The organism is Tissierella sp. MB52-C2 (genome assembly GCF_030931715.1).
Taxonomy (GTDB): Bacteria; Bacillota; Clostridia; order Tissierellales; family Tissierellaceae; genus Tissierella.
In genome coordinates, this window is record NZ_CP133261.1 from 1,095,760 (window position 1) to 1,153,430 (window position 57,671).

General features: G+C 30.0%; 61 protein-coding genes and 3 pseudogenes (2 of these 64 only partly in view). 55 read left to right on the forward strand and 9 right to left on the reverse strand.

Annotated elements, in window-relative coordinates; all coding sequences use genetic code 11:
• The 4 genes from RBU61_RS05345 to RBU61_RS05360 form a co-directional block, all read left to right on the forward strand.
• Nucleotides 1-483, forward strand: the 3' end of a protein-coding gene (locus RBU61_RS05345) for a helix-turn-helix transcriptional regulator (RefSeq protein ID WP_308878578.1). The gene continues 627 nt to the left of window position 1, outside the view; the window shows 483 of its 1,110 coding nt (coding positions 628-1,110); its start codon lies beyond the left edge, outside the window; its stop codon occupies nucleotides 481-483.
• A 72-nt stretch (nucleotides 484-555) separates the two neighbouring features.
• Nucleotides 556-1,509 carry a serine aminopeptidase domain-containing protein gene (locus tag RBU61_RS05350; protein ID WP_308878580.1) on the forward strand — a complete coding sequence of 318 codons (954 nt, stop codon included), beginning with the start codon at nucleotides 556-558 and terminating at the stop codon, nucleotides 1,507-1,509.
• A complete protein-coding gene (locus RBU61_RS05355; protein ID WP_308878582.1) occupies nucleotides 1,488-1,640 on the forward strand; it encodes a hypothetical protein in 153 nt (50 codons plus the stop codon). The genes RBU61_RS05350 and RBU61_RS05355 overlap by 22 nt, the downstream gene beginning before the upstream one ends.
• 98 nt (nucleotides 1,641-1,738) lie before the next feature.
• Entirely contained in the window at nucleotides 1,739-3,976 is a 2,238-nt protein-coding gene (locus RBU61_RS05360; RefSeq protein ID WP_308878584.1) for a hypothetical protein, read from the forward strand.
• Between the two features lie 62 nt (nucleotides 3,977-4,038).
• On the opposite strand, the pseudogene RBU61_RS05365 reads toward RBU61_RS05360, so the two are convergent.
• A pseudogene (locus tag RBU61_RS05365) lies at nucleotides 4,039-5,009 on the reverse strand (IS3 family transposase).
• Between the two features lie 641 nt (nucleotides 5,010-5,650).
• Here RBU61_RS05365 and RBU61_RS05370 point away from each other — a divergent pair.
• The 6 genes from RBU61_RS05370 (at nucleotide 5,651) to RBU61_RS05395 (ending at nucleotide 10,004) form a co-directional block, all read left to right on the forward strand.
• Nucleotides 5,651-5,998 (forward strand): hypothetical protein, encoded by a 348-nt coding sequence (locus RBU61_RS05370; RefSeq protein WP_308878585.1) that lies wholly within the window; start codon nucleotides 5,651-5,653, stop codon nucleotides 5,996-5,998.
• Nucleotides 5,999-6,117: 119 nt separating this feature from the next.
• Nucleotides 6,118-6,384 (forward strand): hypothetical protein, encoded by a 267-nt coding sequence (locus RBU61_RS05375; RefSeq protein ID WP_308878586.1) that lies wholly within the window; start codon nucleotides 6,118-6,120, stop codon nucleotides 6,382-6,384.
• Nucleotides 6,385-6,703: 319 nt separating this feature from the next.
• Nucleotides 6,704-7,411 carry an ABC transporter ATP-binding protein gene (locus tag RBU61_RS05380; protein ID WP_308878587.1) on the forward strand — a complete coding sequence of 236 codons (708 nt, stop codon included), beginning with the start codon at nucleotides 6,704-6,706 and terminating at the stop codon, nucleotides 7,409-7,411.
• Nucleotides 7,404-9,011 (forward strand): hypothetical protein, encoded by a 1,608-nt coding sequence (locus RBU61_RS05385; RefSeq protein WP_308878589.1) that lies wholly within the window; start codon nucleotides 7,404-7,406, stop codon nucleotides 9,009-9,011. Before RBU61_RS05380 ends, RBU61_RS05385 begins: the two co-directional genes overlap by 8 nt.
• 190 nt (nucleotides 9,012-9,201) lie before the next feature.
• Nucleotides 9,202-9,342 (forward strand): IS3 family transposase, encoded by a 141-nt coding sequence (locus RBU61_RS05390; protein WP_308879854.1) that lies wholly within the window; start codon nucleotides 9,202-9,204, stop codon nucleotides 9,340-9,342.
• 470 nt (nucleotides 9,343-9,812) lie between these two features.
• The gene (locus RBU61_RS05395; RefSeq protein ID WP_308878590.1) at nucleotides 9,813-10,004 is read left to right on the forward strand and encodes a hypothetical protein; all 192 of its coding nucleotides are present in this window, start codon (nucleotides 9,813-9,815) and stop codon (nucleotides 10,002-10,004) included.
• 410 nt (nucleotides 10,005-10,414) lie between these two features.
• On the opposite strand, the gene RBU61_RS05400 is transcribed toward RBU61_RS05395, so the two are convergent.
• On the reverse strand, nucleotides 10,415-11,308 hold the full coding sequence (locus RBU61_RS05400) for an FRG domain-containing protein (RefSeq protein ID WP_308878591.1): 894 nt from the start codon (nucleotides 11,306-11,308) through the stop codon (nucleotides 10,415-10,417).
• A gap of 36 nt (nucleotides 11,309-11,344) precedes the next feature.
• On the opposite strand from RBU61_RS05400, the gene RBU61_RS05405 reads away from it, so the two are divergent.
• Nucleotides 11,345-11,593, forward strand: a complete 249-nt coding sequence (locus RBU61_RS05405; protein WP_308878592.1) for a hypothetical protein — start codon at nucleotides 11,345-11,347, stop codon at nucleotides 11,591-11,593.
• A gap of 9 nt (nucleotides 11,594-11,602) precedes the next feature.
• Nucleotides 11,603-11,725 carry a RhuM family protein gene (gene rhuM, locus RBU61_RS19500; RefSeq protein WP_374212513.1) on the forward strand — a complete coding sequence of 41 codons (123 nt, stop codon included), beginning with the start codon at nucleotides 11,603-11,605 and terminating at the stop codon, nucleotides 11,723-11,725.
• Between the two features lie 730 nt (nucleotides 11,726-12,455).
• Here rhuM and RBU61_RS05410 read toward each other — a convergent pair.
• Nucleotides 12,456-13,025 carry an ATP-binding protein gene (locus RBU61_RS05410; RefSeq protein ID WP_308878593.1) on the reverse strand — a complete coding sequence of 190 codons (570 nt, stop codon included), beginning with the start codon at nucleotides 13,023-13,025 and terminating at the stop codon, nucleotides 12,456-12,458.
• A gap of 44 nt (nucleotides 13,026-13,069) precedes the next feature.
• Nucleotides 13,070-13,687 (reverse strand): annotated as a pseudogene (locus RBU61_RS05415) (DDE-type integrase/transposase/recombinase); the annotation flags it as partial.
• Between the two features lie 233 nt (nucleotides 13,688-13,920).
• On the opposite strand from RBU61_RS05415, the gene RBU61_RS05420 reads away from it, so the two are divergent.
• From RBU61_RS05420 to RBU61_RS05495, 18 genes are all read left to right on the forward strand, one after another.
• Nucleotides 13,921-15,009: a DUF4352 domain-containing protein gene (locus RBU61_RS05420; RefSeq protein ID WP_308878595.1), complete on the forward strand. Its 1,089-nt coding sequence runs from the start codon at nucleotides 13,921-13,923 to the stop codon at nucleotides 15,007-15,009.
• 125 nt (nucleotides 15,010-15,134) lie between these two features.
• Nucleotides 15,135-15,506 carry an RNA-binding domain-containing protein gene (locus RBU61_RS05425; protein ID WP_308878596.1) on the forward strand — a complete coding sequence of 124 codons (372 nt, stop codon included), beginning with the start codon at nucleotides 15,135-15,137 and terminating at the stop codon, nucleotides 15,504-15,506.
• Nucleotides 15,507-15,797: 291 nt separating this feature from the next.
• A complete protein-coding gene (locus RBU61_RS05430; RefSeq protein ID WP_308878597.1) occupies nucleotides 15,798-16,262 on the forward strand; it encodes a sigma-70 family RNA polymerase sigma factor in 465 nt (154 codons plus the stop codon).
• A 209-nt stretch (nucleotides 16,263-16,471) separates the two neighbouring features.
• Nucleotides 16,472-17,113: a DJ-1/PfpI family protein gene (locus tag RBU61_RS05435; protein ID WP_308878598.1), complete on the forward strand. Its 642-nt coding sequence runs from the start codon at nucleotides 16,472-16,474 to the stop codon at nucleotides 17,111-17,113.
• A gap of 360 nt (nucleotides 17,114-17,473) precedes the next feature.
• Nucleotides 17,474-18,061, forward strand: a complete 588-nt coding sequence (locus tag RBU61_RS05440; RefSeq protein ID WP_308878599.1) for a hypothetical protein — start codon at nucleotides 17,474-17,476, stop codon at nucleotides 18,059-18,061.
• Between the two features lie 120 nt (nucleotides 18,062-18,181).
• Nucleotides 18,182-18,457, forward strand: coding sequence for a hypothetical protein (locus RBU61_RS05445; RefSeq protein WP_308878600.1), 276 nt, complete (start codon nucleotides 18,182-18,184; stop codon nucleotides 18,455-18,457).
• Nucleotides 18,429-19,982: a DEAD/DEAH box helicase gene (locus tag RBU61_RS05450; protein WP_308878601.1), complete on the forward strand. Its 1,554-nt coding sequence runs from the start codon at nucleotides 18,429-18,431 to the stop codon at nucleotides 19,980-19,982. Before RBU61_RS05445 ends, RBU61_RS05450 begins: the two co-directional genes overlap by 29 nt.
• Before the next feature lie 379 nt (nucleotides 19,983-20,361).
• Nucleotides 20,362-20,598 (forward strand): methyltransferase domain-containing protein, encoded by a 237-nt coding sequence (locus RBU61_RS05455; protein ID WP_308878602.1) that lies wholly within the window; start codon nucleotides 20,362-20,364, stop codon nucleotides 20,596-20,598.
• 17 nt (nucleotides 20,599-20,615) lie between these two features.
• The gene (locus RBU61_RS19505; RefSeq protein WP_374212514.1) at nucleotides 20,616-20,768 is read left to right on the forward strand and encodes a hypothetical protein; all 153 of its coding nucleotides are present in this window, start codon (nucleotides 20,616-20,618) and stop codon (nucleotides 20,766-20,768) included.
• 167 nt (nucleotides 20,769-20,935) lie between these two features.
• Nucleotides 20,936-22,288: a DUF3788 family protein gene (locus tag RBU61_RS05460; RefSeq protein ID WP_308878603.1), complete on the forward strand. Its 1,353-nt coding sequence runs from the start codon at nucleotides 20,936-20,938 to the stop codon at nucleotides 22,286-22,288.
• A gap of 16 nt (nucleotides 22,289-22,304) precedes the next feature.
• Nucleotides 22,305-22,766 carry a GyrI-like domain-containing protein gene (locus RBU61_RS05465; protein WP_308878604.1) on the forward strand — a complete coding sequence of 154 codons (462 nt, stop codon included), beginning with the start codon at nucleotides 22,305-22,307 and terminating at the stop codon, nucleotides 22,764-22,766.
• A 242-nt stretch (nucleotides 22,767-23,008) separates the two neighbouring features.
• Entirely contained in the window at nucleotides 23,009-23,593 is a 585-nt protein-coding gene (locus tag RBU61_RS05470) for a recombinase zinc beta ribbon domain-containing protein (protein ID WP_308878605.1), read from the forward strand.
• 345 nt (nucleotides 23,594-23,938) lie between these two features.
• Nucleotides 23,939-24,196: a hypothetical protein gene (locus RBU61_RS05475; RefSeq protein ID WP_308878606.1), complete on the forward strand. Its 258-nt coding sequence runs from the start codon at nucleotides 23,939-23,941 to the stop codon at nucleotides 24,194-24,196.
• 317 nt (nucleotides 24,197-24,513) lie between these two features.
• Nucleotides 24,514-25,338, forward strand: coding sequence for a GNAT family N-acetyltransferase (locus RBU61_RS05480; protein WP_308878607.1), 825 nt, complete (start codon nucleotides 24,514-24,516; stop codon nucleotides 25,336-25,338).
• Nucleotides 25,339-25,379: 41 nt separating this feature from the next.
• Nucleotides 25,380-25,472, forward strand: a complete 93-nt coding sequence (locus RBU61_RS19510; protein WP_374212515.1) for a Fic family protein — start codon at nucleotides 25,380-25,382, stop codon at nucleotides 25,470-25,472.
• Between the two features lie 350 nt (nucleotides 25,473-25,822).
• Complete coding sequence (locus RBU61_RS05485) at nucleotides 25,823-26,467, forward strand: TetR/AcrR family transcriptional regulator (protein WP_308878608.1); 645 nt, start codon at nucleotides 25,823-25,825, stop codon at nucleotides 26,465-26,467.
• Nucleotides 26,464-27,828 carry an AMP-binding protein gene (locus RBU61_RS05490; protein ID WP_308878609.1) on the forward strand — a complete coding sequence of 455 codons (1,365 nt, stop codon included), beginning with the start codon at nucleotides 26,464-26,466 and terminating at the stop codon, nucleotides 27,826-27,828. The genes RBU61_RS05485 and RBU61_RS05490 overlap by 4 nt, the downstream gene beginning before the upstream one ends.
• A gap of 309 nt (nucleotides 27,829-28,137) precedes the next feature.
• Nucleotides 28,138-28,716: a hypothetical protein gene (locus RBU61_RS05495; protein ID WP_308878610.1), complete on the forward strand. Its 579-nt coding sequence runs from the start codon at nucleotides 28,138-28,140 to the stop codon at nucleotides 28,714-28,716.
• A gap of 35 nt (nucleotides 28,717-28,751) precedes the next feature.
• Here RBU61_RS05495 and RBU61_RS19515 read toward each other — a convergent pair.
• The 3 genes and pseudogenes from RBU61_RS19515 to RBU61_RS05505 all read right to left on the reverse strand — a co-directional run.
• Nucleotides 28,752-29,228: pseudogene (locus RBU61_RS19515) on the reverse strand (IS3 family transposase); the annotation flags it as partial.
• 12 nt (nucleotides 29,229-29,240) lie between these two features.
• Nucleotides 29,241-29,546: an IS3 family transposase gene (locus tag RBU61_RS05500; RefSeq protein WP_308878611.1), complete on the reverse strand. Its 306-nt coding sequence runs from the start codon at nucleotides 29,544-29,546 to the stop codon at nucleotides 29,241-29,243.
• A 47-nt stretch (nucleotides 29,547-29,593) separates the two neighbouring features.
• Nucleotides 29,594-29,887, reverse strand: coding sequence for a transposase (locus tag RBU61_RS05505; protein WP_308878612.1), 294 nt, complete (start codon nucleotides 29,885-29,887; stop codon nucleotides 29,594-29,596).
• 811 nt (nucleotides 29,888-30,698) lie between these two features.
• Between RBU61_RS05505 and RBU61_RS05510 the strand changes: the two genes are divergently transcribed.
• From RBU61_RS05510 to RBU61_RS05610, 21 genes are all read left to right on the forward strand, one after another.
• A complete protein-coding gene (locus RBU61_RS05510) occupies nucleotides 30,699-30,956 on the forward strand; it encodes a hypothetical protein (protein ID WP_308878613.1) in 258 nt (85 codons plus the stop codon).
• 8 nt (nucleotides 30,957-30,964) lie between these two features.
• On the forward strand, nucleotides 30,965-31,126 hold the full coding sequence (locus tag RBU61_RS05515) for a hypothetical protein (protein ID WP_308878614.1): 162 nt from the start codon (nucleotides 30,965-30,967) through the stop codon (nucleotides 31,124-31,126).
• A 138-nt stretch (nucleotides 31,127-31,264) separates the two neighbouring features.
• Nucleotides 31,265-31,615 (forward strand): hypothetical protein, encoded by a 351-nt coding sequence (locus tag RBU61_RS05520; protein ID WP_308878615.1) that lies wholly within the window; start codon nucleotides 31,265-31,267, stop codon nucleotides 31,613-31,615.
• A 34-nt stretch (nucleotides 31,616-31,649) separates the two neighbouring features.
• The gene (locus RBU61_RS05525) at nucleotides 31,650-31,865 is read left to right on the forward strand and encodes a hypothetical protein (protein WP_308878616.1); all 216 of its coding nucleotides are present in this window, start codon (nucleotides 31,650-31,652) and stop codon (nucleotides 31,863-31,865) included.
• A 480-nt stretch (nucleotides 31,866-32,345) separates the two neighbouring features.
• Entirely contained in the window at nucleotides 32,346-32,609 is a 264-nt protein-coding gene (locus RBU61_RS05530; RefSeq protein WP_308878617.1) for a hypothetical protein, read from the forward strand.
• Between the two features lie 258 nt (nucleotides 32,610-32,867).
• Nucleotides 32,868-33,272 carry a hypothetical protein gene (locus RBU61_RS05535; protein WP_308878618.1) on the forward strand — a complete coding sequence of 135 codons (405 nt, stop codon included), beginning with the start codon at nucleotides 32,868-32,870 and terminating at the stop codon, nucleotides 33,270-33,272.
• 244 nt (nucleotides 33,273-33,516) lie between these two features.
• Nucleotides 33,517-33,714: a hypothetical protein gene (locus RBU61_RS05540; protein WP_308878619.1), complete on the forward strand. Its 198-nt coding sequence runs from the start codon at nucleotides 33,517-33,519 to the stop codon at nucleotides 33,712-33,714.
• A gap of 703 nt (nucleotides 33,715-34,417) precedes the next feature.
• Nucleotides 34,418-35,584, forward strand: coding sequence for a radical SAM/SPASM domain-containing protein (locus RBU61_RS05545; RefSeq protein ID WP_308878620.1), 1,167 nt, complete (start codon nucleotides 34,418-34,420; stop codon nucleotides 35,582-35,584).
• A gap of 5 nt (nucleotides 35,585-35,589) precedes the next feature.
• A complete protein-coding gene (locus RBU61_RS05550) occupies nucleotides 35,590-36,603 on the forward strand; it encodes a S8 family serine peptidase (protein WP_308878621.1) in 1,014 nt (337 codons plus the stop codon).
• A gap of 25 nt (nucleotides 36,604-36,628) precedes the next feature.
• Nucleotides 36,629-37,729 (forward strand): radical SAM/SPASM domain-containing protein, encoded by a 1,101-nt coding sequence (locus tag RBU61_RS05555; RefSeq protein WP_308878622.1) that lies wholly within the window; start codon nucleotides 36,629-36,631, stop codon nucleotides 37,727-37,729.
• Nucleotides 37,722-38,954, forward strand: coding sequence for a radical SAM/SPASM domain-containing protein (locus tag RBU61_RS05560; RefSeq protein ID WP_308878623.1), 1,233 nt, complete (start codon nucleotides 37,722-37,724; stop codon nucleotides 38,952-38,954). Before RBU61_RS05555 ends, RBU61_RS05560 begins: the two co-directional genes overlap by 8 nt.
• A gap of 159 nt (nucleotides 38,955-39,113) precedes the next feature.
• A complete protein-coding gene (locus RBU61_RS05565; RefSeq protein ID WP_308878624.1) occupies nucleotides 39,114-39,278 on the forward strand; it encodes a hypothetical protein in 165 nt (54 codons plus the stop codon).
• A gap of 56 nt (nucleotides 39,279-39,334) precedes the next feature.
• Complete coding sequence (locus RBU61_RS05570) at nucleotides 39,335-39,490, forward strand: hypothetical protein (protein ID WP_308878625.1); 156 nt, start codon at nucleotides 39,335-39,337, stop codon at nucleotides 39,488-39,490.
• A gap of 218 nt (nucleotides 39,491-39,708) precedes the next feature.
• Nucleotides 39,709-40,413, forward strand: coding sequence for an ABC transporter ATP-binding protein (locus RBU61_RS05575; protein ID WP_308878626.1), 705 nt, complete (start codon nucleotides 39,709-39,711; stop codon nucleotides 40,411-40,413).
• Nucleotides 40,383-42,764, forward strand: a complete 2,382-nt coding sequence (locus tag RBU61_RS05580) for an FtsX-like permease family protein (RefSeq protein WP_308878627.1) — start codon at nucleotides 40,383-40,385, stop codon at nucleotides 42,762-42,764. Before RBU61_RS05575 ends, RBU61_RS05580 begins: the two co-directional genes overlap by 31 nt.
• An 800-nt stretch (nucleotides 42,765-43,564) precedes the next feature.
• Entirely contained in the window at nucleotides 43,565-46,372 is a 2,808-nt protein-coding gene (gene lanM / locus RBU61_RS05585; RefSeq protein WP_308878628.1) for a type 2 lanthipeptide synthetase LanM, read from the forward strand.
• Nucleotides 46,373-48,025, forward strand: a complete 1,653-nt coding sequence (locus RBU61_RS05590; protein WP_308878629.1) for a hypothetical protein — start codon at nucleotides 46,373-46,375, stop codon at nucleotides 48,023-48,025.
• Entirely contained in the window at nucleotides 48,003-48,614 is a 612-nt protein-coding gene (locus tag RBU61_RS05595; protein WP_308878630.1) for a response regulator transcription factor, read from the forward strand. Before RBU61_RS05590 ends, RBU61_RS05595 begins: the two co-directional genes overlap by 23 nt.
• Nucleotides 48,615-48,757: 143 nt before the next feature.
• Nucleotides 48,758-48,925, forward strand: coding sequence for a hypothetical protein (locus RBU61_RS05600; RefSeq protein WP_308878632.1), 168 nt, complete (start codon nucleotides 48,758-48,760; stop codon nucleotides 48,923-48,925).
• 308 nt (nucleotides 48,926-49,233) lie between these two features.
• Entirely contained in the window at nucleotides 49,234-49,680 is a 447-nt protein-coding gene (locus RBU61_RS05605; RefSeq protein WP_308878633.1) for a hypothetical protein, read from the forward strand.
• Between the two features lie 2 nt (nucleotides 49,681-49,682).
• On the forward strand, nucleotides 49,683-50,738 hold the full coding sequence (locus RBU61_RS05610; protein ID WP_308878634.1) for a hypothetical protein: 1,056 nt from the start codon (nucleotides 49,683-49,685) through the stop codon (nucleotides 50,736-50,738).
• A 119-nt stretch (nucleotides 50,739-50,857) separates the two neighbouring features.
• Here RBU61_RS05610 and RBU61_RS05615 read toward each other — a convergent pair whose 3' ends face one another.
• Nucleotides 50,858-51,751, reverse strand: a complete 894-nt coding sequence (locus tag RBU61_RS05615; protein ID WP_308878636.1) for an FRG domain-containing protein — start codon at nucleotides 51,749-51,751, stop codon at nucleotides 50,858-50,860.
• Nucleotides 51,752-52,087: 336 nt separating this feature from the next.
• Between RBU61_RS05615 and RBU61_RS05620 the strand changes: the two genes are divergently transcribed.
• The 4 genes from RBU61_RS05620 to RBU61_RS05635 all read left to right on the forward strand — a co-directional run bounded on the left by RBU61_RS05620 (nucleotide 52,088) and on the right by RBU61_RS05635 (nucleotide 57,221).
• Complete coding sequence (locus RBU61_RS05620; RefSeq protein WP_308878637.1) at nucleotides 52,088-52,303, forward strand: hypothetical protein; 216 nt, start codon at nucleotides 52,088-52,090, stop codon at nucleotides 52,301-52,303.
• 461 nt (nucleotides 52,304-52,764) lie between these two features.
• Nucleotides 52,765-53,325, forward strand: a complete 561-nt coding sequence (locus RBU61_RS05625; RefSeq protein WP_308878638.1) for a TetR/AcrR family transcriptional regulator — start codon at nucleotides 52,765-52,767, stop codon at nucleotides 53,323-53,325.
• A gap of 29 nt (nucleotides 53,326-53,354) precedes the next feature.
• Entirely contained in the window at nucleotides 53,355-56,588 is a 3,234-nt protein-coding gene (locus RBU61_RS05630) for a hydrophobe/amphiphile efflux-3 (HAE3) family transporter (protein ID WP_308878639.1), read from the forward strand.
• Nucleotides 56,589-56,612: 24 nt separating this feature from the next.
• Nucleotides 56,613-57,221, forward strand: coding sequence for a 4Fe-4S binding protein (locus tag RBU61_RS05635; RefSeq protein WP_308878640.1), 609 nt, complete (start codon nucleotides 56,613-56,615; stop codon nucleotides 57,219-57,221).
• Nucleotides 57,222-57,597: 376 nt separating this feature from the next.
• On the opposite strand, the gene RBU61_RS05640 is transcribed toward RBU61_RS05635, so the two are convergent.
• Nucleotides 57,598-57,671, reverse strand: the 3' portion of a protein-coding gene (locus tag RBU61_RS05640; protein WP_308878641.1) for a nitroreductase family protein. The gene runs 397 nt beyond the window's last position; only the last 74 of its 471 coding nucleotides appear in the window; its start codon lies beyond the right edge, outside the window; its stop codon occupies nucleotides 57,598-57,600.

Consider the following 57,671-nt stretch of genomic DNA (forward strand, 5'->3'; position numbering starts at 1 on the left):
CAAATTAACGCATTTCAACACTTGTTTAGTATGGTATCAAGTGAAATAGAATTTTTAAAATATGCTTCAGATAATCAGAACTTATTTGATAAGATGATCAATCGCTTGGAAAAAGTGATTGATCTATATAATATTGAAAAATTAAATAGTCATATAAAACTGACTTTTTACTATCAAGCCTCTTTAGGGTATATGAAACAGCATCGGCATACAGATGCGTTGTGTATGTTGGAACGATTCTATCATACATGTAAATATCTATCATTTCCTATGAAAATTTCTGGTGATGATTATTTTTATACCGTTGATAATTGGATTGAACAGAATATTAATGCAGGCCCTTATGCTCCACGCAATGATCAGGTGATCAAAGAAGATTTGATCAATATGATAAAGAAAGAATTGTTGTTTGTTCCGTTACACAAAGACCCAAAATTCAAGTTGATAATCAACAACTTGGAACGTATTTTTCAATCTAAGTGAGAAAAGGGATCAATAAGTTGAATAGATGATCCGTCAAGTGATTTCAGAAAAAATTATGATATGGAGGATATGATGATAAAAGAAGATATAAAAATTCCAATAGATCATGGAAGAAGACAAATCGCTGCAACGGTAGAAAGACCTGGGAGTGGAAAAAATTCTGACATTCTCATTGTTATGATTCCAGGAAGTGGACCAGTTGACCGAGACGGTAATATGAGAGGAATGAGGGCAAATATCTATAAACAACTTGCTGGTGCATTAGGACAGGAGGGATTCGCTACATTAAGATATGACAAAATTGGTATAGGAGAAAGTAAAGGCGACTTTAACTGTGTAGGACTTGAGGATGCTGTTCAATGTGTAAGTGACATCATTGATTATTGTAATTTATCTGAGGATATGGCATTTAGAAAAATTTTTCTGTTGGGGCATAGCGAAGGAACGATTATAGCCACACTATCTGCCAGTCGAAAACAGGTGAACGGAATCATTTTATTGTGTGGTGCCGGAACATCATTGAAAAGTGTTATAACTTCTCAAAATGAGTTATTATTATCAGAAATTGCTAATAAATCTGGATTAGCTGGAATGATTTTACGTAAGCTTATATCTCCTAAAAAACATCGACTCAAGCAGCAAAAACTATTTGATAAAGTTATGCAAACAGAGGAACCTACTGTAAGAATAAGTGGGAAAATTGTTCAAGCTAAATGGTTAAGAGAGCATTTAGCTCTAAATGACCAAAAAATTTTAGAGTTGTTGTCCTCTTTAAATTGCAAGGTGTTGGCAATTCATGGAAGCAAAGATGTACAATCGCCAATTAAACCTTTCTACTGTTTGAAAGGTTTAACTTTAGACAATATTCAAACGATAATAATTGATGATATGAATCATATGTTGAAGAATCAAAAAGAATCATGCTCTTTATTATTGTTGAAAAAAATCTATAAAAAGTTAGCCAATGAGCCAATAGTTTATGATCTTATCCATGAGATTGAGAATTGGATTCAAGCTATAGGATGATAATGTTAGAGATATTAGCCATAAGAAAAGTGATTCCTGTATTAATTTTAGGATTGATAGTTAGAGGGGTTTTGGGAGTACAGAAAGTAATATTTTTAATGCCTGAAATAGAAAGTGAAATTGTTGCTTAACTGGAATCTAAGTAAGTAACTATTTTTATGGCTATGCTGTAAACATTATCGTTTTTTAGTTAATATTTATATTTTTTTAAAAAGAGGTGAGAGATATCATGGAAGAAAATAAAACTTCAAAAATTAAATTATTATATACTATTAAGATGTCTAAGCACTTGACACAGCTTTCCAGAGGATGGAAAGGAGCAGCAATAGGATTAGGGATTGTATCTTTATTATTATATTTGGTACAAGCGTATTACATGATAGGAGGTCGTGGAATCGTAGATTACATGATTGGTAGTGTTGTTTTTCTATTTACGATGATATTAGTATCTGGATTTATTACATTATTCATTCATTGGATAAAGAAAATACCTTCGATGTATATGTGGATTGCACTCACTTGCTTTTTTCTAGTGTTCATATGTTTCATTGGTCCTGTTAAATTAATGTTTATTGTCTCAATATCCATCATAGTTTCTTTCTCTGTTATAGGGAGAGTAATTTGGCATATGTTGAAGGGTAAATATCGTCAATCAAGTAAGTTATCAAAAATAATGACAATTATTCTATTAGTTTTATCACTTGCCTATATTCTTATGGGTAGCTATTGGTTGTTTCATAATGGTGATAGCGAATTACCAATGTTATATAAACTGAAGACTAAGAAGCCAACAGAACAGTATTCCCTTCCATTGGTTAATCCGTCTGAATCGGGGCGCTATCAAGTAAAGACATTATCGTACGGCAATGCTAACAGCTATCGAAAGGAATTCAATGCTGAAAATTCACTAATTACGCATCCAGTAGATGGTTCGTCATTTGTAGAAAATTGGTCCTCCATCCGTACTAAAACATTTGGATTTGGGCCGGATCAAATGCCGCTTAATGGAACCGTATGGTATCCTGACGGAAAAGGAACATTCCCCTTAGTTATCGCTGTTCATGGTAATCATCTATCCACTGATTATTCAGATCTTGGATATGCTTATTTAGGAAACTTGCTTGCTAGCAAAGGTTATATTTTTGTATCAATTGATGAAAACTTTCTGAATACTTCGCCATATGATGACTTATTTATGCTGAAAGTATTAAAAAAAGAAAACTCAGCTCGGGGATGGGTTATTTTAGAGCATTTAAAGGTTTGGAAGCAGTGGAATTATACAAAAGATCATCTATTCTTCAATAAAGTAGATATGAATCAAATTTCATTGATTGGACACTCTCGTGGCGCTGAAGCGGTGGCGATAGCTGCACTATACAATCAATTGCCTTCTTTACCTGAGAATGGAAATATCAAATTTGATTATCACTTTAATATTCGCTCCATTATTTCTATCGCAGGCACTGATAGTCAATACAAAGCTGCAGGACAACAGACCTATTTAAAAGATATCAGTTATTTAGCAATTCAAGGGTCCCATGATATGGATGTAAGTTCGTTTGACAGTGTTAATCAGTACAATAGAATTGATTTTACAGAAGACAGTGACCATTTTAAATCCACCATATATGTGTATGGTGCCAACCATGGACAGTTTAATACAAAATGGGGGAAATATGACGGAGTGGGTTTAGGTAACAAGTTATATAATACAGCAAAAATTTTATCTCAAGAGAAACAATTACAAATAGCGAAAGTATTTGTCTCTTCATTTTTAGAAACAACTTTGAAACAGAAAGCAGAGTATCGAAGTATATTTCAGGATATTGATTATGCTAAAGATTGGCTTCCAGATACTATGTATATTAGTGATTACTGGGATGGAAATACACTTCTTGTTGCAAATTTTGGCGAAGACATTGATTTGTCTACGACAACGTTGAAAGGTGGAAAAATTATTGGAAATGGGCTGACACAGTGGAATGAGGAAAAAGTTAAGTTGAAATATGCTGAAGGAATAAACAGTGCTGTTAGGATTGATTGGAATCGCACAAGGGATAAAGATATTCCCAGCTATACGATTATTTTAGATGACACTGAGATAGTGATAGATGAAAAAAAATCTATCGTTTTCTCAATGGCAGATCGTGACAAAAGAAAATTGAATACGCAGGACTCTATACTTGATTTGTCTGTGCAGGTAGAAGATAATACTGGTAATATGGCAAGTATACCATTAAATAGTTTTGGAGGTTTATTACCAATGTTTAATGGAGATATTGTAAAATCGCCATTTACGTCTTTTCTACCAACTAAAGAACCAATATTTCAAAACTTTACCATTAACTTAACAGAGTTTAATAAAGTTAATCCGAATTTTGAATCTGAAAACTTAAGTAAGGTTAGATTTATCTTTGATAAGACAAATAAAGGATCGATTTACTTGAGCAATATTGGGCTTCGCTAAAAATTTGGATATAATCAGAATTGGAGATGTGAATGTTTTGTTGACATAAAGTTAAGAGGATTTTATGAATTTTGTTCCTCAAATTTGGACGGAGAGAGGTATCCTAATGAGGAATGTATTTTTTTCGTATTATAGTATAATTCAATATATTTAAATATTTCTTTTTGAGCTTGTTCAGGAGTTGCAAAATGAGCATCTTGAATAAGCTCTCTTTTTATTGTTTTGTAAAAGGATTCCATCACTGCATTATCATAAGGATTTCCCTTTCTACCAACTACCTTTCGAGAAAATATATCAATAAATACTGCAAGATAGAGGGTTCCTTTTCTAGTTGGTACATATGTAATATCACGTACCCAAATTTTATTTTTGGTATCCGTAACGAACATTTGATTAAGTAGATTAGGCCTTTCTTCACCTCTATTTTTTTGATTATATTTTTTATAACTATATCTGGTTCCTTTAGGACATAGATTCATTTCACGCATTAATCTAGATATCCGCTTACGATTTACATGAATTCCACGTTGCTCTAGTACTTTTCCTATACGAATAGATCCGTGTCTACCTTTATTTTCATCAAAAATCTCTTTGATTACTTCCTTCGATGCTTCATTTTCTAGATCACGTTTGGACGGTTTATGATTTAAATATTTATAATATCCAGCTCTTGAAACTCCCAGTGTTCTGCAGGCCTTCTTGATGTTCAAGGAATCTTGATTATCTTTAATGTATTGAAATCTCACTTGTTCTTTCGCTTCAAGAAGGCCTGGTACTTTTTTAGCATATCCAATTCTTTTTTCAATTCTGAATTTTCTTGGCGTAATTTTTTAATTTCATATTGATAAGAATAGAGTGCAGTTCCATGTCCTGGGAATGCACTCTCTCCATATTCTTCATATTCATTTATCCAGCGGTATAAAGAATTGTAATGGATACTTAATGCTTTTGCAGCTTCTGCAACGGGCATATCATCCTCTAGTACTAACTTAACTGCTGAAATCTTAAATTGTTTGTCGTATGAACGTCTTATAAAGTAGTCATCCTCTCATATTTTTCTCTTATCTTTGTGTCTACTTTATTATACCACGTCCACAGTTTTATTATTTTAACTGTCTACTACAAGGGGAGCATATCAAAATAAGTATTTGAAGGTTTTGTTGCTTACAATTTTGATACAAAGAGTATTAGAATGTACTAGCAAATATCAAGATAATTCTTGCCTAAATGCAGTGAATAATGTAATGGAAAGACAAAAATTAGTCTGGAAACCAGTGAAAAAACACCGTTTTTTAACCCTTAAAAACAGGTGGAAATATAGGTGACATTATATAATTTGGATGATGATAGGATGAAATTGAGAAAAATAGAATTTAAATAATGGGATTATTGGTTGATAGACTGGCAGATGAATTATATACTATAGATGAACAAAAGTAGTAAAATATGAAGTAAATAGGATTAATCTTTTATAATAAAACGAGAAAATAATAATGAAATATCCATATTGTTCAAAAGAAATGAAAAGAGGTGGAGTTAGAGTTGTCAATTCAATGCTGAAGGATATTATTGTGATGAATGTATGGTGGAAATTTTATACAATTTACACCATTAGGATGTTGTGATATATTGATTATATTGAAATCCAATAGATTGGAAAATGTAGGGGGAAAAATGGATAAATTTCAAAGAGGTATTGTTATAATTACTTTTGCTTCATTGGTAATATATGCAGTTCTTTCAATAGTGAATGTTGAAAAATCCTCTAAGTGGATAAAGTGGTATTTGCAAATGGGTGTGGAGGAACAGAGAAAATATGATCCTCGAATTGCAATATACTGTTTGAAAAAAGTGCTTGTTATAATGATAGCAGTGGGTATATCTGGATTTTCATTGTCTTGGTTTATTAATCCTGTAATTTCTATTATAACATTTGGAGTGATTATGGTTATATTTGTTTTTTCTATTGGTTATATTGGACCAAATAATTGCTTACTAGTAGAAAAAAAAGTAAGGTTGTAATCGCAAAAAATAGATTTGTAGAGTTGAATAAAAGTACAGTTTTTAGCCTTGGCTAAGAGGTATATGAAGAGTTAGGAAAAGTTTGGATTATTTATGTAATCTGCGGGGGGAAAGAATTTGTGAAAAGATATTACAACAGTATTATTTTTGGTTTATATGTTTTTGCTGCACTTATTATAATTATACCGACTTTTATTGTTTTAATTTCAAATAAGGGATTTTCACCACTTTTTAGTAAAATTACAATAAGTGTCTCAATTTTATGCATTGAAATAGGATTGATAATTAAAACCGTTATAATGAAGAAAGAAGGCAAACCAATAGCAAAAAATATTGGTAGCATCATAGGTCTTTTATTAGCAATGATTTGGAGAATACTTAAGTAGAGAATAAACATTATCTTTAAAATAAAAGTGATATATAATAGGCCAGCACAACTGTCAAAAATAGGAATATGTGTAACATTCCTATAGAAAATGTTACAATGTAAACTATAATAAATTTATTACAAAACTAATACATCTAACTTGATTGGTACTACTAGGGTTATAGTATTTTAATCATTAAAAATAATATATATAATGATTAAAGCAGGTTATCAAACAATTTATGGAATGGTATGAAACTAGTAACTATTGAAGTACTAGATGATTAGGAGGACATAATATATAAATACAACAGTGAGAGAAGGGTAAAGATAATAACATGAAATTAGTTTTAGAAAATATTGAAAAAAGTTTTGGAGAAAAAAAGGTATTAAAAAAAGCATCTGCTGAATTTGAAAATGGAAAAATTTATGGATTGCTAGGAAGAAATGGAGCAGGAAAGACTACTATTTTAAATTGTATAAATGGTGAACTTAAATATGATGGTGGCAGGATAGTTATTTTTAATAATGGAAAATATGAAGATATTAACTATTCTGATGTAGGATATATTTTTTCTGAGCCTGTTCTTCCAGAGTTTTTAACAGGATATGAATTTTTAAAATTTTATATAGATATAAACAAAGACAATATAAATAATTTACGTTCAATAGATGAATACTTTGATACTATCAAAATTTATGGAGATGATAGATATCGCCTAATTAAAGATTATTCTGAAGGAATGAAAAATAAACTGCAAATGATTTGTACATTCATAACAAAACCACCTATTATTTTGATGGACGAGCCATTAACATCACTGGATGTTGTAGCTGCCTTAGAAATGAAGAAGTTTATAAGAGAGTTAAAAGAAGAACGTATTATTATTTTTTCTACACATATTTTACAATTAGCTATGGATTTATGTGATGAAATAGTAACACTTAATAATGGCACTCTGGAGCAAATAAATCATGAATTAATTAAAAGTGGTGAGTTTGAAGCCACAATTATGGATATATTAGGGGATAAGAGTAATGAATAGGACCTTTATAAATAGTTTTAAAGTTGAATTTGCTCGAAATGCCAATAAGCTAATATATTATCTGAAAAAAGTTTATTTTATAGGTAAGAAAATACCAGACAATTTATATGAAAGGACTAAAGCAAAGTTAATTTTAGGAGTTATAAGTAAAATACTAAATATAATAATGGGCTTTATATGGAAATCTTTATATTTAGGGATAATGGTCATTTTACCATCATATTGGATAACTAAAAATATCTCATTAGTAAAACCATATTTTTTGCATATATTTTTCTTTTTAAGCTTTATATTAGCATCTTTTATGAAAACTTCCATCTTTGATAGTGGAAATCAATCGGCTTTTTATATGATAAGATTGATGAGAAGTGATGCTAGGGAGTATTATAGAAGTAGATTATTGTATAACAGGGTAATGGAATTTATAAATTTTAGTATTCCCATGCTTGTAATAGGTAGTTTTATTCATATTACACCTTTAAAAGTTTTAATTATATTATTAGAGCTTACAGCATTTAGACTAATAGGAGAAGCTATATATCTTCTTATGTATGATAGACTTAACATAAATTTGGAAAAACATAATGTTTTACAAGGTGTATTAATGGTTTCTGGATTAATAATGGCATATGTATTACCCATAGCCAAATATACTATTAATCTTGAAAGTTTATTGTTTAATGTTTTTATAGGAGGTACGGTTATATTAGTTGGGATAATATGCCTTTTATATGCATGGAATTATAAAAGATATACAATTTTATCTAGAGAATTGTTGGGTAAAGTTAATTTAATAGACATAGAAAGTATAAAGACTGATATTAGCTTTGGAGATGTAAAGCTAAATGAAAAGAAAATAAATAGGGAAAGTTTAAGAAATAAAATTTATGATAACAAAGAAGGATATGAGTATTTAAATTCAATATTTTTTTCAAGGTTAAAAAAGGTAATTTCTTTTCCAATAAAAATAAGAGTTGCAATTATAGGAGTCATATTTTTGGTTGGTGTTTGCTTGGCAATATTTAAACCTGAAAACGGGAAGGATATTATAAAAATCTTTGAACAAAAAACTTCTATATTTGTTTTTATAGTGTATATGATGTCAATAGGAGAAAGAGTTTGCAGGGCTTTATTTTATAATTGCGATGTAAAGCTATTGAGATATAATTACTATCGAAGTGGAGAAGTTATCTTAAATAATTTTAAAATAAGATTAAAAGAAATAATTGCTTTTAATCTTATACCAGCAATAACATTATGTTTATGTATTTTAGGAATTGTGATAGTTAATGGTTATACATATAAGCTCGTAGGTATGTTACCTTTATTTTTATGTATTATCTGTCTGTCTTGTTTTTTCTCCATACATTATTTATTTATATATTATATTATTCAACCTTATTCAGCTGAATTGGAAGTAAAAAGTCCTTGGCTAGGCATCATAAACAATGCAGTATATTTTATATGCTATTTTTCTACTAAGATAAATACCACACCAAAAATTTTCACATTAGGAGTTATAGTCGGCACTATAGTTTACATGATAGGAGCGCTTATTTTGGCTTATAAATTTGCACCTAAAACTTTTAAATTAAGATAGAAAAATCTTTTGGATAACGCCTTAGAGTAAATGGAAAATAGAAGCAGCTTTGGATATTAAATTCACTATAATTGTAGTGCAGTAGCAATTATGTATTAAGATAATTTTCAATCAATATATTACATTGGCAATAGAAAAAGGCTATATTAAGATATGTATACCAACGGTTGGTATTATAGGAGGGGAAATTATGGCACGTAACAAATATCCTGAACAGACATTAGAACAGTTATTTCAATACATAGAGGGATTGTATAATAGGAAAAGAATCCATTCCTCTATAAATTATATGACTCCAGATGCATATGAGCAAATATGTAGAACAGCATAACTTGCTTTAGATTTTGAGCGTAAGGGTATACTAGCTACCCAACGGGCTTGCCATTGATGAGCCAATAAAGAAATGCTATAATAAATTCTCACGAAGGCCATGTGGTAGCTTGCTTTGAATTCTCCGCCTTCGGGTGAAAACTTAAGAACATTTATGTTTGGCTTGTCAATGGTGGCGGAGATTTATAAAAAACCTAAATTTTTGTCCAAAGTATTGACATAGATCCACTGTATAGAAATCTACCATTGTTGAAACAAATAAATTTGGAAAAAACTTTGGATAATTGAATATAGTATATACTAAAGAGCGAGTTGCCTAAGTAGTACGCGGGGATTTTCTTTTTTCTCTTGAAAACATGGAGATACAGTTGTATTACTAAGTATCTAATATATTGAGAGAATCTTATACTTAGGATACTAAAATTGAAAGAGATATAAGTCGTAATAAAATATAATTGGAGGGGATATTAAATGATTGAAAACATTGCTACTCAACAACAGTCAATATTGATATCAATTTGGCCTACAGTAAGTATTATTTTAACAGTAGGTATAATTATATTGATTATACTTTTCTTTAAGAAATTAAATTTTACTATGAAATCTATTGAATCTGTAGATAAGACTGTGGAGGAAATTTCTAAAAAAATAAATAGGGATTAATAAACTGATTTTAGGATATTGATAGAAAAAACTGCACTGTATATAGGTTAATAAATTCGACAAAAATTTTAGGTTTTCTTCTTATGGAATATTAATACTTAGATAGGAAAGGTATAAGGCAAGAGGTATATCTATACTAATTACTAGTTATACTGAAAAAGTTTAATCATAGGTAAAAAGGGGTCTAGTGAGTACAAACTCTAAAGACTCTCTTTCTTTTTGCGTATTAATATCATGCTTTCGCCCCAACCCATGTAGAAGTCTTAACACAGATTGTGAAGGAGTAAATTGACTGAAGAAGCAGATGAGTTCTGATGGTCACGGTATCTCCTTTCTCATCCGATAGAATAGATTAGTAGGGCAGCGAATATTTCTGCTGCCCTGCTTCTTTTGTAAAAATTTTATCCTGATTAAGATGGAGGTATCTGACCTTCCTGCATTAGCTCAAGATTAATCTCATCCGCGATATTGCAAAGGTCTGGAAATAGGGCGAATCTTGTTATTCCATAACGTGTTAATTGTTTCTTGATTAAGTCGATGCTTTCAGCAGCAATGCAAATCTTTAATAAATATTTATTAGCATCAGTGAACAGGTTCAGAGCAGTAACATCTGCAACACGTGGGAATACAGTGAAAGTTCCCCTTTGGGCTACTATCCTCGGGCTGTTCATAGGCCCGATTACTGCAGCTGGTTTTGTAGTGCCGAGTATTTGCGCATTAGGACCAAAGTAGAGATCTACAATCGGTTCATCCACATTAGGAATATACCCTGGATTTACGAAACTGTGGAATGAAAAGGCCTGATTCAATATTACGGGATTGAGTACCCATACTGCAGCATCATTTCCTACATCGGTAGGTGCTTGTGTAACGGCAAAAAACAAACCTACAAATGCATCGCGGGACCAGTCCATCAGCCTGGTGGGTACACCATAGTGCTGCATTTGGAATAGCCAGTGCCAGTAAGCTGCAGGCCCGTTTGGAATAGGAAATGACGGAAGGTACTGAACATCGGGTATTGCAAGAGATTTAAATTTCGATAAAAATAATATCTCATCATTGGGACTTAAGGGTGATCTTGCGATTCTCGGGATCAAATTAAATCCTGCCTGTGGTTGGCCACGGTACCACAATTGACAGTTTTTATTGCTTGGGCAAATATTTCCGAATGCTTCATCTATTATTCTCAAATAATCCTGTACGGATTTTGCGCGGCCTATACATTGAACAACAGGGGCATCCCCATTGGTTTCATTGAAACATTTGTTAAATTCTACTTCTATAGAGTTTGGTACATTACTCATTTTCATTCCCCCTCTAGATTAGGATATGTATTACATATGAATGTTGCCACTGATTTGCCCAAGCTTTATATGAGCAATTCTAGGGAGAAAAAATGGGAAAAGATATTGAAAAATAGTACCCAATTTAAATACTGTGGTGAGATTATTGAATCTAAAACAGTATATGATTTTGTAACATGTTCTTGTGGCAGGTGTAGTGTGGATGGAGGCAAAGAATATTTATCTCAGTTAGCAGAAGAAGATAGTTATATAGAGCTATTAATACTTGAAATAAGTAGAAGATAAAATTTTACTATTAAGAATTACAGACGAGTTCAAAATGTGGGGGTACGTGAGGTTGAAAGAAATACAAAATTTTATAATCTTGATATGATTCTTTCGATAGGTTATCGTGTGTGCTTTAATGTTGGAAACTAGTTTTGTAATTGGATAAGTAAAGTTCTTAAGAATATATGCAAGAAGGATTTGTAATGGATAATTATCAGAAGATTAAAGATATTCATAGTTTATCTGTAGGTTATAATCCTGCTTTTGAAAGTGCAAAAAGATTTTTTGTAGCTATTCGGAATAAATACCTATTATAGCGATTATAAAAAATAATGTGAGGTCTGATAGATATGTTCATATATGATAAAAAAGTTTTGACGAATTTAATGGATGCAAATATCTTATTAATGATATATTCTTGAGATTACAGGATGTAATTAAGTTGTATGGGTAATCTGCTGATACACACAGTGATGAAATTGATTTATTTATAAAGATATTAGAAGACAATCATAACTTATTATCTGAAATTGTTGATGATGATATTAACTTATATAAGTTCTCATTAGATAATTATAATAATTCATTTTTATATCAAGGTTATTATTATTTAACTAATATCTCACATAAAATTATAATGTCTTGGGAAAGGATTTTTAACTGTTTAGGAATAATATATGGAATAGAATTCAATCAAAAAAAGAGTAAAATAATATTTCATACATCTATAAAAAGTTGAAAAAAATAGATACATTTAAGAATAGTGTATCATTTGCTATTGTAAAAGAATTTTATGGAGATAATTCTTTTAATCTTATTAAAAATATGAGGGAAGTTAATGACCACGATATTTCAGCACACTTAGATGTATTAAACTCCATTAGAGAAGAGGATATTTTAAAGGATTTATATGATATTTATGGTACAGCTGATGTAGGAAATATGCATCAATTATTAATATCTTATACTTCGCAAAATGTTTAAGTCTTGTTCCTAACCTGTTTTCTAAAAGTGCCTTTTTAAGTTGTGCAATTAATTCATGAAAAGAGATAAAATATGTTGAATATCTATTTCTAGCACATTCTATTCCTATTGAGGTTGCCAAGTGAGTTTTACCTACACCTGGCGTACCTAGAAAGAGAATATTTTCATTGTTTTCTATAAACCTTAAGGTGGATAAATCTAATAGTTGCTGTTTATTGACTGTAGGTTGAAAGTCAAAATCAAAATCATCTAAGGTTTTATAAAAAGGAAAACTAGCAACCTTTACACATGCATTCATAGCTCTTTCTGTCTTAGCTTTAATCTCTAATTCACTAAGCTCATATAATGCATCTACAACACTTCTTTCATTAGAATTTACCATTTCTATATATTGATCAATATTAGATTTCATATTCTTCAATTCTAGATTTTCTAGATTGTTTAATAGCTTTACATAATTATTCAATTATTCATCCCTCATTTTAGGAAATTATCCAGTATATTTAAATTCTCTAAAACTATACTATCTAAATCATCTTCATCTTCAAAATCATAATTGTAGGCTAGTATCCATTCTACAAATTTATTAGCAGCTTCTACTTTTCCTTTAGTCTAGGACTTCCTTGGCTTACATAGAGAAATCTTAAATCCAAAGTCATTTGTAAAAGCCTGGATCTTAGTATTGATTTTTCTTCTATTACCAACTACATCTACAACAGTTCTCATATTATCAAATAGAATCTCTTTAGGTACACCTCCAGTCTCTTTAAAAGCCTTAATTAAGAATCAAATACATCTTATTGTGTTCTATGTTTTTTGTACTCAAAATGGCAATATCTTGAATTGCCCAGTTTGTAACTAAAAACATTAAAGATAAACTCCTCATTATATTTTGATATTAACTTTACATCCTCCTTCCAATCTACTTGTGCTTGTTTACCAGCTGGTGTTTCAAATATTAGATGTCCCTCTTGTTTTATTTCTAGTTTTAGGTTTTCCTTCATATCCTTCATAATATTTTTTTACAGTACTTCTATCAAATCCATATTGCCTTGCTATCTCAGAAAAATTAGGTTTTAGACTCATAAGTTTTATTATATTTAAATGTGCTCTTAAGCTACATTCCATCGCTATCCCTCACAAAACTAGAATAGCAAGGATGTACACTTTTGTGCATTCTTATTTTCCATTAATTGTACATTTTAATTTTATTATTTACAGAAGTGTTAATATGAAGATTATTTCAAGAAATACTGGAAGACATTGATTAAACACAAAACTGCTAGATATAACAATGTTGTATATAATGGTAAATAATGTTAGTATGTTTTATATAGAGATAATTTAAAGGGGGAGACTAAATGAATAAGAAAATTAGCATTATTACAATTATTATCGGCATACTTATAGTAATTTCTGGCTGTTCAGTGTCTGAGAAACCAGAATCAATAGTGTCTGAATTTATTGGAGGAATGAAAGGTTTTGATTTAGAACTAATGACTTCTAAAATTAATCCAGCAGATTCAAATGGAAAAGAAGATATTTCTAACTTGTTTGAGGATGATGAGGATCAATTTCAAGGATACTTTCTAGATTACTTAAAATCAAACGCAAAAAAAATCGATTATAAAATTAAAGAAGCTAAAATCTATGAGGATAAGGCAGTAGTCAGTGTAGATTTTAAATATGTAGATGGTGGACAACTCTTTAAGGCTACTTTTGCAGAATATATCGAAGAGGTATTTTCTGTAGCTTTTTCTGATGATGAAATGACAGATGAAGAGAACTCAGATCTGTTCTTAACTGTTATGAAAGAGCAAAGCGAATTAATTGAAGAATCATTTGTTGAAAAAACGATAGACATTGAATGTATCAAGGTCGATAAGCAGTGGTATATTGATAAACCTAGTGAAGAACTTTTAGATGTGGTTATGTCAAATATTCTATCTGTTGGACAAGAGCTTGAAGATGTTTTTAATTCAAGTTCAGATAACAGTATTAATGAACCAGAAACGATTATTGAGCAAGTAGAAGCAGATGATATAAATATAATAGAAAAGGGTATAGGAGACGAGATAACACTTACAACAATTAAACTTAAGGTGACTAAAGTTGAGGAAACACAAACCCTTACTGCTACCTATGGCTCTCCAACATTAGCAAAAGAAGATGCAAAGTTTGTTTTGGTAAGTTTAGACATTACGAACATAACAAAATCAGGATTTTCGATGCCACCTAATTTATTGTTGGCTGATAATCAAGGTCGGGAGTTTAATACTTACTCTGATAGCATAGGTGTTATTGATGACTATTTAGATTATAGAGACTTGTCTCCAAGCATTAAAGAGAGTGGTCGTTTTATATTTGAATTACCAAAAGATGCAACAAGTTATTATATGATTGTTGGAAAATCTGGAACAAATGATGTATATAAGATTATATTAAAATAAGACCATTTTTACAGGTTTATATTAAATGTTAAAGAATTAATAATTTGAAGCTCCTAGATTACGAAATCAAGGAGCTTTTTGAATATGTATAGGTTTGCTAAAATTAAATTAAAGGTGGAGAAATGTTGAAGCAAGAAATATTAGAATTACTTAGTCTTAAGCAAGAAGGTGCGTACTGGGACTTTAAAAGGGAATGGTATTCGCAAGGCAAGAAAGCAGATATACTTCATGATATTATTTATATGGTTAATAATTTAGAAAATAAAGATGCTTATATAATTATTGGTATAGATGAACAGGATAATTATAAGCTTAAAGGTGTAGAGAATGATACTAATCGAAGGAATACACAGATAGCTGTAGATTTCCTAAAAGATAAGAAGTTTGCTGGAGAAATCTGTCCGAAAGTATATGTAAAAGCCATGATAAGAAGGTTTAGCTTAATATGTAAGTGTTTTATTTTCCCTCAAGTTCTGATTTGGGGGATTTTTTGCTAGGTGGTTCTATTGTGTAAGCAAAAGTAGACCTATCTGGGAAAACGTATAATATCTATTTTAAAATTACGTTAGTTATTAGAGTTTCAAAAGATGCATTGGGAAAACAAAGAATAAGTAAATACCATTAGAATACATTTAGATTTTGGTGCATTCTTTATATAATAGAAAAATTCTACCTTGCTATTACATAAAGAATGCTCTATAAAACAAAAAGAAATGTGAATAATAATGAACCAAATAAGCACCATTTGTCTCTATATAGTAGATGCATCTAACAAAGGAGGTACAGCGTTGCAAGAAAGAGAACTAGTAGTTAATGTCCAAAAGGGCGATATGCAAGCATTCGAGCAGCTGTTTGAGTTATACAAATGTAAAGCCTTACGGACGATTTATTCAATGACAAGAGATAAAGATATTAGCGAAGATATTGTTCAAGAAGTATTTGTATCATGTTATACTTCTATCAAAAGTCTTCAGAATCCAGAGTATTTCAAAACGTGGTTCTATAGAATATTAACTAGAACTACATGGAGATATATGGAGAAGGAAAAAACATTAATACCAGTAGAAAATATCTTTAGAAAATCAGAAGATAGCTATGAAAACTCATCATTAGAGAAACTTGAACAAAAGGAATCCTCCAAATTGCTTTATCAAGAAATCCTAAAACTACAACCTAAATTACAAACAACACTCATTCTGTACTATTACAACGAATTTTCTGTTAAAGAAATTGCACAAACTAGTATACAATAAAAGGTAATAAAGCCATATAATATAGCATAAGAGTCAAGGTTCCTGTCCCTTTGACTTTTTTACATTTTAGGTAATGCAAGATATAAAAGAATATGAGTTTATCTATAAGAAGTCATTACAGAAATGTGTTAATATATTATTAAGGTTTAAAAATGTATTTAGCTTGATTGAAAAAGGATTAATTGATTAATCTAAAGGGGGTTTTGTATGTGAAGAAAAAACTTGCATTAATAGTGTATCCAAATTTTAGTATGCAAGAAATAGCCAACTTTTGTTATCTATTTCGTTGGAACTATGATACTGAAACAGTTGTATTTTCCTCTAGTTTAGAAGTAGTTAATGCGGAGGAAGGTATGTTAATTCAGCCTCATAAAACATTTGAAGAATTTAATATTGAAGAGTATGATTGTTTGATATTATCTGGTTGCAGTGATTTTAGAGATTCAATTAGAGATCCAAAGATTAAAGAATTCTTAGAACAGTTTAAAGAAAATGATGATTTTATAATCGGAGCAATTTGTAGTGGACCTATTTATTTATCCCAAGCAGGTCTATTAGAAAATAAAAAATTCACTAACTCATTATATGTGGAGATGAATAAAATGCTTAATTTTATCAATGAGGAAAACCTCGTATATGCTCCTTTAGTTGAAGATAAAAATATCATAACTGCTGTAGGCTCCGCATTTAATGAATTTGCTATAGCAGTAGCTAGAAAAATCGGATACGAATGTCCGGATAAGATTTTTACAGGTGTTCCTGAAGACTGGAAAGAAAGTGATTACAAACTATATCTGAGCAAGGAAGACTTACGTATATTACAGGAGGAATTTAAAGAATTTATAGACTAGTGAATGTAATCATTTTTTACATTTAAATGGCAAGGGGACAGGAACCTTGGAATTTAAGATGGAAATCATCGCAAATATAGTAGTATTAGTATACAATAAGAGGTAATAAAACCATATACTACACTACCTAAACTTGAGAAGGATAATAATGAAATGAAGATGGAGTAAAAAGGTATTACAGAAACAATGTGAAACAGAAAAACATATAGGATGTAGATAAATATGAATTTATAGAGGTGATATAATATAGCCGAAAAACAGCTTTCTTTAGAAGAGAAAAGATTAGATATTGATATATGGATTATTGCGTTGATAACATTTGGTGTATTTCTATGTTATGTAGTAACGGGAAGCCAACTTGTGGCATATGTGAAAGAACCTGAAAATTCAGTGCTTTCTCGTTTGTTACTTAGCGCTAGTGCTCAGTTTGGTGTAGCTGGATTGGGAATTACTGTTGTTTGCCTTTTACGAAAAGAAAAGTTTTCACTATTTGGATTAGTAAAACAAAATACGTTTAAATCTATCATAGGGTCAGTTGCCTGTTTTATTCCCTATTTGTTTTATATTTTTGTTTCAGGACAATATAAGGGGTATCAGCCACTTGGTATTCTAATTGCTGACGATGTACTTAAAAGCGGATTTCCAACTAACATTTTAGGAATGTCTTTAATTGCTTTAGTTTGGGGGTTTTTTGAGGGATTTAATTATAGTGTAATAAGCGATAAACTAAACAGCAGATATCCTTCAAAAAATCAATGGTTAGACATAGGAGCTATTACTTGTGCCGTAGTCTGCATTTTGTTTCATCCATTCAATACCTCGTTTTGGGGCATTATTGAAGTTGTCACTACTTTAATAGCAATCTATGGAATGTTAATAGTAAAAAAGAAAACAAAAAATGCTTGGGGTTGTGTGTTTATTTTCTGTTTCATTTGGAACGCACTCTAAATTCCAATTTATAAATGAAATTATGAGCATAATTTTGAATTTATAGTTAAGAAAAAACTGAATAAATTATATATTAACTTATATATATTAGAGCCTTGCATTAATGTGCAGGGCTTTTTGATGTCAAAAAAGAAAGAGAGGCAAGATAATAATATGGTAAAAAAGAAAATACTGTATTTGTCAACCGAAATCTGTACCAATCGAAAGAATACACAGATGGTTGTAGATTTCCTAAAAGATAAGAAGTTTGCTGGAGATGCATATCAATATTATTTATTTAATCAAACGGATATAAGGCCACACTGGAGAGAAATAAGGATATTTTATCACCAAACTTTGCTATCAAAATTAGAAGGTATTAGTTTAGATGGGGGTAGATATTTTACATCTATCTAATATTTATCTATATATTAAATGGTACCATATAGTATATAATATACAGATGAATAGATTGAAAAAAGAAAGAGTTGATATATTGGATAAGAAAAATTTTAAAGATTATAGTCTTAGTGATGAGATTTTAAAATCTGTTGATTTATTAGGATACAAGAATTTGACAAAAGTACAAGAAGAAACATTACCTATAATATTAAAAGGTAAAGACTTAGTTGTAAAATCACAAACAGGAAGTGGAAAAACTGCTGCATTTGCAGTTCCCATATGTGAGTCTATATATTGGGATGAAAGAAGCCCACAAGCATTAGTAATAGTTCCAACGAGAGAACTTGCAATGCAAGTAAGAGAAGAATTTTTTCATATAGGTAGATTTAAAAGATTAAAAATAGTAGAAGTTTATGGAAAAGCTCCATATGGAAGACAAGAAAGAGAATTAAAAGAAAGAGTTCATGTGGTAGTAGGAACACCAGGACGTATAATAGATCATTTAGAAAGAGGAAATTTAAGAGTAGATAAAATCAAATATTTAGTATTAGATGAATCTGATGAAATGTTAAATATGGGATTTTTAGAACAAGTTGAAAATATAATTGAAAAATTACCAGAAGAAAGAGTAAATTTATTATTTTCAGCCACAATGCCAGAAGATATAGAAGAACTTTCTAAAAAATATATGAATGACCCCAGTTATATAGAAATAGAATCTAGTAGCAATACTTTAGATAGAATAGAACAAGTAAGATATAATGTGGAAGGTATTGAAAAAATAGAGTTATTAAAAGATATAACAGTAGTTGAAAATCCAGATAATTGTATTATATTTTGTAATACTCGTGATGATGTAAACTTTGTATATGATGCTCTAATGGATGAAAATTATTCTTGTAATAAAATCCATGGAGGAATGGAACAAAGAGATAGAACAGAAGTAATGGAAGATTTTAAGATGGGTAAGTTTAGATTTTTAGTTGCAACAGATGTTGCTGCAAGGGGAATAGATGTTGAAGATATAACCCATGTAATAAATTACGATATTCCAAGAGAAGTTGAACCATATATTCATAGGATAGGAAGAACTGCTCGTAAAGGGAAGACTGGAAAGGCTATATTACTTCATGATAACTATGAAGAAAAGTATTTAAAAGATATTTTAGAGTATATGGAAAGAGATATTAAATTAGTAGAGCCACTAACTGAAGAAGAAGTAGAAAAGAATTATACATCTTTTAGAAATAAAATGAATGAAGAAAGAGAAGATATTCAAATAAAAGGTGAAAGTTTAAATGAGGGAATTTTAAAACTTCATATAAATGCCGGAAAGAAAACTAAAATGAGAGCTGGAGATGTGGTTGGTGCAATTTGTAGTATAGATGGAGTAAATGTTGAAGATATAGGTATTATAAATATTATAGATGTATCAACATTTGTTGAAATTTTAAATAATAAAGGTGATATGGTTTATAAAGCTCTACAAAATACTAAGATAAAAGGTAGAGTTAGAAACATTAGTATTGCAATAAGATAGAAAATACAACATCTTTCTTAAGAAGACCAAGTTATTTTAAAACAAAATCAAGCTTAAAAGTTGATTGATGGTATTTGTGAAGTAAATGAAATTATTTCAGTAGATAATCCATATAGATATTGATACTTATTTAATACAAAATCAAAAATCTTATGGAATAGCTAGAACTATTAAATCTATGATCAAATCTTTTAAGATGGAACCATATGACGAAGATAGTAAAAGAGATTTTTAAGACATGTTCTTATAAAAAAATGTAGTTAATACTGGAGAATATTTAGTTGTATTAGTAGTTGGAGATAAAGTTTTTCCAGGAAAGAAAAACTTTGTAAAAGAACTTACTAAAAAACATCCAGATATTATATCTATTATTTTAAATGTGAATAATAGAAGGACTTCAGTAGTTTTAGGGGTTGAATTAAACCCTGATTCTGTTAGGAATGCTATACAAAATAGTAAAATAAACAACATGGAAAATGTGTCTTTTATAAATGAAGATGCAGGAGAATACATGGTAAAAAGAGCTAGTAAAGGAGAAAGTGTGGACCTAGTAATAATTGATCCACCAAGAGAAGGTAGTGATGAAGACTTCTTATCATCATTAGTAAAACTTTAACCTAAAAAATTGTTTACATCTCTTGCAACCCAGAAACACAAAAAAATTTAGATTATTTATTAAAACTTAATTATAAAGTAAGAGAAATTCAACCAGTAGATATGTTTCCGATGACTGTGCATGTTGAAATAGTATGTCTACTTGAACATATCAAAAGCGTTGAAAAATGAGAGTTTAGAATAAATTAAAACAATTGAAACCTATGTAACTATTGAGTATATAAAAAATATGTTGATAAATTCAGAAGGTATTTGATAGAAAGACGTTTTAAAAGAGCATTGTGTGACAAGCGGTGAGATTATACTCGTGCTATCCTAATATATAGGGAGGTGCTAATATGCATGCATGGGAAGCAATTCAGAGTTCCTTGAACTATATTGAAGATCATTTAACAGAAAATATAAAGATAGAAACACTCGCAAAGGTGGCGGCATTATCACCATATTATTTTCAGCGCCTGTTTGGGCGTTTGGTAAAAAAACCCGTAAATGAATATGTGAGGCTGCGTAGGCTAGCAAGAGCTTCAGAAGCTCTTAAAAGTAAAGAAAAACGAATTATTGATGTGGCACTTGATTACGGATTTTCAGACCATGCAAACTTTACGCGTGCGTTTAAAGATGCATATGGCATCACGCCGGATGAATATCGTACATCTCCTGTTATACTCAATCATTTCATCATGCCCGATCTGCTATTGAACTATGTTATGGTTGATGAAAATGTACCATTGATTGCTGATGGTATTTTGGTTGAAGTGATACGCAGAAAACTGGATGAACCGCGTATATTTATTGGAATTGAAGGCGAAGTGCCCGAGACTGAATTAACAGGAGGCAAAGCTACCGGTATCGCTACTGCCGGGATTATATGGGATGAATTCCACCGTCGGAAATCTAACATTATGAATTTACTGCCGGAGGGCAATGAAGTTGGAATTCTCTATATGGGAGACGCCAGAGAAGGCTGCTGTACATATATGACCGGAGCAGAAGCCGCTGGAAATCCACAAGTCGAGGGATATGCTTCTTATACACTCCCACAAGGGGAATATGCTGTTTGCTGCTTTGAGGCGGAGAACTTTACAGAACTTATTGGTTCTGCGATTTTTAAAGCATCCACCTTTATGGGTAACTGGATGAAAAATCACGGTTTGACTTGCGGTAATTTTGCTGCCGAGATGTATTATGATACAAATTCTGATGCAAGCTATATGGAGCTATGGCTGCCGTTAAGTTCGTCACAGAAGATGATGAAAATGAAAAAAACATGGGATAAAACCAATGGAGCACAAAAGCCGTCATTGGCAGCAGTCAGTGAATATGTGAAAAACCCTTTGTTTGAACAGTTGTGCAAATATTTGGAGACAGAATATCAGAGCAAGCCCGTGTTGGAATATAGCAGATGCTCCATGCAGTATGGATGGAATGTGAAGTATAAAAAGGCAGGACGTACCCTATGTACACTATATCCAATGGAGGGATACTTTATTGCCCTCATTGTCATTGGTGAACGTGAGCAGACAGAAACCGAATTGATGCTTCCTTTTTTCACAGAGTATTTGCAGCAACTGTATCACGAAACAAAAACAGGTATGGGTCAGAAGTGGCTCATGATTAACGTGACGGATGACGCAGTGCTGGAGGATGTTAAGCAATGTATCGCCATTAGAAGAGGTAAAAAAAAGAAATAATCTGGAGGTAATGGGAATGGCAATAATATCAAAAATTAGTTTATTCGAGCAACCGGAGCAGCATGTCCTATCTATCCGCACCACTATCAATTTCAATGATTATCAGAATACTGCCGAGCATGTCTATAAGAAAATTATGGAGTATACAGCATTTAATGGTCTGTTGCTTTCCGGTGGTCCTTTTGTATGCTACCATAATGCTGATTTGGAAAACCTTGATGTTGAAATGGGTTTTCCAGTAGCTAAACCAGTATCGGGAAATAATGATATCGCTGGATATACAATTCCGGTTCAAAAAGCGGTTTCAGGTATCTTCTTAGGCGCTTATGAAGATACTGATCCACTGATGATTGAAATTATGCAGTGGATAATAGAGCATGGCTATGAACAGCAAGGAAAGATTTACAATTATTATTTGAATGATGATAATCGCAATACGAGTGAACTGCTTACACAAATTGTTGTACCGATAAAATAGGTTTGACTCCTTTAAAAGCTTCTACTGTTTATAAATTAGACGTAATTTACCCCGCAGCCAAGGGGCTAACAGCTTCAAACGTCATCATTTTTACCCACTCAAGGCATGTGGAGACGGTCGTGTTGATAGAGGAAGGATAGGTTGAAATAGCTAGGTTGAGAAGGCTTCAAGTGAATATGTAGGTGTGTTTTATGTTCCTTAAGTTAGTTTTAGGGAACATTTTTACTTAGTGGGGGTCTATTGTGTACGTAAAAATGGAACTGTTTGGGCAAAAGGTGTATTATGTAAAGGAAAGACATCCTGCAATTATAGATAAGAAAATTTGGGAAGCAGTCCAGCTTGAAATGAAAAAAAAAGACTATATGGAGAGACATAGGGTTAGACAACTTGATTTTATAAGGGTAGAGGACAATCCATTTACAGGAAGAGTTAGTGGCAGTGTTTTGGGAAGAAAGACTTGGAACTCAACAGATGGAGGACTTAAACGGAGAGTTTGGCAGTGCAACAGGAAATACGAGAAGAAGGGTGAAGTAAGGTGTAGAAATAAGCATATTGATGAAGATGTTTTATATAAAGCAATTATTAGTAGCTTTAATGTCTTAGTGGAAAATAAGGAATATTTTATAGAAAAGTGGAAAGCTGAAGATGGAGACGAGCTTAAAAAGTATAGAGTAAATGAATTTATTGAAATTATTGAAGATGGAATAGTAATTGAAGAATTTGATATAGATTTATATTTTAAGATGATTGAGAAAATGGTAGTATTTGAAGATAGGGTAATAGTTGGATTCCTTAATGGAGCAGAGGTTGAGTGCACAATTCAATAGGGTGGAGATAAGACAGAAGGCAGTTGGGATTTGAAGGTATAGTCCTAATTGACCTCTTTCTGGTAATTAATTGAAGAAACATAATGAATTAATTATGAGTATAATATATAATAAAATAAAGTGAATCTTCTTATTATTTTTTAACAATAGGTTATTCGATATTTATTTAAATAAGGGTAGTAGAGATAACAATTATAGGAGAATATTCTCGAACCTTAAATCAGGAAACTAGGTATAGCTAGAGGTATTACCCACATAATGGTTGGAAATATAGGAGTTAGGCGCAATATCATCTTTGGTTTGTAGGGTGGGCCAAGGAGGTCAAGTAAGGAAGGAATAAGCTTTATGTCATTTTCTATAGAAGTACATTTTGATGAGAAGAGTAATTTGATTATAAGAAACATGTGGAAAAAATTAATAGAAAGAGATATATCAGACTATATTGATCAATATGGAGGTTTTCCACATATTGCATTAGCAGTATTTAATGATATTGATATTTCAGATATGGAGAGATTAATAGATAAAGTTGTTGAAAATGAAAGTATGTTTACTATAAAAATATCTAGTTTAGGAATTTTCTCATCAAATGAAAGTGAATAGTTAAGCCAAATATAACATAGGAATATTATACCTATGTCGTATTATATACCTTATTTGGTGTATTACCGACAGGTGTCGGAGATTTATAAGTTAGATGAAATTCTTTCAGACAGGGTCAAAGTATTCATTTTATTTAACAATATAATTTGATAAAGGTAAATTTGGGGTTTATATTACACGCAAGTTAAATTAACTACTTGCGATAAGATGAAGCGTACTATAAGTAGCCGTGGTTTTTTCTATAAATATGAGACAAATTTTATATTCTTATTTGAATTGTCTCAAATAAGAAATTTATGAACTTTTTGGGGGATAAAATGAGGTATATAGAGGATGAAAATTTTAAATATAAAGATGAACTGATAAAAGAATTAAGAACTTACAATTTGAAACATACTGGTGAAAAAGACTCATCAACTGAATATTTTTATGCTGTTGATAGTGGAAAACTGGTTGGAAGTGTATATACAAATTATTCTTGGGATTGGGTAAGTATTGGTAGTATATTTTATGAGAATATTGATGTTTTAAAAAAGTTGATTTCAGAGGTTAGTCATTATTATAAAAATAAAGCAATAGGCATGAAATTATATACAGAAGTTGAATCTAGGGTAGAAGATTTTAAGTCTATTGGTTTTGATATTGGAGGAATTACAGAGATAACACCAAGAATAAATAGATATTCTTATTTGAAGAATATTGATTTTGATATAAAAAGTAATTCTCAGACAGAAGTTATAGTTATGACTGAAAAAATAGATAAATATAATTCTATTTTATTAAATCGAATAGAGAGATTTAATAGGGATAATAATATTTATCCAATGGAAGAAAGAAATATAATGTTTGTTGCATTAGATTATGATAAATTTGTTGGAGGCGTTCATGGGACCATTACTGAAGATTCAATGTATATAGGTTGGCTTGTAGTTGATGAAGAATATAAAGGAAATGGAATTGGTAAAAATCTTATGTGTAAAATAGAGGAAAAAGCAAAAGAGCTAAATGTCTATAGTATTAATTTAGGTACAGTAGAGTTTCAAGCAGTAAAATTCTATGAAAAATTAGGATACAAGATAGTTTTTGTAAAAGAGAATGATCCAAGAGGCTATAAATCATATAGTATGGTGAAAAAAATATAATTGATTTAGAAATTAATGATGGTGAGTACATTTATAAAACAATTAAAGTAAAAGCAGCAAAATTAGGTTACTTTTTAGTAAAGAACCATTCTTTTATAGATGGAAATAAGAAAATTGGGAGGAACAGTCAATGATAATGATTTGCTAAACTGGATAATAAATCATAGTTAAACTTATAAGTACACGATTCCACCAAGGGGATACTATCTCCCTACGACATCTTTATTGACCTCTCAAGGCACGTGGAATCCATAATCCTGTTGCAAAAGAAAAATAGATAAATATAATAGAAGAAAAATGAATAGAAATGTATTAGAATTGAGGACTTAGGTGAAAACTTTCAAGTCCTTTTTTAATAGAAAAATACATGGATTCCTACTTAGAGACGCAGCTTTGATTTTATCAACAAGAACTTGACTAATGAGTCAATTCAACATATAGTATACTTATAGGGATTGACCAGTGAGTCAATATGGAGGTATCTATGGCGAGAGAGGTATTTAAAAAACTAGCAGAGGATAAGAAAAATACTATTATTAAAAGTGGAATATGTGAGTTTTCAAAAAAATCATATTCAGAAGCAAGTACAGATATAATAACTAGAAATTGTGGTATATCGAAAGGTATACTATTTTACTATTTCGGAAGTAAAAAAGAATTCTATTTTTATTGTTTGGAGAAGGCTCTGGAACGGCTTATTACAGAACTGCCAGAGCTGGAAGTAAATGATTTTTATGGGATCATATTCTCATTTATAGAAGAGAAATTCAACCTTTGCCGTGAATTTCCAGAAGAGATGCGGATTGTAAACATGGCAGCACGAGAGACGAATAGTCAGATTTCTGAGCGAAGGAATGAAGTACTCGCAAAGTATATGATAAAGGGTAAGGAAAAATCGGCAAAGGTAATGGGCAAGGCAGTGGCAGCGCTTAATTTAAAAGAAGAAGCTAATACTGAGAAAGTAACAGCGGCTTTTACCCTTTATATTGGGGCAATCATTAACAAATATTTAGAAATTTACAAAGAGATGCCAGGTCAGTTTTTTAAACAGTCAGAAGAAATAAAAGCAGAGATAAGAGCGTGTATGGATTTTATGTTATATGGTGTGGTGAAGGAGGAATCAGAATGAAGAAAATTGGTATTTTTGAAGCTATGATATTATGCAGGAAATATAAAAAAATGAATGAAGCAGAAAAGGTAAAAATACAAAAGAAACGACTTCATAAGATTGTAAGTTATGCAAGACAGAACAGCCCATATTACAAAGAGCTTTATAATAATATTGGTGATGAGTTCGAACTTTCTGAACTGCCACCAACAAATAAAAAGGAGTTAATGTCACATTTCGACGATTGGTCAACAGACCGTTCAATAAAACTTTCAGATATCAATGAATTTATGAAAGATCTTGACAATATTGGACGCAAATTCAACGAAGATTATCTTGTATTTACTACGAGTGGATCTACGGGCGATCCATTAGTAATGCTTTGTGATAGAAACACTAATAATATAATGGGTGGAATTAGTACAACAAGAGCTTTCGCCAGAAAACAAGACTTGAAAGCATTTTTGAAGGCTGGAAAAAAAACAATTGGAGTATTTGCAACAGGTGGTTTCTATCTGGGAAATAGTTCAGTACGTTCAAGATTACTTGCGATGCCTTGGAAGAAAAAGCAGATGGATGTAACGAGTGCGCTGTTGCCAATATCACAGATAGTAGATGAACTGAATGCCTTTCAGCCTGCAATGCTTGGTGGGTATCCAACCATTTTGGAGCTCCTTATAGATGAACAGAAATGTGGGCGCCTTCGTATTAATCCTGTAATTATTATGACAGGTGGAGAGTATTTAAGTAATCATTTGCGTGAAAGACTCTCAGAAGTATTTCAATGTTATGTCCAGACGAATTATTCTTGTACCGAAGGAGGAACAATTGCGTGTGAATGTACAGAACAACATTTCCATATCAATGACGATTGGGTGATTATTGAGCCTGTTGATAAGGATAATAAACCAGTTCCCAATGGTGTACAGTCTGATAAAATTCTACTTACGAATTTATATAATTATACACAGCCATTCATCCGGTATGAGGTTACTGATCGAGTGGTAATTCATCATGAACCTTGTGTATGTGGCAATGGATCTCCCTGGTTAACTATCGAGGGGCGTGTTGATGATATTGTCACGTTCTTGGAAGATGGTAAAGAAATAAAAATTGCTCCACTTGCCATATATGCAATATTAAAAGAAATCCATGAAATTCAAAGATTTCAGATCGTGGCTTATAAGGATAATAAAATAGAATTAAGAATTAATCCTATCTACGGACATAGTAAAGAAGAAGTATTTGAATATGCCTGCAGCGCTTTAAGGAAGTTCCTTGCTTCCCATGGTATTCATCATGTAGAGATTTCTCTATCTACGGAGGAGCCAAAGCAGCATCCTAAAAGTGGTAAGTTTAAACATGTGATTAATGCTGGATGAAAACAGGCAATAAACAGCTTTTCAGTACCAATTGTGACAGGATAATAAAAAGATACACATTTGCCACCAAGGGGATAATATCAACCTACGACATCATTATTGTCACCTCAAAGCACGTTGAGAGTATAATTTTGATGACGTATTATGGTAATATGGAGAAAAAATAGAGCTTAACCACAACATGTAGTGGTTTGAGAACGAAATTTGGGTCAAAAATCAGTGGAAAAATACCGTTTTTTGACCCTTAAAAATAGGGTAATATGGTGTATGAAGCTTGGAAAATAGAATGCAAGAGGGAGGTGTTAGTAAATGTATAATATAGAAAAGGTACTTGAATTGCTTAATATATGGTCATCCAAAGAATTTTCAAATAAGGAATCAAATATATGTCTTTTCCCAGAATGTGCAGATAGTTCAATAGCTTCTCATTATATTTCAGAAAAAAGAGTGCTAAAAAAAATATCTGTAGATAACCATGTATATTATTATTCTCATAAAATGGATTTTCAAAAAATAGGAACAAAAAAGGTATCTGTATTTAGTGGATTTTGTAACAAGCATGACTCAGAAATATTTGATGCAATTGATAATTATGATTATATACCTGGAAATAAAGAGCAAGAATTTTTATTTTTCTATAGAGCTTATTGTAAATCATATAAATCGAAGTTCGTGTTGGTCAATAGTTATAGAAAGTTAATAGGCTATATTAAAGAAAATAAACTAACTGAAATTAATTCTTACTTTGAAAAGATAACTATTTCAGAGAAGCAAAGAATAAAACTGTTAAAGTATTTTGAAAAAGAATTAAATGATGAAAAAGCCATATTAGATGATTTGAGTAAAATTAAGGATACTATAGAATTTGGACTGAACCCGATTAGGTAGACACGACAAATAGTCTGTTTAGTCAGGTTCAGTTTTTCATATTCTAAGGGAGATAAATAGCCAAGTGAAGAGTGTCTTCGCTTCCTATTATAAAATAGTTCTATATATTCAAATATGGCTTTCTTAGCTTCTTCACGTGTAGCAAAAACTTTATTATTATCCATCATTTCTGTTTTTAATGATTTATTAAAAGACTCCATAATTGCATTATCATATGGGTTACCAGCATTACTCATACTCGGTACAATCCCATGTTTTTCAATTTCAGCTTGATACCTTTTCCCTATGAACTGAGTTCCTCTATCTGTATGCACAATAAGACCTTCACCAGGGTCTTCGCTCCATATAGCTGATTCTAATGCATCTAGTACTAATTGTTCTCTCATATTTTTATCCATAGACCAACCGACAATTTTACGAGTATATACATCCATATAAGCCATAAGGTATAGAAACCCTTCTTTAGTAGGAATATATGTAATGTCACCAACCCAAGTTTTATTTCTCATATCTGCAGAGAAATTTTACATAAGAATATTATCTTTTATTAGGTCTTGTTGGACCTTTTTATAATTGCCGTGCTTCTTCCTAGGGTGTTTTCCAGATAAACCGCACTCTCTCATTATCCTGTACACTCTTTTATGGTTAACAATTATACCCCTAACATCTAGTTCTATTTTTACTCTTCTATATCCATAGCACATCTTAAATTGCTTATGTATATCTGTAATATATTCTTTTAAAGCCTCATTCTCAACTGATCTTTTACTTGGGGTTTGATTAATGTATTTGTAATAGCCTGATCTTGAAACTTTTAGCAATTTACGCATTGTTTGAACACAATACTCATTAGAGTGTTCTTTTATAAATCTAAATTTTACTTGCTTTGTACCTTGAGGAAGGCTGAGTACTTTTTTAGAATTTCACATTCCTTTTGCAAAGAATCCACTTGTTTATTAAGTTTTATTATTTCAAATTCGTGATCTCTGCGAGCGTTACCTTCACCAGAGAAAGCTTCACTTCCGTGAGCTTCATATTCATTTACCCATCTATATACCATATCTCTAGATAAGTCTAGCTCATTAGCTATATGTGATACTTTCTTACCTTCCTCAATAACTTGTTTAACAACTTGAACTTTAAATTCTTTACTATACTTTTTTCTAGACATAAAGTACCCCTCCTAATAAAAGTATTGACTAAATCTACTAATCTATACGTCTACTAAAAGGGGTTCAGTCCAGATTTTTATTTTTTAAATCTGTCTACCATAAGGGGAGCATATCATAATAGGCTTCGTTTCTTTTTTATTTTAAATACTATCGGCGAAATAAGGACAATATCTAGAACTTATATATATAGTTCAACTGTAAATATAAATTCTCAATGGTAATTCTTTATTTTTTATAAGAAATTTAAAGTATTGGACAAAAGTTAGCTGACAAGAAATTTATTCTGGAATATACTTTAGATAAAGAAGGGAATAAAAGGGAGGTAGACAAGCATGAATGCATTATTAGAAAGGATAAATAGAACTGCAGATGAAATAACAGAACGAAATTTAATAATGGATATGTCAGAACAAAAAATCATTGAGTCAATTTCTGAAGATGAGATTTAAGTATATACTTTTATGAGTGCATGTCCTACAAGTTTCTTAACATGCTGTTAGTAGGATGATACAAATTTGAAGTATTAATTTAGAGTTTGAAGTAAGATATGGCTAGTATTAGAAATGACGATTTCTAATTAATATAATGTTAGCACCTTAAACGTTCAAAAATTAGCAATTAAAGGATAGTGATAAGCCTTTAGATCAAAAGTAAAAAGAAATTTTTAAAAAATGAATAAATATTATTTTAAGCATTTTAACTGGATTTACTTTATCCTTTTGTCTATAGGTGAGAACTAAATTTCACTTAGTATAATCAAGGAAATATGTATAATTTCTACTATGCTTGTACTGGGGAAATTGGAATACAATGGGAACTTTTAAAACTGATAAATCTCAATATTTCTATGACACTGGGACAAGCAAAATGTTTTCTTGTGATATTGACGAATATGAAATACTAAAGAATTTGACTGAAATTGGAGATTTAAGTCAGCTAGAACAAACAGTATCTGGAAAAGAAAAGAAATTAGCACTAAAGAAAATAGAACAGTATATAAAAAGTGAAAAAAACTTTAAAAGGAGTGGTATTATGTTTAAAATCAAAAAAGTATTGCCAGTTTTTTAGCAATTCTAATGTTAATTCCAAGTGTTAATGTATTAGCACAAGAACATAACATAACTGAGAAAGATTTAAAACTAGAAGAATTAATATCATCAATAGACATTGACAAGGAATTAGATAATGCAATTAATGGAGTTATGGATAATAAAGTTCCTAAAGAAATAATAGACTAAATAAAAATTGAAGGAGATTTTATTTCTGAAGAATCTTTAATAAGAAATTTTTCTACATTACCCTCAGAAACTCCGGAAATAGAAACAGGTTATACAGTAAAAAAACTTGGAGAAATTAATGGTGAATCAGTATATTCAATGACAGCATATGCTAAAACTAAAGAAATAGAAGATAAAAAAACAAAATTTGGTGTTACTGCACTTGTTGGATTAGTTTGGATAGATAATTTCGGATCGGACAATGAACTAGAAAGTGTATTCTACGGATGGAAAACAACTGATAATTCAACAGTATCAAATAGGGAACTTAGAATTCTTATTGATGACGCAAATAAAGATGGAATAATTTATCCAAGAAGTAATGACTTTACTCATTTTAGTTATTATAGAAAAGGATATAGATTTAGTGCAAGTACAACTGCAGATGTTACTGATGATAGAAATAAAGGCTCTATAACTGTTACTGCAAAAACAACATTATGGAATTAAATTTAAAGTATAATTATTAGAAGGGGTGAATTTTATGAAATTTAAAGATAATTTAAAAATATTTATCTCAACATTATCATTTTTTATAATTGGATTTATAATACTTCTAATAATTGCTAATTCAATAAATCTATATAATTATTTTAATATTTTTATAGTAGATTTCTGTAAAATAATTCTAAGTGTTTTAATAGCATTTATTATATTTAATTTTAAATATAGTAAAGAACCAAAAAAAACAAAATTATAAAAACTATAAAAAAGATTTAATATTAAAAATTATATTCACTATCTTTCTATCATCGATATTCATATATAATTCAAAAAATCCAATAGGATTATACGCATTAATGGATTATAAAGAATTTTATCTCAATTACAGTTTAGTAATACAAAGCTCATTTACTTTAATATTTATTCTTTCAATGATTACAACATATTTGATACTTGAATATAGATACATGAAAAAGACGATTAATTAATCGTTTTTTTTCTTTTTTGTTTATGAATACCACCCGCTAACCTAAGATCCAAGGTTAAAACATATAGAAAACATATAAAAATTATTTAGCTTTAACTTTGAAATATTATAGCAAATAAAACAGTTCCTTCAGATAGGAAATAAGGAAAGACTCAGACATATATATGTAAATGAATAAAGAAGAGATATGTAGCTAAATTGAAATATAAAGTAATAAAGAAAGTCATGCTAGTCTGCATGGTGGTAATTATGCTGTCTGGATGTTCGAACAATGAAAATTTAGATAATGATTTTCCAGGTGTAGAAGGCAGCAAACAGCCAATAACAGAAGAAAACAAAGAACTAAGTGGAAAATTAACAGTACCCACTGTTTTTGATGGATATGTTGATATATTTGCTGAGGAGTTTATGGATATGCATCCTAATGTGGAGATTATAGTAGAAAGACCAGATGACAATAAGCCTCATAATGTATCGAATGGCTATCGATTTATTAAGTGGAACAGCCACTGATTTGGTAGATTTAAGTGGATTAGATATCAACCATAAAGCTCAAAGGGCCTATTAGTTAATATATATGATTTTATGGACAATGATCCTGACTTTGACAAATCTGATTATTATACCAATATTTTTGAAGCTATGGAATACGAAGATGGACTATATGACATGCTGCTGACATTTCAGTATGATATGGTATGGATTAGTAAACCTTTAGCATAAAGTATAGAATTAGACTATGAAAATTTAAAAGATATAAGTTATACTGAAATGCTTAATATATATGAGAAAGTTAAAAAGACAGACCCTTCACCAGATGAATTTTATCTTATGCCCGGTGTTACAAAAAACTCATTTTTCAAATATGAATCTGTTGATTTTTATGATATTGAAACCGGAGATGCTAATTTTGATAGTAATGGATTCTTACGATATTTAAAGCTTACAAAAAAGATGAATACAGTTTATCATCCACAGGATCAGGAATGGGACTTTACTCGTGTAGGAGTAGGAAATGAAGATTTTCTAATAAAGGATTTTATGTTTGCTAAATTTACAATGAGTAATATTGATATGGCGAAGATGATGGTTGAATTTGAAAACACAATAGACCCCATTCCATTTTTAAGCAGTAAAGGAAAGCAATTTACTTTCAACATATGCTATTTACAATAACAGTAAGAATAAAGAATTGGCTTGAGGGTTTCTAAAATATTGTGCATCTGCCAAAGAATTACCCGTATTTGAAAGTGAAGAAGATGAATATCAATACTCTTTTATGTTTTAGGGAAATATACCAATAAATATTGAGAATTTCTATATCTATTTCAGACATAGTTTTGAATCTGATATTAAGGATTATTCAAATATAGGTCTTGAAGCTCATTGGAAATTTATAAATGAAGAAGAGAAGGAAAAAATGATTCAGGATACTTTAGACCAAATAAATGAATGTAACAAAGAGAAGAATGTATTAGTTGGAAGTCTGGAATTAACACATTTACTCAGAGAAGAACTAGATAATTACTACTATTATGACTTAGCAACGGCAGAAGAAACAGCAAAGATTACTCAGAATAAGGTCTTTACTTATTTAAATGAAGGGGAGAGGATATGAAGATAAAACATATGAAAAGAGATAGTCTATTACCATATATATTACCTAGTTTATGTGGGATATTATTTTTTTATGGTGTCCCTTTTATATTGTCTTTCTATTATACTCTTATAAATAATATGGGAGAAAATAAGTTTATAGGATTAAAGAACCTCTCTGAAACATTGTAAAATCCAATATTTCAGAGATGTTTAACAAATCAAAGTCTTTTTATAGTCATTGTGGTGCCGCTATGCCTTATTTTAGCTTTATTTTTTGCATTACAAATAAGGAAATTAAACAAAGGTAAGAATCTTATATTTTTAATATCCATCATACCCTTTGTTATTCCATTAGGTACTAGCATATATTTTTGGAAATTTATCTTTGATGGAGATGGACTTGCTAATAAAATTTTGTATTCCTTCAATATTTCCATGATCAACTGGTACAAAAATAGCTGATTAAGCTACGAAGCAAAGGCTTCTATTGTTTATAAATGTACTGAATAAAATGAGAATAAATCGTAAAATTAAATGATTAAATTTTAAAAATTGGACAAAAGTTAGCTGATTTTAGAAACTGAAGAATGTACAATTGATTATAATAAGATAAGAAAATATATAATTTAATTATCGGACAAGCTTTAAGTTTTCTTCATCGTAGTTGAATTTAAAAATTCTTATGTATGGAATGAAAATTAAAAATACTAAGGAGGTAAAATATGTATACTATCTATTTAACAACAAGATGTAATTATAGGTGCTCATATTGTTATGAAGATTATGGATATGAAACTGATATGTCTCAAAATCAAATTATAAATGTGGTGGATTATATTTTTAAATACGATAAAAATCAAAAAATTAATATTGGCTTTATGGGTGGTGAACCATTATTAAAAAAAGATATCATTTTTTTAGTCGTTGATTATATTAAAAAAAAATATCCAGATAGAAATATAAAATATTACATGACATCAAATGCATCATTAATTACTAGGGATTTTGTAGATTTTATGAAAAACAATAATTTTGAACTAAGAATAAGTCTAGATGGAAGTAGAAGTACAAATAACCAAAATAGGTATAGTAAAAATAAAATTGATTATTATGGTGAAATATTCAATCATTTAAAATTTATGAGTGAAACCAAACTTAAATATTCAATAAGAATGACTGTGGCAAAAAATGCTATAACAGATTTATATGACAATATTAAGTACCTCTATGAGACATTTTCTGAACCGATAAATTTAATTTTCGATATTAATATGATTATTGATGATACAGTAGAGGACCTGATTCGTAAAGAAATCAAAAAAATAGAAAACTATTATGTATCGAAAAACTTGTGCTCTAATAAGAGTGGTCTAACCATAGATCAATTTGATGGTAAATTCGTAAATGTACTTTCAAATTTTGAAAATAGATTTGGGATGTGTTCTGCTGGAATTAGTTCTTTTAATTTTATGCCTGATGGGAAAATATACCCATGTGGATTTTTAACAAACAATGATAAATTCAGCATTGGAGATATTAATGAACCCATAAATACGTGTATGTCAAAACGCCTAGCAATTTCACTCGTTGAAAAGGAAAAAACAAAATGTAATGATTGTAAAATTAAATTCTTTTGTCATGGAATGAAATGTGGATATAAGAATTATATTAGAACAAGTAAGATTAATGTACCATCTGATTCGACTTGTAAGATTGAAAAGATATTCTATTCTTCAGTTATGAATATTTTAAACTGTTTTTTGAATGATGAAAATACTGATAATATTTTGGGTAGAAAATTAAAATCTATAATAAAATCAATAGACTATACGGGTTTACAGCTAAGTGATTTTGGGGAACTAATAAAAAATAAAGTGGAGATAATATAAGATTTATGAAAATAGGAGTAATTGATACCGATGGAATATTCGATCACACTTTTTTTAAAGATAAAAATATAAAAATAATTAGATATAACCATGGTATAAATGGTGTAAAAAATTGGAATTATAATTTCACCCATTCAGAATATATATGTTCTTCAATACTACAAGAAAATCCAAATGCAGAAATTATATTAGTAAGCATTATAGGTGAGGAATATAGAAAAAAAGGTGTAGATTTTATAAAGGCTCTTTATTATTTAATAGATCAAAATGTAGATATAATAAACTTGAGCTTAGGAATAGAAAATACTTATTATAAGGAGTTGTTTGGGGCATGTGAGTATGCAAAAAGTAATAATATTCTTATAGTTGCATCACATTCAAATAATGGTAATATTACATATCCGGCAAATTTTAATAATGTTATTGGAGTTACAGCAAAACCTTCTGAAAGTTATAGACTATTTAATTATGATCATGAAAATAATGATATTTACTATAATTCAACCTTACCTTATATTTCTTATTTTCATCTAAATCAATATAATTTGATGATAGGAAATAGCTTTGTTACAGCAAAGATTACTGGTATACTGAGCAACTTTATAGGGGATCGTAATACCGATGATAAGAGTTTGCTTATAAATCTGATTAATAGTCCAATTAATAAAGTAACAAAGTATCAAGACTATAGAGATGAAAACTTTATATTTATAACTAATAGATCTAAAGATCCATTGCAGCTGAAATATATAGAAGAGTATCCAAATTGTAAGATGATTATAGATATAAATGAAATCGAATATTTTAAGGCAGATGGTAAAAATTTAGAAGAGGTTTCATTATTCATTGACATCAATAGTTATAAATTGTCTTGTGAAGTAAGAAGTAAGTTGAATAATATTATTAAAAATAAATGGGCAGTCTACAATTCTATTTTGTCAAGATATCCTCATTATAATTTTGTAGAACGTTTAGGTTTTTATAAAGAAAGCATTACCATCAATCAATATCTATTTTAATTAAATAAGGTTATGGAGGTAAGAAATGTATTTTCTAACATTAGAACTTATCAATGCTTGTAATATGACTTGTAAATATTGCTATTTAGGATCTAAAAAAAATAAATTGATGACTAAAAATACAATTGAAAGGTCTATTGACATATGTATTAATGAAGCTGTAAAACAATATGATAAGAAATTAGATGTTTGTTTAATTGGAGGAGAGCCTTTAATGGCATATGACAACATGGTATATACTGTCAACTTAACTAATAGAAAGTGCGAAGAGAAAGGAATATCTGTTTTTTATAATACTATTATTAATGGGACGTTATTAAATAAAGAGATGATGGATTTTTTTATAAAAGAGAGATTTGATTTAAAAATTAGCTTAGATGGCTCAGAAAGTGTACACAATTTAAACAGATTTTACAATGATGGAAGTGGTAGCTATAACGATGTAGTAGATAAATTAGACTTAATTAGAGATTATGAAAAGGCTACAGGCAAAAAATGCTCTGTTGCAAATGTAATAACAAAAAATAATGTAGACAAACTGAAAGATACAATTATTCATATACATAATTTAGGTTTTAAAAGATTAGAGTCCGGTATTAATATATATGATGATTGGGATACCCCTTACCTGGAGATTTTAAAAGAGCAAATAAATTTGGCATTTGATTACTATATCACAAAAAAGATGGAGGGGGATAGCTTTTATTGGTTTTTTATAGAGAAAAAATTAAGAAATTATTTTACTGATGTTGAGTTCTATGGATGTAGAGCTGGATTATACTCTTCATATATAAATGTTGATGGTCAGATATATACATGTAAAGAAGTTGAAAATAGAGATTTTTTAATTGGAGCAGAAGACAAAGGTTTATATCCAGATAAAATAAGAAACTTGATAAGAAAACAGAGTATCTATAATGAATGTATGGATTGCTCCTATTTAAGTCATTGTAGTGCACGAGGCTGTATTATTGAGAATTTTGAAATAAATGGTGATATTTATAAACCGGTACAAATTAAGTGTTTAGAAACAAAGATAGTTTTTGATATGTTTAAAAATAAAATTGGCAAAGAACAAGAAGAATCTTTTCGGAAATTTTATGAGAGGATGAATAGTAATGTTTAAGAATGATAATTTACATATATTAAAAGTTGAGAATAAAGTATTAGTAACTAATTTCGAAAATGAAACTATGTTCTCTATTCCTATAGAAAAATATAATAAATTAGATGGTGAAACTTTATATAATTTTTCAAGAAAAATATCAACAAATAAAAATGTATTGGACAAGCCATTTGATATAAATATAAACACTTTATACATAATATTAACGGAAAAATGTAATCTAGGTTGTACTTTTTGTGCTTTAGGATGTGATAGTTCTAGTGAGATGGATAATTTAGAATTAGATATAAATAGAATAAAAAACAAACTTATTGATTTGATAAAACAATCTAATCCTAGAAAAATTATTTTAACAGGTGGGGAACCTCTTATATATGGAAAACTTGGAGAAGTAATTGAATTATTAAAAAAACATACAACAGCTAAAATTGTATTACAATCTAATGGTTTGTTATTAAATGAAGAGATAATTGATAGATGTCTTAAAGATGTTGATTGTATAGAAATTAGTACAAGCCACTATGATGAAATTGGAAAACTAGATAATAGTTTGGACTATTTAATTAAATCAGGATGTGATCTTAGTTTGTCCTTTTTATTTGATGGTAATTACAATAAATTATATAAAGTTGTCGATTTAGTTTTAGATAAAAAGGTTGGATTTGTGTTGAATTTCATAGCAGGATTTGGAAGTGCGAAATTAAATGATTTAAATATATTATCAGGAGAGGAGAAGTTAAAGGTCTATTACAATCTAGCTAGATATTTATTAAATAAAGAAAACAAAGATATTGAAATTCTAAATTACACCTTTTTTTCGGGATTGAAAATCACTAAACCTTGTGGTGCATTTGGAAGCATATTAACTGTTTATCCTAACGGTAATATTTATCCATGTCATTCTACCACTGAGTCATGTTATTGTATTGGAAATATAGATGAAGATAACTTCGATAATGTATTAAAAGCTTACAAGAAACTAATGAATTCGTCAAAATACAAACAAAAATTCGTATTAAATCAAAATGGAATATGTAATGATTGCGAATATATCTACCATTGTGGAGGATATTGTTTAGCAAAAGATTCTAAAGAAAATTTGTCAGATTGTATTTTAAGAAAATTTTGGGTTGATTATTACATATTATATTATGATTTTAAAAAAGCATTTCGAAATAATCTAACCAGTTTTGTAAATTATTATGAATTAAAATACAAAAATTAAATTGTATGTACTATATTCCTATATATATTACATAAATCTAAAGAAGGAGGTTAAATAAATAATATAAGATTTGGCTGTCTAAAAATGTTGAAGGTTACAACTTATCTAACAACAATAGACAGCATAGGAATTCAAATCTAAGGTTTAAGGAGGGAAATTATGAACGAAAAGGAACTAGTTTTAAAAAGCAAAGAAGAGGCTATTGTAAGCGAAGAATTAACTGTAGAGGAAGTTAATGTATATGGAATGTATTGTGGAGATCCTAGAATAGGTTGTTTTGTAGATTGTCCTGATTTATCGCCATGGATCACAGATGCGTGGTAAGATTACAAGTAAGTTAGTATTTCCCAAGGAAAAATATAAAGAAAGGAGAATCTTTTATGGATGAAAAAATCTTATTAGAAAATGAAAAATTAACAAATGAAGAATTAACAAAGGAAGAAGTTAATATTTATGGTAACCCTTGCGGTTCTATTAAAATCCATTGCTTATATGATTGTATAAACAATACCCCGTGGATAACAGACGCTAACTAATGATTAGATCATACCTACTAGTTTGTACAGTAGGTATGATTAAATTTTCTTGCTTTAAGCATGGAAAGTCATTGGCTATGACAATGTAAGAAAAAAATTTAGCTTCAAGTAAAAATACATACTAATAATGATGTTTTATCAATTATATCACAATATTGAATGTATCCAAGTTAGTGGGTTTTATTATATATGTTTAATAAATTCAGAGGAGGTGCCGTATGCAAATAGTTAAAATAAATTATTTAAAAAAATATTTTGGTGAAGAACCAAACATTGTTAAAGCAGTAGATGATATTGAATTATTTATTGATGAAGGAGAGTTCGTTTCTATTATAGGAGATTCAGGCAGTGGCAAAACCACCTTACTAAATTTAATAGGGGGAGTAGATCGTCCGACTTCAGGTGAAATAATTATTGCGAACCAAGATATCAACGAATTAACAAACGACGAACTTACAAGATTTAGAAGAAAACATATTGGATTTATATTTCAAAATTATAATTTGGTTTCGATTTTGAATGTCAGGGAAAATATTTTATTACCATTGGATTTGGATGATAGGCAATATGACGAAGAATATTTTAATGAAATAGTAAGTACTGTAGGAATTGATGATAAGTTAGAGGAATTTCCAGCTAAGTTGTCAGGGGGGCAACAACAAAGAGTAGCAATAGCAAGAGCCTTAATTACAAAACCTAAGATTATTTTAGCTGATGAGCCTACTGGAAACTTGGATCATAAAAATGGAGAGAATATTATAAATCTATTGATAGAATCTAACCAGCGTTTTAATCAAACAATACTAATGATAACTCACAATTTAGAATTAGCAAAGAAAGCGAATAGAATTTTAGAAATCTTGGATGGAAAAATTGTAAAGGAGAAAATAATATGCAAAAGGCAAGAGATAGAGGATTTTTAAAAAGTTATGCTGTTCGAGGGATCTATTCAAATAAAATGAAATCTTTTTTTATAGGCCTCACTATTTTTATAATTACAGTATTTGTTCTTACAACCTCCTTGTATCTGGCAGGGATGAGGACCATCGTAGAAGATAGAATATTCAACTCACATCAGGCTACTTTTTTAAACTTTGATATTACGAATATTAATAAACTAAAAGAACATGAATATGTAGAAAAAGCTGGAATGGGAAATATTATGGGAGAATACAGTCGGCAAGATTATAAAATAAGAGTAAGCTATATGGATGCTGATTTGAGAGATATGGCAAGCCTTTCGGATATTGAAGGGAAAGAACCGTCTGGCAAAAATGAAATTATTGTTCCTAAAGATTATTTGAACCATCTAGAGTTACCTGAAGAGATTGGGCAGAAACTTAAATTGGATTTAGGAAATGGCGTGGAGGAAGAATACACCATATCCGGCATTATTCAAAAAGAGAGTGCGCCAAGATTGTATGTAGTCCTTGTTTCAAGAGATTATGTAGAACAATATGGTGATAAAACACAATACTATGCTCAATTGAAGATAAAAGACGCATCTTCTTATGGAGAAGAGGAATTAAAAACACTTATCCAATCAATTGCAGATGAAAATCAAGTAGAAAAGGTGAATTATTTCTCAGCTTATTTCAGCTATGTAAGGGGCTTTTCACCTTCACAGACATTGGCGGCGATAGGTGTAGGAGTGCTGTTGGCTTTTGCAGCATATATGATTCTTTATAATATATTTTATATTTTTGTATTACAGGATACTCGTGAGATAGGCCTTCTTAGACTTATTGGAGCAGATAAAAAACAGGTAAAGAAAATCCTATATCAAAGGGGTATCTACCTTGCTACGAGGGGAATTTTTATAGGTGTTTCTTGCAGCATTTTAATTGCTGGTTTTGTGTTGCCCAATGGGTTTCGACTAATATTTGAAAAAAATCTAATAGCTACTGGAAAAAGCCTCATACTGACTGTTCTATATGTCAGCTTAGTTGTGTTTTTATCCTTGAGAATTCCTATGAGAAGAATCAAAGTGATTTCTCCCCAAGAAGCTTTTAGTTCTTCTTTTGGAGAAAGCCATATTATAAATCGCAAAGAGCGATATAAGGTAACACCTAAATTTTTAGCTTTATTAAACACTGGAAGAGACCCCAAAAAAAGAAAAGGTATCATTATTTCCCTGGGAATTGCAGGAATACTATTTATTACCGCCGCATCCCACATACGTTCTATTGACACGGAGATATTGGCTCGTCAATCATATCCAAATGAGGAATTTAAGATATTTTTGTCACAGGAAAACAGTGGGAAAGAACATGATAATGTAGAAAACTATCGAATATTGCAACAAAATAATCCAATTGATAACGAACTTATCAAAAAAATAGAGGTACTGCCCAACATAAAAAGTGTTAGAGAATATAAAGGTACATTGGCAGAAGTTGTGATTAATCAAGGAGGTAGCAGTTATTCTAATATTGAAGGTTATCATCAGGAAGCGGAAGATGCTTTTAAGAAATATCTCCTAGATGGAACTGTGGATGGAGTAGAATTAGAAAGAGAGAATGGAGTAATTATAAAAAGTCCTGGAACTTTCAAGGAAGTTTATGGATGGGATGTTAAGTTGAACGATTCTATTCAAGTTAAAACAGTAAATGGCGAATTAGAATTAAAGGTTATGGGAATTATTTCGGCTTATGAAAGTGAAAATGCTTTTTTATTTGTTCCCGAATCAATATTGCAAAATATACAACCTCTTGATAATTACAATTATCGATTCACTGTTGAACTTCAAAATAAGGATTTGAATTCTCAAAAGGAAGCAGAAAAACTTCTTCGAAATATAATAGGAACAGAAGAATTGGAGATGGATACGTTGCAAGATAGTATTGGAGCATATGAAATAGCTGTTAGGTCTACAAAAAGGGTGGCATATGGCATTACCTTTTTAATTATTTTTATGGGAATAATGAATTTGATAAACACGTTAATAACAAATGTTATTAGCAGAGTTGTAGAAATCAGCACAATGCAGATTGTAGGATTAGACGAGAAACAATTAATTCAAATGATACGGAATGAGAATTTATACTACCTCGGGAGTATAAGTATCATTTCAGCCATAGGAGGCGGTATACTTTCATTGATTGTGTACCACATTATAAGGAATAATCCGATATTTGGGAGATTGCCTTACGTTTTTCCTTTTATAGAGATGATGATTTATATTATAGTAATATTTATAATCGAAGAGATATTGTTACAGTATAGTATAAGATATCTTGAAAGAAAACCATTAGTCCAGAGAGTAAAAAATTAACTTAGATACTAAGTTATTTGAAAACTACCATAAAAAATAGAACTGATACAAAAAGTGAATGCAGGCCAGTCATAAACACTATTGCAAAGGATACTTTTATGTCAAGGGTTACAGTAACGAGGAGGATAGCTGACCTTATCAGATGCGGATTAATTAGCAAAGAATCAGGTTACAGGGAAAATGACAGTAACTTTTCTAACCGATATTTTTGAAAAATAATGCTAAACAGTAAAAAAGACAGGTTATCCACCAAGGAATTAGCTGTCTTTTTCACAGACCGAGATGGGAGTCATTGTGAACCTATTTGTAGAGAGATGGTGATATGCATATCCATTGTTATGTTTGTGATAGGAAAAATTAACACTATGGTGTTATGAGTAGGGAAAACCATATTCGTATATCTTTCAATACTTATACTTTGACTTTAGGGATTAGCTAGTATTTGGCTATAACAACTTAATTCTTAGAACTTGAAATGAGGAATTAAAATGAAGTTACAGTCAATCACGCTACATTTGCTGTGCTTGCTGATGCTAATAATTATTAAAACGGTATATCCTATAGCAAAATCAAAAAACATCAAACAAAAGTTAGCTGGAATATTTAAGAAAATATACTATAATAGAATGACATCATAATGCATAAATAGATTTTCTTTATATAAATAATAATAGAAGGAAACCAATATGATCTAAATAATAATTTTAAACTGATTTAAACATACCTCATCCAAAAGAAAAGGTGATTGATCTTTGGTATATTTATTAATAATAGAAATTTAAGTAAGTGGGTGAAAGATATTGGGAGATAAAAAGATTCAATTTGAAGGGTATATAAATAGTTATCTAGAAAATCACTTGGCAGAGAATAGATTAAGTAAAGAATATTTTAACCTGGGATTTTATGATTACTTATTAGAACAGGTTCAAAACAATTCAATAAAGACATTGTTAACTATTTTTTGGGCTTTTAAAAAAGAGCAACTTTTGATAGGAGATGTTCCAAAAGAAAGATATGAAAACTTTGCTCAATATTCATTAACAGAAGAATTTCATGAATTAGTTGATAAAATGTATCCATTATTAAAACCAAGATTAAATAAAATTCTTCAGAATCACATAATAAATTATAATGATTTAAAAAGTAGAGTTGGAAAAGATAAGGACGAAATTGATAAGAAGTTTGGATTTAGTATTGGAGACATAAAAGATTGTAATATAACATATGGAGTTTCGGATTACCATAGGGGTCTAAAATCAGTTTGTATAATAGAAGTTGATAATAAAAAGATAATTTATAAACCACGTTCTGGAAAAATAGATATTTCGTGGAGTAATTTTATTAACTGGTTTAACTCCAAAGGTTTATCGTTAAAAATAGATACTATTAAGACATTAGATAAAGAAGAATATCATTGGCAAGAATATATAGATAACAAGTCATGTAAATCAAAACTAGAAATTCAAAATCTTTATTATAGAATGGGTATCCTAGCAGCTATATCTTATGCTTTTAGAATAGAAGATTTGCATATGGAGAATATTATTGTAAGTGGGGAGTTCCCACACATAATAGATTTAGAAACGATTTTTCAATTAGATGGGTTTCAAAAAAGTAATTTAGAGGTAAAAACTGTTAGTGACATTATAAATAAAAAAATTAGTGAGTCTGTTTTAAGCACACAACTTTTTCCCACACCTAGTAAATTCCATGATTCTGAAGTAGATATTTCAGGTATAGTGGGACAAGGTAAACAGATAATAAAAAATGGTAAAGTTAAAATTTCCAATCAATTTACTGATGCTGTTGAAGTTATAAGAGAAGACGGTATAATGGCAAGAAAAAGCAATATTGGACAAATAGAAGATAATTTTATTAATCCAAAAGATTATATTAAAGAAATAATAGAAGGATTTAAAGAAGGATATATATTACTTAAAGATAACAAAGAAGAACTTTTAGGGTTAATAAATTCAGGAGAATTATTTAAAGGAATTTCTCCAAGGTATCTTTTTAGAAATACAAATCTATATGCTATAATTCTTGAAATGAGTAGAAATCCTAAATATTTGAAAAATAAGTCAGATTTAGATAGATTATATCATCTTCTTTTTAATACAGATAAAGATTATATACTTAAAAAAGTTTATCAATCAGAATTAGTAGACTTACTAAATGATGATATACCGTATTTTTATGGATATATTAATGATAATACTGTATATAATTCTAATGGAGATGATTGTTTTATTCTAAAACAAACACCACTAATGGCAGTAAATGAAAGAATTAAAAATCTAAATCAAGAAGATCTAAATATTCAAATAGACTTTATATTAAAATCTATGGCTAAACCAAAAAAGACTTGGAATACTGTTAGGAATAAAAGTGATGATAATATAATTAAATATATAGATAATAACAATCAACTTGTGATAGAATCTGCTATAAAAATAGGTGATATGCTAATTAGTAAAGCTGTTTTTCATGAAAGAACAAAAACAATTAATTGGTTAGACATTCAAAATACATTCCCTACTTGGACCATTGGTTCACAAGGGGTATCCCTATATAATGGTTTAGCAGGGAATGCAATATTCTTTTCCAGTTTATATCTTGCAACAGTTGATATAAGGTACAAAGAAATATTGTATAAGATATTAAATACAATAAAATTAGATGTTGGGAATATAAAAAACATACCTCCTTCAGCATTTAATGGAATGATTTCTATAGCATATTTGTATGCGTTTTTGTATAAGCAAATAGGATACAAGAATATGCTTGAAGAGAGTGTTGATATTGTAAAAAAATATAAGGCAAAGATTTTGCAAAACATTTCATACGACATTATTGATGGGTTAGCTGGTATTCTTGTGGTGATTTTGAATATATTTGAGTTAAGTCAAGATAGAGAATTAGAACACTTATCTATAGAGGTGGGAAAAGATATAATTTCAAATATTAAAATAGAGGGGAAGTCAGCTTATTGGAAAAAAGGTAGTAACAATGAACTTATGATATCAGGATTTTCTCATGGCTTGGCTGGGGTATCCTATGCACTGGGTAAACTATATAAGATGACGAATTATAAAGAAAGTATATATATAGTTGATAATTTAATAAAAATAGAAAACAATTATTATAATAGTGATATTGAGAATTGGATGGATTTAAGAAGTCAGGGTGATTTAAGTATAAATGACTCTCCTATACATTGGTGCCATGGGGCAACTGGTATCGGGCTATCAAGATTAAAGAATAAAGATTTTATAGATACTTTTGATGATATTGATAAAGCTTTGAAAGCTGTCAAGAAGAATGGTTTATATCGTGATAGTGATTGTCTATGTCATGGAAATCTAGGAAATATGGAGTTGTTGTTAGAAGTATATAAAGAGAACAATGATATAGATTTATATAATCAGGCTATTATTAAAGCGAATGAAATAATAAAAAGGAATGAAGGTAGCCAAGAATATAAAAGTGGTGTAGGTCAAGAATTTAATAGTCCAAATTTTATGTTAGGATTATCTGGAATGGGATATGAATTTCTAAGATTATCAAATCCAAAAAAATATCCATCTGTATTATTATTGGAGGTTTAAATGAATACTCAAAAAATACCAATAAAAGCCCCCAAAAAAAACATTGATAGGGGAACGCTACTTACAATCTATATTTTTATCCAGATGCTGTTATATCTCTTAACATTTAAAGCATTAAAAAAGAATGAATATAATATTATAGAATATTTATCAATATATTTAGCTTTAATTTATAGTGCTATTGCTTATCTAGTTTTATTATTGAATACTAGAAATAATAAAACAATGTATTATTATTGTGTAGTAACAACTATTTTAAGTTTTTTTTTACTGATAGATTTGAGTTATTTAAGAAACTATGAGGGTAGCTATAACTATATTCAACTTATTGTATTATTTATGATATTGAATATAAGTCAAGATATTTTAACACAAAAGATAAGTAGAGGGTTATTTTATAAATATATAATAATTATTTTATGGACTATAGGCATAGTACTAGGATTATTTAAAAAAGATATGTATATGTTGATTTATCAAATAACATTTTTAATTATTAGTATTTATCCTATTATTTCTTTAATATACAATTATAAAAAGATTAAGAACTATGGTAAACATTTATTCCCTGTATTTTTATTTATAGCTTTAGTGAACACTATATTTCTTGTATCAGGTTTTTTTACAACAAGCTCAGAAAGAGGAATACATAACTATGACATTTATATCTATTTAAATATAATAGAACTTGTTATGAGTTATTTAATTCTATCAACTTTAGGATTCTGGGAATTAATAAAAAATAAAAAATATAATATAAATCGAAATACTATAATTGGTTTGATTTTTGTTATGGGATATATATACTGTAGTAAGGAAAGACTGAAAATAGGTATTTTTACGATTTTCAGTTTTATTATAATATTAAAGCAATCTCAGATATTAGATTATTATATAAGGCTAGCGATTAATAAAAATAATGATATGCAAAGTGAATCGGAAACTTTTGGTTTGTTTAAGAACATAATCAAAGATAATGTTGCTGATTTTAAGAAAGAGGAGTTATATAAAGAGCGTGTTGCAGGTTTTTTACATGATGAGATATTACAAGATACTATATATGTAAAAAAAGAACTTCTTGATCATTATAAAATGTCTCCAAATGAAAAAATCTTTAAAGTTGTTGATAAGATTATTAATACAACAAGAGGACAAATAAGTTTATATAAGCCTTATATAAATTATGATTTAAATTTAGCAGAAAATTATTACAACCTTATTAAGTCTTTGAAAAATAGATTTAATATTAATAATATATTGGTAGACTTTGTTTGTGATGGTAAATTGTTCTTAAGCCCGCCATATGATTTGATAATTTACAGAATGATTCATGAATTAACTACCAATATCTTTAAGCATTCTAAAGGAGAATATTCTATCATAGAGCTTGAAGCGGATAAGAATAAGATTATTTTAAGTGTGACAAATTATGGAGATTATCTTGATAATGGAACCATTATAAACATTGATAGCAGAGGGCTTAAAATCATAAAGAGTGATATAGATAGATTAAATGGGACTCTAGATATAAACTCATCTGTAGATTCAGATAGTTTAATTAGTGAGGGGGAATTTGATGAATCTATACTTAATATAAAAATTACGATACCGATTAAGGGAGAAAAGATGTATGAAAATTTTATTAATAGATGATCATGGAATGTTTAGTGAAAGCTTAAAAATTACTTTAGAAAGAGATGGAAATATTGAAAGAGTAGATGTACTAGAAGATATAGATATGATAAAGTATAGAATATTAAATAATGAATATGATATTATTTTAATGGATATAAATATTAAAAAAATTACTGGAAATAAAGATGGACTCACAATTACAAAAGAACTTTTAGAAAAGGACGAGACATTGAAGATAGTTATGTTAACAGGATTTGATATGCCAGGATATGAAATAGAAGCCAAAAAAATTGGTGCCAAGGGGTTTGTATGTAAGGATGATTATACGGAAGTCCTAATAGAGAAACTTAAGAAGGTATATGCTGGAGAGAGTGTATTTAGAGAAGAAACTGTTTATATGGATGAATTAACAGAACGGGAGAAAGAAATATTAATCTTATACAGTTCAGGACTTTCAAGAAAAGAAGTTGCTAACGAATGTCATATATCAGTAAGTTCATTAGCTGTAACATTAAATAGAATTTATGAGAAATTGGATATAAGAAATTATCAAGAGATGGTAAATAAGGCGTTGGAATTGGGATATATAAAACCAAACTTTTTTTAAATTTACTTTTAGGCATGGGATTAGATATCTAATTCCGTGTTTTTTTATGGAGAGTTTTAATAGTATGTACAAAAGTTAGCTGACATTAATTATATTTTTAAATATAATTAAGATACAAAGAGAAAAGGAGGGGAAAAACAAAGATGGAAATGTTACTAATAAGAATAGATAAAGCTGCAAATGAGGTAATCAGCAAAAATTTAACTATGGATGTAACAGAACAACAGATGAGAGAATTAATCTATGAAGAAGAAGTTTTTGCGAGGTCTATATCAAGGGCTTGTCCTACAAGTTTTATAATGTGTTGTTAGGATTAAAATATTTTGTTGCTGTATAAAAAATAGCTAACCCTATGTGGTAGGATAGTTGGCGTGTAATTAATAAGAAGAATAAGACAAAATGACATGATGGTAAAACATAATAAAGGTTATAGATGTTGTAAAAATTGTATTCAAGTATAAAAATCGATTTTAAGGAGGTGGTAAATTATGATTTATATGAATCCACAGAGGTATAAGAATGGCGATTGAGTCTGGGCTTGATCAACTTCAATAAGGTAATAATGTTTGCTCAGAAAATGTTTACTTTTATGTTATATTTATTATAAGGAGGATTTAATATGTTTAAGAAAAGATTAATACCTTTAATATTAGTAGCTATTATAATTCTTTCAACAACAAGTATTTTTGCTGCGGAATTACCAGAGACAATAGTTAGGGATGGCAGAGTATTTACAATGGATAAAACAGCAGGTGGCGGTAAAGATACGGCAACAGCAGACTTCAATATGGACACGATTATGATGAGATCTTCTTACAGGGTTACTGGTAGTGATGTTAGGTTATATGTTGATTACTCACATGGACATGGTGGAGATCATTTTGCGGCTGGTTGGGTAGAAGCTACAGCACCTCGTTTCACTGCACGTGCGGAAGTTTGGGCTAATAATAGACTTGTAGTGACAGGTACAAATAATTGGAACAGAGGTAATAGAGCTGAAGCGGCTTCTTATTTGGCTGTAGGTATTATTTCAAATGCAGTCCCTCGTATTTTCTATAATTGGTAATAATGGTACTTTATAAACATATCCGAATAATCTGCTTAATTGCATTATTTATTGTGTTGACAGGATGTAGTGCAAAAGATGATATTAGTGTATCAGATTTACAAGAAACTCAGACTGAAACGACTGTACCAGAAGAATCTCCAAATCAGGTACCGAAGCCACTTACATTTGATAGCCTTGATAGTTATGTTGATTATATTGCTGACGTTCAGTCATTTCAGCCTTACTATAGAACTGTGTTTGCTTTTGAAGGGCTTTCAGGTAACGTAACAGACGTGCCGATTGAAGATGTAAAAACCATGTATAATGAAATGAAAGATGTTTTTGATTATATTCTTCTGAGTGAACGGCCTTTAATTTACAGGGGATATTACTGTGGTGAAACAAGTTTTGTATACGGATATGAATCAGAACAATTTTTTCAAGGTTATGAATCAGAGCAAACCGACGATGTTGACATGGGAAATTCAAAAGTAATTAATGCTCCTTCACAAGATTTGGAAGGTAATAAAATTTTGACAACGCCATTAAAGTCGATTTGGTTAGGTGAAAGTGCTTTCAATCGTTTCGATAACAGCATAGAGAAGGGAAGGAACCTTCAGAACTCTGATTTTAAACTTGAATCACCGAACGAACCGATTAGTGTTGTGTTGGGAAGTGCATATAAGGATATTTATGAAATAGGTGATATATTTTCTTTGGAATTGATTTCTGAGGTAATGGATTTTCAAGTTGTTGGGTTTTATAAGTCAGGGACAAGCTTTTCAATGGATGTTGGTGCTCTACATGATGTGGACTTGGATCACACTATTGTTATGCCGCATTTTATACCTGAATATGAACCGATTGGCGAGGCAGCCGCTTTTCAACATGCTTTTCTTATTGCTGAACTGATGTCGGGATATATCCATATTTCAGAACAGGTCGAAAAAATAAATGATGACACTTATAACAATTATGCATACATTATGGAAGAAATGGCGAAGGAAAATGGTCTTTCCCGTCTGTATAAAATTCCATATTGGCCAGTAGGATTTGTTTGGAAGACAGCTAAATAGAATACCAGTATAAAAATTAAAATCCTAAAACAGGGCTGTGTTAAGATAACCTATAAAAGAAAACTCGCTAGCTAAGGATAACTTACCTAGCGAGTTTATTTGTAAAAATTTTATCCTGATTAAGATGGAGGTATCTGACCTTCCTGCATTAGCTCAAGATTAATCTCATCCGCGATATTGCAAAGGTCTGGAAATAGGGCGAATCTTGTTATTCCATAACGTGTTAATTGTTTCTTGATTAAGTCGATGCTTTCAGCAGCAATGCAAATCTTTAATAAATATTTATTAGCATCAGTGAACAGGTTCAGAGCCGTAACATCTGCAACACGTGGGAATACAGTGAAAGTTCCCCTTTGGGCTACTATCCTTGGGCTGTTCATAGGCCCGATTACTGCAGCTGGTTTTGTAGTGCCGAGTATTTGCGCATTAGGACCAAAGTAGAGATCTACAACCGGTTCATCCACATTAGGAATATACCCTGGATTTACGAAACTGTGGAATGAAAAGGCCTGATTCAATATTACGGGATTGAGTACCCATACTGCAGCATCATTTCCTACATCGGTAGGGGCTTGTGTAACGGCAAAAAACAAACCTACAAATGCATCGCGGGACCAGTCCATCAGCCTGGTGGGTACACCATAGTGCTGCATTTGGAATAGCCAGTGCCAGTAAGCTGCAGGCCCGTTGGGAATAGGAAATGACGGAAGGTACTGAACATCGGGTATTGCAAGAGATTTAAATTTCGATAAAAATAATATCTCATCATTGGGACTTAAGGGTGATCTTGCGATTCTCGGGATCAGATTAAATCCTGCCTGTGGTTGGCCACGGTACCACAATTGACAGTTTTTATTGCTTGGGCAAATATTTCCGAATGCTTCATCTATTATTCTCAAATAATCCTGTACGGATTTTGCGCGGCCTATACATTGAACAACAGGGGCATCCCCATTAGTTTTATTGGAACATTTGTTAAATTCTACTTCTATAGAGTTTGGTACATTACTCATTTTCATTCCCCCTCTAGATTAGGATATGTATTACATATGAATGTTGCCACTGATTTGTCCAAGCTTTGTGAGACTATTTGAGTTATTAATCTATTTAGATTACGCTTTTGATTTATTACTAGAAGATAGGAGTATTAGTATTCTCTCATATAATATAGAAACAGTTCTGGTGAAGATAATCAAGACATTGGATACAAGAGTATCTCTTACTGAATAAGTATTTTGTATTCAGAAAAGTATCTACCACCAAGGAGGGACCAGAATCTTATGGTATCATTATTGTACTCTCAATGCATACAGAAGTTGTAGTCCTGTTGCATCGATAAGGAGATAAATATGAGCAATTCTAGAGAGGAAAAATGGGAAAAGATATTGAAAAATAGTATCCAATTTAAATACTGCGGTGAGATTATTAAATCTAAAACAGTATATGATTTTGTAACATGTTTTTGTGGCAGGTGTAGTGTGGATGGAGGCAAAGAATATTTATGTCAGTTAGCAGAAGAAGATAGTTACATAGAACTATTAATACTTGAAATAAGTAGAAGATAAAATTTTAGGAGTATAAGAGCTATATGGCTTAGTTATGTTAATATGGTGCAGTTTTACAGAACCAATCCCTCAAAATATTACAATGTATATAAAAACATATGAAGAAGAACAACTAGAGGAAAGTTTTACCATTAAGAATTACAGATTAGATAATTATAATAATTCATTTTTATATCAAGGTTATTATTATTTAACTAATATCTCACATAAAATTATAATATCTTGGGAAAGGATTTTTAACTGTTTAGGAATAATATATGGAATAGAATTCAATCAAAAAAAGAGCAAAATAATATTTCATACATCCATAAAAAGTTGAAAAAAATAGATACATTTAGAATAGTATATCATTTGCTATTGTTCATTTAGTGTATCATAGGTAGGATATAAAATTATATTGACAAAAGGAGTTAATCTGATATCATATTATGTAAGTAAGTACTTACATAAGGAGGTAAAATATGAAAAGTAATACTGGCAAACGAATGAGTAGAGAAGAAAGAAGAGAACAAATTCTTGAGTCGGCATTAAATATATTTATAGAAAAAGGATACAATGGCTCTACTACAATGGATATAGCTAAGGAAGCAGGAATATCAGAAGTAACATTATTTAGATACTTTGATTCAAAAAAACAAATATTTTTAGATGCAATAGAGCCTATATTAGTTACTAGTTTAAAAGAATCAATAGTAGCGTCCAAGGATTTAGAGCCTATAGAAAAATTAGAATATATTTTGAAAGACAGAATTAAGTTTATTTCTAAACACCATGAAGTAATAAAATTAATATTAATGGAAAGTCAAATTAATCCTGAAATAGCTGACTTTAATTTTATCAATCAAATAACAAGTTTATTAAAAGACTCAATAAAAGAAACAGATATGGAAATAAAGGATGAAAGTTTCCTCATAAGGTTATTAATGGGAAGCATTTTATCATTTTTGTATTTACCTAAAATAGATGATGGAGACATTGATAACTATGTAAAGAATCTTATAGATAAAATAATTAAACAATAAAGACTTTAAAGAAAGAGGGATTGATTAGCTTGAATAAATTATTTTCAAAATTAGGTAGTAGAATTGAAAAAACACCTTTTAAAATATTATTTATAACTATAATAATATTTGCCATTGCGATAGCTGGTGCTATAAAAGTAAATATGGCGACTGGTAGTGAAACTTTAGTTAAGACTGACAATAATGCATATATATCTAATTATGCCATGGAGCAAGAGTTTGGTGGTGATGCCATTATGGTATTGCTTGAAGGAGATCAAAAAGACTTATTGAAGTTGGATAATATGGAAAAGATGTGGAATGTGGAACAAAGGCTTAAGTATAATGAAGGAATATTTACCTTTATGAGTCCAGCTAGTATTGTACATCAAATAACTGATAGACAAGGAACTGAAATAAAGAAGCAGATACCAGATATAAGCAATGGACTAGGAGAATTAGGAGATAAGCTTACGGAGATTGGTACAGAATTAGGTAGTAAGGAATTACCAGATCCAGAAGCAGTAGAAAAGAAACTAGATAATTTAATGGTATCAATGGATCCTAGTAAATTTATAGAAGATATGAGTGGAGAGCAGGAGGCAGAGTTAAAGAATAAATTGCTTACCATGGGTAATGGTTTAGGTGAAATGGGAAAAAGGCTAACTGATATAGGAAATGAATTAGGAAGTAAGGATATACCAAATCCAAAAGCAATGGAAGAAAAACTAGGTGAACTATCAAATATATCTAGTGTATTCGATGAGTTGGCTGGAGGCCAAGATAATCTAGCAAAAGGAGTAACAGAATTAGGTGGAGGCTTAGGACTTTCATCTGAAGGACTAAGGGAAATATCTGTACAATTAGTACAGATGGCGGAGCAGAAGAAAGATAATCCACAAATGTATCAAAAATTAACCATGTTTGCAGAAAATATAGGGAAAAGTTCTGAAGGCCTATCTAAGATGTCTGAAAACACAGTTAAGCTTTCTCAGGGGAATGAAAACACCTCTCAGGCACTTAATAATATAGGTAAAAAGCTAAAAGAAGAAGTAGAAGAAATGAAAAATAGTTTATCAGGTGATGGAATATCTTCAGAAGAATTAAAGAAGATGTCAAGTGGTTTCGTTATAATGGGAGAAAACTTAAGTGATTTAAGTAATGGATTATTTGATATGGCAACAGAGGGAAGTATACTTCCAGAGAGTTCAGAAATACTATCTGATTTTAAAGCAAATATAGAAAACGAAGTTGTAGGTATGAAAGATAATTTATCTGGTGGGATATCTCCAGATGAATTAAAGTTGATGTCAGATGGATTTATCACTATGGGTGAAAATCTAAGTAAATTAAGCAATGGCCTAAATACATTCCATAAAAAATCCGGAATGATGTTACCTTATTTTCCTCATAATCAAAAAGAATTAGACAGTATATTATATGATGATTATGGTAAATTAAGGGATGTGTTTTCAGATACTGTAATAGATGATAATCATATGATGTTAATGATTAAATTAAAAGGAAATTTAGAGGATAGTACGATTGATTCCATTTTTGAAGATGTATCCTATGCCATAGAGAAAGAAAATTTTGATGTCAATTATATAGTGTCAGGAAAACCAGTACTAGATTCTTCGTTAAGAACAGAAATGAAATCGAATATGATAATAATGGTTGCCTCTGCAGTGGTTTTAATGTTTATAATATTAAATTTAGTATTTAAAGTTAGATGGAGAGCCCTAAGTCTTGGGATAATATTTGTATCAGTAATTGCTACATTGGGATTAATGGGTCATTTAAATGTTTCCATGACCATGGTTTCAATGGCTGTATTTCCAATATTAATTGGTCTAGGTATAGATTATTCAATACAATTCCAAAATAGATATGAGGAAGAACAATCGGTAAAAATTACTCTTACACAAATTGGTAAAGCTGTTGGATTAGCAGTATTGGCTACAGTATTAGGATTTGTTTCATTATTTGCTTCACCAGTACCAATGATACAAGATTTTGGAAAGATGTTAACCATAGGTGTTGGAGTAAGTTTTGTAGGTAGTATATTTTTATTAATGCCAATACTTGATGCTAGAGATACAGTTGCATCAAAGGCAAGGGATTTTAGGATTAAAGATTATGATAAGCCAACAGTATTAGATAAAATTTTAGGAGCTACAGGAAAAGTAGTTACAAAATTAGCCCCAATTATATTAGTGATATCTATAGGATTAGCTACCTTTGGGATAATAGCTGATACAAAGGTTGGTATAGAGACTGATATAGAAACCTTTATGCCTCAGGATATGGATGCACTTCACGACATTCACTATATTAGAGATATAGTAGGTTCAACAAATCAAATGATTATATTTATGGAAGATGAAAATCTATTATCGGAAGAAAATCTACAATGGATGAGAGATACAGTAGATGAAATAAAGGGGGAGTTTTCAAGTAATATAGTTGACATTAAATTTATAGATAATTTAGTAGGAAATTTTTCAGATATAGAAGATTTAAACTTTACGGAGTATATGGATATTGTAAAGAAAGATATACCAGCAGCTCAAAGAAAGATGTTTATTAACGATGAAATGGATAAGGCCGTTATTCTTATGAATGTGGAGCATATGGCAACTGAAGAATTACAAGATTTTGTAGAGAATATGAACAGTATGTTAAAAGATGCCCCCATGAAGACTTCTATTACGGGAAAATCTGTTTTAGATGTAGAGATGGTTAAGGGATTGACTGATGGTAGGCTTAAAATGACTATTATAGGATTAGGTTTAGTATTTGTAGTATTACTATTATTATATAGATCTTTCTTTAAAGCATTAGTAGCTGTACTTCCAGTTGTTTTAATAGTAGGAATGTCAGGTGGAATTATGAATTTATTAGGATTAAAATATACTCCTATAACTGCTACATTAGGGGCATTGGTCTTGGGAATGGGAACTGAAATGACAATAATGCTACTTGAAAGATATTTAGAAGAAAGAAATTTAGGTAAGGAAAAAGACGAAGCTATGTCAATTACCATAAAAAATATAGGTAAGGCAACAGTAGCATCAGGATTAACAACTGTAGGTGGATTTAGTGTCTTAAGGACTTCAAAGTTTGTTATATTAAAGGACTTTGGCCTAATGACAGTAATCAATATATCCTTAGCGCTAATAGCTACCTTTGTAATATTACCAGCGTTAATTTGGATATTAGATAGATTTATTGTGAAGGAAAAGGTAAAGAAAGAAGTATATAAGGAGTTACCACAGGAATAATTGTATTAGTAGAGGGGGATTATTTTGGAAAAGAGAAAAATAGTTCAAGGAGTTACTTTAATATTATTTATATTACTAATAATTCTTGGTAAAGTCCAACTTTGGATGGCCATATTCGGTGGTAGCTTATTATTATCAACCTATTTTGGACGATTCTATTGTGGATATATATGTCCCATAAACACTGGAATGGAATTAATAGATAATAAGGCAAATAAAAATAAAAGAAAAAGAAAACCAGTACCAAAAGCATTTAAAAATCCTATTATTAGATATGGAATTCTGGCTCTATTTTTAGGAACCATGGTTATAGTTTTTAAAACAGGTAAGAAATTACCTGTATTGCCAATATTATTTGGCTTAGGGATAATAGTTACTATTTTTTATAGACCAGAATTTTGGCATAGATACCTTTGTCCCTATGGCACATTACTATCCATATTTTCCAGGTTTAATAAAAAAACATATGCAGTATATAATGAAAATTGTATAAAATGCGGTAAATGTGTGAGAGTATGTCCATCTGATGCATTTATTTGGGAAGATAAGAAGGAATATCCAGTTATAATAAAAAATGAATGTTTACAATGCGGGAAATGTGTAGAGGTATGTCCTACTGATTCAATAAAATAGTACAGGGACAAAAGCATACTGTGAATTTTATAAAAAAATAGATGGTACTAAAACATAATTAAAGAGTTTCATGTATTATTATATTATAATCAAATAAGGAATGTATATTTAGAAAAAACTCAAAAAATCTATTACTAGATTTTTTGAGTTTTATACTTTTATGATCGATAGGCTTCGCCTCTTTTTTATTTCATCATGTATCTTAATAAAAAAGACATTAATTTAAGGGATATATCGCCAAGATACACCATAGTCATATTTCTTCTTACTGCTAATGAAAGACTTTGGAACTCCCAGAACATACAGTAAGTCTAATGGATTTGATTTTAATAAGACTAATCTTAGAGAAATTTGTATTTGTCAATCCAAAACAGATTCATTCATAAAAGTGGTAGAAATTATTTAACAATCTAAAAGAGCCATAGAAGGTAGTTTGTGATATCTCAAGGC

Bases quoted from the DNA above. Each gene is read 5' to 3' on its own strand.
- RBU61_RS05460 (WP_308878603.1), top strand. From the start codon at position 20,936: ATGCATGCATGGGAAGCAATTCAGAGTTCCTTGAACTATATTGAAGAT.
- RBU61_RS05380 (WP_308878587.1), top strand. From the start codon at position 6,704: ATGAAATTAGTTTTAGAAAATATTGAAAAAAGTTTTGGAGAAAAAAAG.
- RBU61_RS05500 (WP_308878611.1), bottom strand. From the start codon at position 29,546: ATGCGTAAATTGCTAAAAGTTTCAAGATCAGGCTATTACAAATACATT.
- RBU61_RS05515 (WP_308878614.1), top strand. From the start codon at position 30,965: ATGTTAATTCCAAGTGTTAATGTATTAGCACAAGAACATAACATAACT.
- RBU61_RS05390 (WP_308879854.1), top strand. From the start codon at position 9,202: ATGGCACGTAACAAATATCCTGAACAGACATTAGAACAGTTATTTCAA.
- RBU61_RS05545 (WP_308878620.1), top strand. From the start codon at position 34,418: ATGTATACTATCTATTTAACAACAAGATGTAATTATAGGTGCTCATAT.
- RBU61_RS05555 (WP_308878622.1), top strand. From the start codon at position 36,629: ATGTATTTTCTAACATTAGAACTTATCAATGCTTGTAATATGACTTGT.
- RBU61_RS05420 (WP_308878595.1), top strand. From the start codon at position 13,921: ATGAATAAGAAAATTAGCATTATTACAATTATTATCGGCATACTTATA.
- RBU61_RS05405 (WP_308878592.1), top strand. From the start codon at position 11,345: ATGAATGTTGCCACTGATTTGCCCAAGCTTTATATGAGCAATTCTAGG.
- RBU61_RS05550 (WP_308878621.1), top strand. From the start codon at position 35,590: ATGAAAATAGGAGTAATTGATACCGATGGAATATTCGATCACACTTTT.
- RBU61_RS05495 (WP_308878610.1), top strand. From the start codon at position 28,138: ATGTATAATATAGAAAAGGTACTTGAATTGCTTAATATATGGTCATCC.
- RBU61_RS05570 (WP_308878625.1), top strand. From the start codon at position 39,335: ATGGATGAAAAAATCTTATTAGAAAATGAAAAATTAACAAATGAAGAA.
- RBU61_RS05540 (WP_308878619.1), top strand. From the start codon at position 33,517: ATGATTCAGGATACTTTAGACCAAATAAATGAATGTAACAAAGAGAAG.
- RBU61_RS05395 (WP_308878590.1), top strand. From the start codon at position 9,813: ATGATTGAAAACATTGCTACTCAACAACAGTCAATATTGATATCAATT.
- RBU61_RS05360 (WP_308878584.1), top strand. From the start codon at position 1,739: ATGGAAGAAAATAAAACTTCAAAAATTAAATTATTATATACTATTAAG.
- RBU61_RS05595 (WP_308878630.1), top strand. From the start codon at position 48,003: ATGAAAATTTTATTAATAGATGATCATGGAATGTTTAGTGAAAGCTTA.
- RBU61_RS05625 (WP_308878638.1), top strand. From the start codon at position 52,765: ATGAAAAGTAATACTGGCAAACGAATGAGTAGAGAAGAAAGAAGAGAA.
- RBU61_RS05475 (WP_308878606.1), top strand. From the start codon at position 23,939: ATGTCATTTTCTATAGAAGTACATTTTGATGAGAAGAGTAATTTGATT.
- RBU61_RS05350 (WP_308878580.1), top strand. From the start codon at position 556: ATGATAAAAGAAGATATAAAAATTCCAATAGATCATGGAAGAAGACAA.
- RBU61_RS05385 (WP_308878589.1), top strand. From the start codon at position 7,404: ATGAATAGGACCTTTATAAATAGTTTTAAAGTTGAATTTGCTCGAAAT.
- RBU61_RS05590 (WP_308878629.1), top strand. From the start codon at position 46,373: ATGAATACTCAAAAAATACCAATAAAAGCCCCCAAAAAAAACATTGAT.
- RBU61_RS05535 (WP_308878618.1), top strand. From the start codon at position 32,868: ATGCTTAATATATATGAGAAAGTTAAAAAGACAGACCCTTCACCAGAT.
- RBU61_RS05510 (WP_308878613.1), top strand. From the start codon at position 30,699: ATGGGAACTTTTAAAACTGATAAATCTCAATATTTCTATGACACTGGG.
- RBU61_RS05560 (WP_308878623.1), top strand. From the start codon at position 37,722: ATGTTTAAGAATGATAATTTACATATATTAAAAGTTGAGAATAAAGTA.
- RBU61_RS05575 (WP_308878626.1), top strand. From the start codon at position 39,709: ATGCAAATAGTTAAAATAAATTATTTAAAAAAATATTTTGGTGAAGAA.
- RBU61_RS05400 (WP_308878591.1), bottom strand. From the start codon at position 11,308: ATGAGTAATGTACCAAACTCTATAGAAGTAGAATTTAACAAATGTTTC.
- RBU61_RS05465 (WP_308878604.1), top strand. From the start codon at position 22,305: ATGGCAATAATATCAAAAATTAGTTTATTCGAGCAACCGGAGCAGCAT.
- RBU61_RS05525 (WP_308878616.1), top strand. From the start codon at position 31,650: ATGAAATTTAAAGATAATTTAAAAATATTTATCTCAACATTATCATTT.
- RBU61_RS05450 (WP_308878601.1), top strand. From the start codon at position 18,429: ATGGGGGTAGATATTTTACATCTATCTAATATTTATCTATATATTAAA.
- RBU61_RS05370 (WP_308878585.1), top strand. From the start codon at position 5,651: ATGGATAAATTTCAAAGAGGTATTGTTATAATTACTTTTGCTTCATTG.
- RBU61_RS05520 (WP_308878615.1), top strand. From the start codon at position 31,265: ATGACAGCATATGCTAAAACTAAAGAAATAGAAGATAAAAAAACAAAA.
- RBU61_RS05615 (WP_308878636.1), bottom strand. From the start codon at position 51,751: ATGAGTAATGTACCAAACTCTATAGAAGTAGAATTTAACAAATGTTCC.
- RBU61_RS05490 (WP_308878609.1), top strand. From the start codon at position 26,464: ATGAAGAAAATTGGTATTTTTGAAGCTATGATATTATGCAGGAAATAT.
- RBU61_RS05530 (WP_308878617.1), top strand. From the start codon at position 32,346: ATGCTGTCTGGATGTTCGAACAATGAAAATTTAGATAATGATTTTCCA.
- RBU61_RS05600 (WP_308878632.1), top strand. From the start codon at position 48,758: ATGGAAATGTTACTAATAAGAATAGATAAAGCTGCAAATGAGGTAATC.
- RBU61_RS05445 (WP_308878600.1), top strand. From the start codon at position 18,182: ATGTCAAAAAAGAAAGAGAGGCAAGATAATAATATGGTAAAAAAGAAA.
- RBU61_RS05485 (WP_308878608.1), top strand. From the start codon at position 25,823: ATGGCGAGAGAGGTATTTAAAAAACTAGCAGAGGATAAGAAAAATACT.
- RBU61_RS05620 (WP_308878637.1), top strand. From the start codon at position 52,088: ATGAGCAATTCTAGAGAGGAAAAATGGGAAAAGATATTGAAAAATAGT.
- RBU61_RS05505 (WP_308878612.1), bottom strand. From the start codon at position 29,887: ATGTCTAGAAAAAAGTATAGTAAAGAATTTAAAGTTCAAGTTGTTAAA.
- RBU61_RS05605 (WP_308878633.1), top strand. From the start codon at position 49,234: ATGTTTAAGAAAAGATTAATACCTTTAATATTAGTAGCTATTATAATT.
- RBU61_RS05610 (WP_308878634.1), top strand. From the start codon at position 49,683: ATGGTACTTTATAAACATATCCGAATAATCTGCTTAATTGCATTATTT.
- RBU61_RS05580 (WP_308878627.1), top strand. From the start codon at position 40,383: ATGCAAAAGGCAAGAGATAGAGGATTTTTAAAAAGTTATGCTGTTCGA.
- RBU61_RS05565 (WP_308878624.1), top strand. From the start codon at position 39,114: ATGAACGAAAAGGAACTAGTTTTAAAAAGCAAAGAAGAGGCTATTGTA.
- RBU61_RS05480 (WP_308878607.1), top strand. From the start codon at position 24,514: ATGAGGTATATAGAGGATGAAAATTTTAAATATAAAGATGAACTGATA.